We start from the raw sequence: 57,671 nt of genomic DNA, 5'->3' as shown, positions 1-57,671 counted from the left end.
ACTGTACTTGGGCGTGCACCCATCCCACGCGTAGCCACTCTGATTCGCTTTGACTCTAACCATCCCATCACAACTTATCTCTAACCAACGAGAGACAAATGGCTGTCTTAGCTTCCAATGAGTTTGATAAAAGTAATCTTGCGTGATTTTGTGCAAATACGGGTAATTACCTCGTCGAATGATGTGACGCGGCGGCGGGAAGTTATCCATCATGCCCTCCTACAATATCTTAGATTTAGGGATAACTTAAATCTGCTATTTGATAAATTACATCAACCTTAGTATGAATTGGCTAGGTTTGACCGCTTGATACGCCCGCTTTCAATTCATTACTTTCAATGTGACAAACATCACTTACCTTTAACAATTCGCGTAGCAAATAAACGTTCCTATTATGCGAATTTTGGAAATAGTGAATTTGATTTATGGAATATCAACAACAATAGATACCATCATAAACCTATGATTTAAAACAAATCTATAATCCAGCCATCACATCAATACGTGCTTGCAATCGGATTTGCATGAAGACCAATCTAGTATACCGCCTCAAATGTTATTAGACTGTAAATCAAATATTGCACCACAAAAATACAACGACAAATGAAGGGAAGCCCATGAATAATCAGGCGTTAATTACTAAGTTTATAAACATTGTTGGCTCTGACAATGTGTTAACTCAGGAGAGTAAAACTGAATACTATCGCTCTGGTTTTCGTTCTGGCCAAGGCAAAGCGCTCGCGGTACTTTTCCCTTCGACACTTGTTGAACAATGGCAACTATTGCAAGCCGCAGTGGATGCCAACTGCATTATCATCATGCAGGCTGCCAAAACAGGCCTAACCGAAGGCTCTGCTCCTAGCGGTGACGATTATGACCGTGAAGTGGTGATCATCAATATCACCCGCATGAAGACCTTGCACCTTCTTGATGGAGGCAAGCAAGTTGTCAGCCTTCCCGGTGTTAGCCTGCATCAATTAGACAAAACTTTGAAGACTGTTAACCGTGCTCCGCACTCGGTGATCGGCTCATCTTCCATTGGTGCAACAGTGGTTGGTGGTATTGCTAACAACTCTGGTGGTGCACTAGTGAAAAGAGGCCCTGCCTATACTGAGCTTGCCCTCTTTGGTCAAGTTACCAAAGATGGCAAATTGGAGTTGGTCAATCACCTAGGTATTGAAGGTTTGGGTGATACCCCTGAGGAGATCCTAAATAACGTTGAACAAGGCAACTTTGATGTTAGCCAAATTCAACACACCAATGCGATGGCATCAGACAGAGAGTACGATGCACGCGTGCGTGACGTTGATGCAGACACTCCATCACGATTCAATGCAGACTCTCGCCGACTGTTTGAAGCAAGTGGCTGTGCCGGTAAACTCACCGTGTTTGCAGTTCGTGTTGACAGTTACCCTATTCCTGAAAAAGAACAGCTGTTTTATATCGGTTGTAATGACCCAGACCAACTGGCTATGTTACGTCGTGATATGCTGCAAAAATTTGAAAACCTGCCCGAAATGGGCGAATACATGCATCGCGACATTTTCAACTTGGCAGAAACGTATGGTAAAGACGTGTTTTTATCCATACAGCACCTTGGCACAGACAATCTACCTAAGTTCTTTGCCTTCAAAGCCAAAGTCGAATCGTTTTTAAAACGAATCCCTTTGGTATCGAAAGATCTGCCTGACATTATGATGTATTACTTCAGCAAACTGTTCCCGCAGCACTTGCCAGAAAGAATGCTTCGCTATCGCGACAAATATGAACATCACTTGATTCTAAAAATGAGTGATGAAGGCATAAAAGAAGCGCAAGACTACTTAGAAACAGTTTGGAAGAGCAAACCTGATACTGGTTACTTTGAATGTAGTGCCGATGAAGGAAAGAAAGCACTCCTTCACCGTTTTGCAGCAGCAGGAGCAGCGATTCGTTATGAAACCATCCATAAAAATGAACTCGAAGATATTCTCGCACTGGATATTGCATTGCGACGTAACGATATTGATTGGGTAGAGAAACTACCTAAAGAGATCACTGACCAAATGGTGATGGGACTCTACTACGGGCATTACATGTGCCACGTGTTCCACCAAGACTACATCTTTAAAAAAGGCACTAACACCAAAGAAGTGAAAAAGCAGATGCTAAAACTTCTGACTGAAAAAGGCGCTAAATACCCAGCGGAACACAACGTTGGCCACCTTTACGAAGCTGAGAAACAACTGCAAGCGTTTTACCATTCACTCGATCCGACCAACACCTTTAACCCAGGTATTGGCAAAATGAGCAAATACAAACGCAATTGTAGCTGTTGCGGTTAACAGCATAACCACTAGCAAATCAAATCAACGCCACTGGGCAATATCTCAGTGGCTTTCCAACTTCCTTCGCAAAATCACTCAATGAAACTAAAATGTCGCTCAGTTTCTGCATCAAATCTAATGCTTCGCGTTTTCCTAACAAACCATGCCATTCGGCGATTAACTGAGTAACCCATTAATTTCCCGGCCAAAAACTGCACAATCGTTAACGGAACCCCATTCCATTTTCTATTAGTGTTCGCGCATTTTATACCAAAAATAACACGTCTATTTTGAATTTAGATTCGTACACGAATCGACAAAAGGGAACTCAATAATGCGCAAACTTTTATATCTCACCCTTGTTTTAGCCCTTTTCGGCTGTGAGGATGACAGTGAAACCGGAACTACCCCTGTGGTTGGCGTCCCTCAATCCGATGGCGGCACATGCCAAGTCGATAGTGGGGTCTTGTCCTGCTCTGGTTCACTGACTGACCTAGAAAACATGGATCAAATTGAGGTGCTAACGGAAGTCCGCTTCACCGACGTGGCAATGACACAAGCGGAATTTGAAGCGATGCCAGTGCTCAATGATGTCACCGTATTTGAATTACAAAGCGATGGCGGTTCAATCACCAGTCTAGATTTACAAAAATTGCCTCAATTGCAGCAACTTATTGTTATCGATAATCCCGTTTTGTCTACAATTCAAAACCTTGAGTTAGCAGCCCCTTTAACGGTGTTGGAAGTCTTCAACAATCCTAGTTTAGGCCAACTGGATTTGACTGGATTAGGCCAACTTGAGGCGTTCAGTTATTCTAAAGTTCCAGTTGAACCCATACTTTTAACCCAGTCTGCCAGTAATCCACTATTTTCACTCAATGACCTGCCCTCTTCGGCCAATACGACCTTAACCAAGCTTTATTTAGAAGGCCAAGAAAACCAAATTACGTCAGCAGCTCAAATCACTCGTTTTACCAACCTTTCTGATTTAGGACTAAACTGGTATGCAGTCTCTTCTGATGTTTCAGTGACCAATGGAATAATTGACGGCTTGGCATCAAAGCTCAAATCCTTAAAGCTAATTGGCAATGGTCTAAACGGCAATGTTAATGCTGAGTTATTGACTAACATTCAAACACTTAGCTTTCGTAATAATAGTAAGTTGACCCTAACTGGTATTGACCACCTATCACACACGCTTACCTACCTTAACTTAAGCTACACAAGTGTTGATTTACTGACGACGGGGACAATCTCTCAACTTACTCAACTCGAAACATTGGAGCTTGATAATATTGATGAGAGCGTTAATACAAATATCGATATTGTTAAGGGACTCTTAGAGGGGGGAAACAACCATATAATTCGACTCAGCGTAGCTGAGAATACTCTAGCTAACGTAAATCTCGGAAATTGGCCTAAACTCGAAAGCTTAAACTTAAATTCAAATAATTTATTAGACCTAGATTTAACTCAATTACCAAACTCCATAAACTCACTTGATCTTGGTAACACAAATACTACTAATCTAACCCCTATAGCCTCTTTAGCAGCTATTAAAGAACTAAATTTATCTCGCCTAGACGTCGATTCAGCGATTAACTCTATCTTACAAACTCACAAAGATACATTAGAAACACTCGATGTATCCTCTGCGCAAGTTACCCGTTTAGATCTTGCTGCGATGCCATCTTTAACTGCACTCAACGCATCTAGCACACTCAGCTTGATAGAGTTCCACGCCAATGAACTACCAAACCTTTCAACGCTTGATATTTCAAGCAATCCATACTTGCTTGATTTGAGTCTAACTAGTCTTCCTAAGTTAGAAAGCCTTCAAGCTAGATACATTACAAAAGTACCGTCGCTAACATTGACTGATATGCCTTTACTAGAAAGCATCGATTTACACGGTAATGATTCACTCAGTTCATTATCTATTATCAATATGCCATTGCTCAATACACTTGATGCATCAGACAATGGGGCACTGACCAAATTGACCGCAAAAAACCTACCCAAGCTTGCTACGTTGAAATTGCAATTCAATATGAATATGACTGAACTCGACAATAGTGGCTTACCAAGTCTCGAAACTCTGGATGCAAGCACGACAAGCTTAGCTGCGATTGCCTCAGTCGATTTCCCTGAATTGGTCACACTAAACCTTGTGGGCGCTGACCTACCATCGCTAACACTAACAGACGTCCCCCAATTAAAGACTGTATTCTTTTCTAGTAGCAGCCACCTCATTGATCTGAGTATCACCAACGCACCACGACTTGAAAATGTAGCCCTATCGGGAAACAGTGTCCAAGAACAACTCACTCTTGATGCAAATTGCAGCGCGACTATAGATATCTCTTATTCAAATCTCAGTAGTAAACAAGCTGAACTTGAAGCAAGTTATCCAAATGTTACTTTCAGATAGAAAAACAAAAGCGCCGCCCAATTGGGCGGCGCTTACTTATTGATTATGGCAAATCCATGCTCACTTCATGATGCGCGCTTTGAACGCTTTGCCTTTCATCTTACCGTTTTGTAGCTGTTTTAAAGCCACTTTCGCTACGTCATTTTCTACTGCTACGTAAGAAACCATCGGCATGATGTTGATTTTACCAATGCGCTTACCTTCAATGCCAGCTTGCTTAGTCAAAGCCCCTAGAATATCGCCTGCACGAACTTTGGCTTTTTTACCACCCAAAATTTGAATTGTGGTCATTGGTGACGTAAACGGCTGTTGATTACCTTTTTCAGGTAGTTCTGCCGCGCTCACTTCAATGTCCATGTACTCTTCGATTAACGCAATGCGATAGCCATCTTTTTCGCCATAGAAGCTAAATGCGTGACCTTTCGCGCCAGCACGGCCAGTACGACCGATGCGGTGAACGTGAACTTCTGGGTCACGTGAAAGCTCAAAGTTAAACACCGCATCCAAGTTTTCTACATCCAAACCACGCGCCGCTACGTCAGTTGCTACTAAGATAGAAATACTCTTGTTAGCAAACATGGTTAACGCTTGATCGCGCTCGCGCTGCTCCATATCGCCTTGCAGTTCAACCACGCTAAAACCACGATGTGCCAGCTCATCGGCTACGTTCATCACTTCTTTCTTAGTGTTACAGAACACAACGCTCGATTGTGGCTGATATTTCAGTAGCAATGCTTCTAGTGCATCATCACGTTGCTCAGTGCTGTCTAACTTAAAGAAAGATTGAGTAATCGTGCTGGTTTGGTGCGTTGATTCTACTTTCACCATCTCAGGTGACTGCATAATACGCCCTGCGATGCTTTCAATCTGCTTAGGGAATGTGGCACTAAACAATAGCGTTTGACGCTGTTTTGGCGCTTCAGCAATGATCGCATCTAAAGCATCTTGGAAGCCCATTTCTAGCATACGGTCAGCTTCATCAAGCACTAGCGTATTAAGCTCTTCTAGATTGATTCGGCCTTTGTCCAAATGATCAAGAATACGACCTGGTGTGCCAACTAGAATGTGCGCGCCATGCTCAAGAGAACCAATTTGCGGGCCCATTGGCGTACCACCACAAAGCGTCAACACTTTAATGTTGTGAATGCCGCGAGCAAGAGTACGAATTTCTTTAGCTACTTGGTCGGCCAGTTCACGAGTTGGACACAGCACCAAAGACTGCACGCGAAAACGTTTTACGTTTAGATTACTCAGCAATGCCAAAGAAAAAGCCGCCGTTTTACCCGAGCCCGTTTTCCCCTGACCGATTACGTCTTTACCTTGCAATACCAAAGGCAAGCTCTGCGCTTGAATTGGCGTCATTTCACTGTAACCCAGTGAATCTAGCGTACCGATCAGTTCGTTACGCAGTGGAAGAGTGTTAAATGCATTCGTCACAAGTTGTTCTCACTTTATGGCTTTATCCAATTACTGGCTGAAAGATAGTCTATTCACTCTTATCGCGCTCAGTTTTGATAAAGCAAAAAACCGCCTCGTTTGAAGCGGTTTCATTTAATTTGTTTTTACCCAATCTATTGTCATCTAGCCATTATCGACTAAGTGACTAGCGCAAGCCGTGCAGAAACTCCGCTCGCGTAGCTGGGTTAGATTTAAAGATGCCGCCCAGAGCCGTCGTGGTTGTCTCACTGGTTGCATCCATCACTCCGCGTGATTTCACGCAGTAGTGCGTTGCGTCGATGGTCACCGCCACATCATCAGATTCAAGCAAGGTTTGTAGTGCAACTAAAATTTGTTGAGTCAAACGTTCTTGAACTTGTGGGCGCTGAGAGAAGAAACGCACAATTCGGTTAATCTTCGATAAACCGATAATCTTACCGCGTGGAATGTATGCCACGGCAGCTTTACCATCAATCGTTACTAGGTGGTGTTCACACGTGCTAGTCAAAGTGATGTCTTTTACGCGAACCATCTCGCTGACATTCATTTTGTTTTCAATCACGGTGATTTTCGGGAAGTTCGAATAATCCAAACCTGAGAAAATCTCATCCACATACATCTTAGCGATACGATGTGGCGTTTCCTCTAGACTATCGTCTGTCAGATCCAAATCCAGCAACGAGAGGATCTCTCTCATGTGGTATTGAATTTTTTCCTTTTTCTCTTCGCGTGAAAATTCACTAGGCACCATTGGTGTTTCTAGTCCGCGAGATTCGAGCGCATCTTTTACTAACAGAGCTGATTCGCTAAGAGCTGACATTCCAATTCCTCTCAAATACCCCTTTCGGATGGCTGACAAGGATACTCGGATTTTTGAATAATTACACCCATATTTTAAGAATGGCTTTATTTTACGGGCGCTGCAGGTGTAAACCTGAAATGTAGTCTCGTCTAAAATTATGCTAAAGTTGCCAAAAATTATAATTAGGAAAATATCATGGGTTGCTGTGACGCTCCTGGCTTAATGCCAATCGAACAAGCGATGGACAAAATGCTATCGCGCATCCAACCAATTGAAGCCACTTTGCAATTACCGCTTGCTGAGGCGCTAGGCTTTGTTTTAGCTGAAGACGTTCTATCTCCAATTTTCGTTCCGCCATTTGATAACTCAGCAATGGATGGCTACGCCATTCGCATTGCCGATCTTGAACAATCGAATGTTCTGCCTCTTTCGGGTAAGTCTTTTGCCGGTCAACCTTTTGAGGGAGAGTGGCCTCAAGCAACCTGCATTCGTATTATGACTGGCGCGCAAATCCCGCAGGGTTGTGATGCCGTTATCATGCAAGAAAACACCGAAGTGACCGATGCGGGCATAGTGTTTAACCAAACAGACGTTAAGCCACAAAATAACATTCGCCCAACGGGTGATGATATCAAGCAAGGTGACATCGTACTGCCTAAGGGGTCACGCTTAACCCCGCGTGATATTCCTATGATTGCTTCACTTGGCATTAGTCACATCACTGTGGTGCGCAAACCTAAAGTCGCGTTTTTCTCTACCGGTGATGAGCTAAAGCCGCTTGGTGAGCCGTTAGAAGCAGGCCAGATTTACGACAGCAACCGTTACGGCATTAAGCCTCTGATTGAAAACTTCGGTTGTGAGCCTATCGATTTAGGCATTATTCCTGATTGCCCAGACATACTAAAACAGACCTTTGAAAAAGCGCAGAAAATCGCTGACGTTGTGGTGACGTCCGGCGGTGTGAGTGTGGGTGAAGCCGACTACACCAAAGACATTCTAGAAGAGCTTGGGGAAATCGGTTTCTGGAAACTGGCGATCAAACCAGGTAAACCTTTTGCGTTTGGCGCGCTGGAAAACGCATGGTTCTGCGGCTTACCGGGTAACCCTGTTTCTGCAGTGTTGACCATGTACGTTTTGGTGCAACCGATGCTAGCTAAACTTTCTGGTCATACGGAATGGAAACAGCCTGAATCCATCCCTGCGACAACACGCACCGCTTTCAAAAAGTCACCAGGCAGAACCGATTACCAACGCGGCGTCTACTCTATCGCGAACGGTCAGTTTGTAGTTGAGACCACAGGTAACCAAAGCTCAGGTGCATTCCGCTCAATGAGCCTTGCCAACTGTTTTGTTGTGTTAGAACGAGAGCGTGGCCGCGTAGAAGTGGGTGAAACGGTTCAAATCCAACTGTTTAACTCTACGCTTTACTAGGAGAGCATGTTGGAGATTTTATCTGACCAAGAGATGCTGCGTTACAATCGTCAAATCATTCTCAAGCAGTTTGATTTTGATGGTCAAGAAGCACTCAAGCAAAGTTCGATATTGATTCTTGGCGCGGGCGGTTTAGGCTGCGCGTCAAGCCAATACCTCGCTACAGCTGGGATTGGCAAGCTTACGCTGATCGATGATGACGTAGTTGAACTGTCAAACCTACAGCGCCAAGTGCTGCACCACGATAAAGATATCGGCGTAAAGAAAGTAGACTCAGCGGCTGAATCACTGCGTGCGCTTAACCCGCATCTAATCGTCGAGACAATTGACCGTCGATTAAATGACGAGGAACTGTCGGCATTGATAAAGCAACACTCTTTAGTGCTTGATGCCAGCGATAATGTAGATACTCGCAATCAACTAAACCGTCTATGCTTTGCAGCTAAAGTGCCGCTTGTGTCCGGTGCTGCGATTCGTATGGAAGGCCAAGTGAGCGTCTTTTGCTACCAAGACCCAACCGAGCCATGTTATGAGTGTTTAAGCTCACTGTTTGGCAATGGTGCGCTTAGCTGTGTCGAGGCCGGAGTGATGGCCCCTGTTGTCGGTATTATTGGCGCGGTTCAAGCTATGGAAGCCATTAAAGTGATAGCCAATTATGGCCAGCCAAAGCAAGGCAAGATTCTAATCTTAGATGCTTTAACAATGTCTTGGCGTGAAATGAACCTTATGAAGATGGCCAATTGCCCGACCTGTAAATAAGCTCTCTCCCTATGAACAAACAATAGAGGACCTCTAGGTTATGGATAACCCCAAAATATTCGTTAGTGCCTTTGTTGTTTCAATTATCGTGCTGCTTGGCTTGTTAAGCCTGCAGCACAGTTCAACGGAGCAACGAACCTTCGATATTGTCAGTTCCACTCTTACTCAATCGCTTGATGGTCATCGCCGTTTTCTCACTGTACAACTAGATGATAGTCAAACTGCGGTGATCTCCGCTCCGGTAGATAATCGCTGCGAAAATGCCCAGCAGACCACTGTAGAGGTCGAAACCGATATGCTTGGCAATGCCAGTTACCGCTTTATTTCTTGCCAATAAGCATCCAAATCAATTAGCAATAAGGATATAACGTGAACCCACTTGTAACCGCTCAATGGCTCTTCGACCATTTAAACGATAAAGACCTAATTGTGCTCGATGCCAGTATCGATTTTCAAATCCCTTCAGAATCACCCAAAGACAAAACCAACTTGATCCCGAATTCTATTCGGTTCGATTACGACAGCGTATTTTGTGACCCTGACTCTCACCTACCCCATATGATGCCAAGTGAAGCTCGCTTCAATCAGCTGGCTCAAACGATTGGCCTCAACAACCAATCCACCATTGTGGTGTACGACAATAGCGGTACATTTGCCTCACCACGCGCTTGGGCCATGCTCCAAGCAATGGGCCACAAGCAGAGTTACATTCTCGATGGTGGCTTAACTGAGTGGAAATTACGTGGGTTTGCGACAACAACTGAATACAAGAAAGTAAGTAAAGGTGACTTTAACGGCCAATTAAACAGTGATTGGTTTGTCGATGCCAATTACGTGCAGCAAGCCATTAATAACCAAAACAGCTTAACCGTCGATGCCCGCGGAATTGCTCGTTTTCTTGGCCAAACCCCTGAGCCACGCGAAGGTGTACGCAGCGGTCACATTCCCAATTCAGTGTGCATCCCTTTTGCGAGCCTAATGGACCAACATCGATTGAAATCTAAAATAGAGCTTTCAACTTTACTACAAGGCCTACTCGACGACACCAAGCAAGAATATATCTTTAGCTGCGGCTCTGGCGTCACAGCTTGCATCGTGTTGGTAGCCGCGCTGATATGTGGATATCACAACCTAAAAGTGTACGACGGTTCGTGGACTGAATGGGGCGCAAACAAAGCTCTACCGATTGAATCCTGATAACATAATTACACTTCTCTTATTTAAGCCATTTAATACCGGAAATTAGATGGCTTTATGTTTTCGAATCGCCTCCACCTACCCACTATAAAAACGGCAAAGTTATTTCAAACTGTTAAATACCAACGCCAAATCTGCATTTTATAAAATATCGCTCTCATTTTTCCTCGTTCATTACTGAGTTTAATATTAAATTCCTTTAAATATCTCTCGAAACCTCAGTCTTTTTATAAAATCCAACCTATTAAGGAACATGCCGTGAGATTATTCTTCGTTCTTATCACCACATTGCTCGTGGGTTGTGCCAACCGAATACCCGAGTTCGAAAGTGCGTCAACTAACGCCCAGGAGATTAACCTCTACCTATTCAAACAAGGGCAAGATGCTAACAAAGGGATCAACAGTTATTACGCAGATCCAGCACTTATGAATGAGCTAGCGAAAAATAGTACTCCGGTAGCGCTACAAAACACATTTGGCGGCGATGCGACAGCATCAGTTGGTGGAGCAATTGGCGGAGCAATTGTTGCTGCGTTAATTGAAGCAGAAATGGAAGCGATTGAGGAATATCGCAAAGAAATCGGCATAAATGCCAGCAATGAGAAGTTAGAAACAGACTTTCATGACAGCTTTTCAAAACAGTCCTTCAAGCAATGGGATAAGGTCAATCTATACTTTGCTGATGGCCCGCTACAGCTCTACCCTAACAACAATACTAACGAGCTCAATGTATCAATCAGTTGGAATCATTATGTCAATCCAGTCAGTTCTCTAGTCGGTAGCTGGTTACAGTTAGTGTACGAGTTCGACATCATCATTGTTGATCCTAAAGACAACTCTCTCGATACGCTTAAATACTACGTTCAATTTGATAACTCCGAAGCGGATTCTAAATTGGACAGCGAGCACATCATTCTTGATAACGACAGGGCAAGATACTATCAAGTGTCTGAAACCGCGTTTAAAGTGGCGGCTGAATTTATCTATTACCAGCTAGATAACATTAAGCGAGAAGAAAAAACTGAATTGCCAACACCAGTGATGGTCGATGGTCTTGAGGTTAACCACGGATACCTTAACTCTTTCACCTCTGTTTCGTATTCACGTTTTTAGTTTTTAGGGTTCTATTGTCAATTGGTGATTTCTACAAAAAAGCGGCCATTGGCCGCTTTCATCTTATCATTGTAGGTTAAGCGCTACTTCATCTGCTCATCAAGGTTGAGTACCGTCAGTGCATTACTTACGCTTGTGGCGATGACATCGATCGCGCCAGTACGCAGAGCACCTAATAACGCTAATGGCTTGCTGTTTTCAGCGGCGATAGCAATTACTTGTGAAATAGGTTTGAATTCATCAATACCTAAACCGATTACTCGGTCACTCATTACGGTATTAGCGGCATTACCGTGAATATCAAAGAAGTCATAGCCAGCGAAATCACCCACTACACCTTGCTGCAGGCGAGATTGCACCACTTCGTCAGCGGTAAACCAACCTAAGTCCACCATGTAGCTGTTCTCGCTCATATCACCGATACCAACCAAAGCGACATCGGCTTTACGCGCTGAGTCCAATGTTTGCTTAATAGTGGTATTTTGCATGAACGCCAGCTTTTGCTCGCGGTTTTCAGCATACGCGGGCGCATAAAGCGTTTCCGATGTGCCGCCATAATTCTTGGCGAACTGACGACAAATATGGTCTGCGTTAAACATACCGCCTCTTGGGTGAATACCGCCGATACTGCACACAAACTTACAGTCACGAGGCGTAATTACCCCTATGTGGTGTGCAACAGCAGAGACGTTTCGCCCCTGCCCCACTGTGACAACGTCACCAGATTTAATCGTGGCTGCGAGGTAATGAGAGACCAACCCAGCAACTTGTTGACGTTGCGCCTCTTCATTAGGCTGATCTAGCGCAACCAAGGCACGTTTCACACCAAATCGCTCAATTAGGCGCTGCTCAATCTTGGCACTGAATACTGGGTGGTACTTTACCGTTATCTCTACAATACCTTCATCACGCGCCTGTTTTAATAGACGGCCTACTTTTGCTCTAGAGATAGAGAACTTCTTCGAGATCTCTTCTTGAGTTGCCCCATCTTGATAGTAAGCAACCGAGATTTCGGTCAACAGATCGGCACTATCAAGGGTTGGTTCTTGCTTTGGATTCGCCATAGTCACCTAGGTTTACGCTGTATTAATTTGGAAAACGCACAAATAGTAGCAGATAAGTGAACATCCGCTCATTGACCTAGCATATGTCACAAGCTCATTTTAATGCAACTTTTGCTCACCTTGGTGACATTTTCTCAGCCTAAAAATCCGTCAGTTAAATTTAGCCTGAGCGCATAGCTTGCAAGGGCAAACGGTTAACCAACAGTTCGCGGTCAAAAACACAAAAATATTGTTGATGAGCATCACTTAAATGGCGTTTCAGTAATTGACTTTGTGGGCCAATCAGATAAATATGAACCCATCATTTACTCAACGATAGAGCAAATGTTCATTACATTGCGACTATCGGTAAAAAGTTTTTCGTTAGTGAATGATGAGCGTCTAAATTTACAGATGAGCTTTTCACTAACTCGCTTGCAAATGTGTTCGTTACCCCTACTAAAAACGAACACGCCGTGACAATAGGATGATCGATTATGAGCAATAAATTAGAGCAACTTCGTAAACTGACTACTGTAGTAGCTGACACTGGTGAAATTGATGCAATCAAAAAATACCAGCCAGAAGATGCAACAACGAACCCATCTCTTATTCTTAAAGCGGCTCAAATTGAAGAGTACGCACCACTAATCGACCAAGCGATCGAATACGCAAAAGCGCAAAGCGGCGACAAAGCGCAACAAGTTCAAGACGCTTGTGACATGCTTGCTGTAAACATCGGTAAAGAAATCCTAACCACTATCCCTGGTCGTATTTCTACTGAAGTCGATGCTCGCCTTTCTTACGATACAGAAGGCAGCGTAGCGAAAGCGCGTCAGCTTATGAAAATGTACAACGATGCTGGCATCGCAAACGAACGCATCCTGATCAAACTAGCGTCAACTTGGGAAGGTATCCGCGCAGCTGAAATCCTAGAAAAAGAAGGCATCAACTGTAACCTTACTCTTCTATTCTCTTTCGCACAGGCTCGTGCATGTGCTGAAGCAGGCGTATTCCTAATTTCACCATTCGTTGGCCGTATCATGGACTGGTACAAAGCGAAAGAAGGTCGTGATTTTGAAGCTGCAGAAGACCCAGGTGTTCTGTCTGTATCTAAGATCTACGACTACTACAAAGCATACGGCTACAACACAGTCGTTATGGGCGCAAGCTTCCGTAACATCTGTGAGATTCTTGAGCTAGCAGGTTGTGACCGTCTAACTATCGCTCCAGCGCTACTAGCTGAACTAGAAGCCGCTGAAGGTGAAGTCGTTGAGAAGCTAGTTGACTCTAAAGGCGCGCAAGAGCGTCCAGCAGCAATGACTCATGCTGAGTTCCTATGGGATCATAACCAAGACGCAATGGCGGTTGAGAAGCTAGCAGAAGGCATCCGCAACTTCGCGATTGACCAAGGCAAACTTGAAGAAATGATCGCAGCTAAGCTGTAACACAGAATTCTAATTTAAGGGGAACGATTGTGTTCCCCTCTTAATATCCTTTGAAGTAATTTTATACTGGTAAAACATTATGGATCGTAAACATCTAGCGAATGCAATCCGTGCTCTAAGCATGGACGGCGTACAACAAGCTAACTCTGGTCACCCTGGCGCACCTATGGGCATGGCAGACATCGCTGAAGTTCTTTGGCGTTCACACCTAAACCACAACCCATCTAACCCAGAATGGGCAGACCGCGACCGTTTCGTACTTTCTAACGGCCACGGCTCTATGCTGATTTACTCTCTACTGCACCTTAGCGGTTACGAGCTATCAATCGACGATCTTAAAAACTTCCGTCAGCTACACTCTAAAACACCTGGTCACCCAGAATATGGCTACGCACCTGGTATCGAAACGACTACTGGCCCACTAGGCCAAGGCATCACTAATGCTGTTGGTATGGCGCTGGCTGAAAAAGCAATGGCGGCACAATTCAACCGTGAAGGCCACGACATCGTTGACCATTTCACTTATGTTTTCATGGGTGATGGCTGTTTGATGGAAGGTATCTCTCATGAAGCGTGTTCTCTAGCGGGTACGCTTGGCCTAGGTAAACTTATCGCATTCTGGGATGACAACGGCATCTCTATCGATGGTCACGTTGAAGGTTGGTTCTCTGACGATACACCTAAACGTTTTGAAGCTTACGGCTGGCACGTAATTCCAGCGGTTGATGGCCACGATGCAGCAGCAATCAACGCCGCTATCGAAGCAGCAAAAGCAGACCCTCGCCCTACGCTTATCTGTACTAAAACCATCATCGGTTTTGGTTCGCCAAACAAATCTGGTTCACACGATTGTCATGGTGCACCACTAGGCGCTGAAGAAATTGCAGCTACACGTAAACAACTAGGTTGGGAGCACGGTCCTTTTGAAATTCCGCAGGAAGTCTATGCAGAGTGGTCTGCGCAAGAAGCAGGCGCAGCTAAGGAAGCAGCGTGGAACGAGAAACTTGCAGCTTATGAAGCAGCACATCCAGAACTTGCAGCCGAGTTCAAACGCCGAGTAAACGGTGAACTACCAGCGGAATGGGAAGCAAAAGCAACGCAAATCATTGCTGACCTTCAAGCAAACCCAGCAAACATTGCATCACGTAAAGCATCGCAAAACGCACTAGAAGCGTTTGGTGCTATCTTACCTGAGTTCATGGGTGGTTCTGCTGACCTAGCGCCTTCTAACCTAACTATGTGGTCTGGTTCTAAGTCTCTAGAAGCAAGCGACTTTGCGGGTAACTACATTCACTATGGTGTACGTGAATTCGGTATGACAGCGATCATGAACGGTATCGCACTGCACGGCGGTTTCGTTCCTTACGGCGCGACATTCCTAATGTTCATGGAATACGCTCGTAACGCAATGCGTATGGCTGCTCTGATGAAAATTCAGAACATTCAAGTTTACACGCACGATTCAATCGGCCTTGGCGAAGATGGCCCTACTCACCAACCAGTTGAGCAGATCGCATCTCTACGTATGACACCAAACATGAGCACATGGCGTCCATGTGACCAAGTTGAATCAGCAGTAGCTTGGAAACTGGCTATCGAACGTAAAGATGCGCCAACAGCACTTATCTTCTCTCGTCAAAACCTTGCGCAGCAAGAGCGTGATGCAGAGCAGCTAGCAAACGTTGCTAAGGGTGGCTACGTGCTTAAAGATTGTGCTGGCAAGCCTGAGCTAATCCTAATCGCAACTGGCTCTGAAGTTGAGCTAGCGGTAGAAGCTGCAGCAGAGCTAACCGCACAAGGTAAAGCAGTACGTGTTGTTTCAATGCCATCAACAGATGCATTTGACAAGCAAGACGCTGCTTACCGTGAAGCAGTTCTACCGTCAGATGTGACTGCACGTATCGCTATCGAAGCAGGTATTGCTGATTTCTGGTACAAGTATGTTGGTTTTGATGGCCGCATCATCGGTATGACAACATTCGGTGAATCTGCACCAGCAGGTGAACTATTCAAAATGTTTGGTTTCACTAAAGAAAACGTTGTAGAAACGGCGCAAGAAATCCTTGGCTAAACCAACAATCTTTAGTTGAATAAAATGCCCGCTTTTTGCGGGTATTTTTTTAGCTAAAATTCACTAAAACCTCGTTTTTCAACCTGATTAAACCCTACCTTTAATCTTGTTATGCTTTCTCATAAGCCATTAAGATTTATGTAATTTTGCGCATCTATCATAAGTCTTATGCTAGATTTACACACGTTTTGAGGCGTTTTTACTCTAAACGCTATTTTTTCGATATTTTGTTTGCCTTTAGCAATAATTCTCATTAGCATTTTTATCGCACTAACAATAAATTGCCAAATAAGAACCATTGATTATTAAGGGATATTCACATGACTTTCATGGACAACAGCAAGGTCATTTTTAAGCCAACGCGACTCGCTACTTTGATCGGTTTTGCCGTTATTAGTAGCTCTACTTTTGCCTTGGCTAATGAGCCAAAATCACAAGTTGCTGACGAGACTATTATCGTAACCGGTGAAAAACTCGGCGGCACGCTACAAGATACCACTAGCGCAGTGACCATTTTTACTGATGAAGTAGATAACGGTGAAAACCGCAATTACTTCGATCTTTTAGACCGTTCAGCCAACGTGCTGACCGCACCATCTGGTATGCCCCATATCCGAGGTGTGGATGGCCGTGGCCCTGCAGATGGTTTCCTCTCTTACATGATTGGTGGAACGCCACGTGTTAACACAACCGTTGATGGTGTTTCAGAATCATGGACAGGTGAATCATTCGGCAAAGCCGGCCTATGGGATACAGAACAAGTCGAAATTTTTAAAGGTCCACAATCAACTAACCAAGGCCGTAACAGTATCGCTGGTGCGGTGGTAATTAAAACCAAAGATCCAACCTTCTACACTGAAAGTCGCCTACGTGCCGGCTATGAAACCGAAGATGGCAAAACCCATCTAGCAGGCATGATTTCTGCGCCTATTGTTGATGATGTGTTGGCTTTTCGTCTTGCAGCCGAAGGTTCACAAGGCAATACACCAATCGAGTACAGCATCACCAACGACGAATACCCGTGGGATCCTTCAGAGTTAGAATCATTCAATGTGCGTGGTAAATTGCTATTTAAACCAGCAAGCTTGGATGCACTAACCGCTAAATTGACAGTCGCATCACGCAGCGAAGAAGGCCAATACACAAACCTAGTTACTCAGCCAATTGACGATCGTGCAAACCGTGATGGCCGAACTCGTCGCCAAAACACAGATAGCTGGAACGTAAACTTAGACGTCAACTATGTGTTTAGTGATCAACTACAAGCTGATGTATTGATCGCTCGCCGCGACTACGACACCTCATTTATCTCCTACCCTAACCCAGACGATTGGTTTGGTGATATTGAGGAGCGTACGTACACCGCAGAAGCAAAGCTGTCCTACAACTCAGTTGACGATCGTTACAGCGTGGTGGGAGGTTTAGTTAGCATTGATAAGAAGCAAGAATCACTGCTTAATGACCAAAGCCGACTCGATAACGTCCAAACAGACGCAATCTACATCGACTCTCGTATTGGCTTGAGCGATACCTTCAGCCTTCTTGTTGGCGGTCGTTATGAACGTGAAAACTTAGAGCGTGATTTTGACCACTTCCGTTGGCCGCTAGATTTTGTTTCTGACGAAACGAACTCGATCTTCTTACCTAAAGTTGGCGCGATGCTACAACCTTCTGATGTTACCACCTTCTCGTTAACTGCAAGAAAGGGTTATAACGCGGGTGGTGTCGGCTATAACGAGTACAAGCAAGAGCTATTTGTCTTTGATCAAGAAGAAGTGTGGACTTATGAATTAGGCGCTCGAACAGCAGTGCTCGATCGCAAGTTAAACCTAGCCGCAACGCTATTCTTTAACGACTACGAAAACTATCAAACACTGGTTTACGGTGAAAGTGACAGTAGCTTAGATAACTACGTGGCTAACATTCCAGACAGCCAAACCTACGGTGCCGAGTTCGAGACCAACTACTACTTTGATTCTGGCCTTGATGTGTTCGCCTTTGTTGGTTTGCTCCATACTGAAATCAAGCAAGCGCCATCCAACGTTAGTGAAAGACGTACTGGTGACTTAACAGGCAATGACTTCAGCTACGCGCCTGAATTCTCCGCTGGCCTCGGGTTCACCAAGTACTTTGATTCAGGTCTGTACTTTGGTGCGCGCATGAATCACGTGTCAGAGTACTACACTGATTTGGCCAATAGCGAAGAGTACCTTGCAGGTGACTACACGGTTTACAACCTTAGCATTGGTTTCGAAGCAGAAAATCTTTCTGTCCATGGTTACGTGAAAAACGTCAGCGATGAAACCTATATTCTTCGCCACAAGCGTGACTTGGTTGAAATTGGTGACCCTCAAATGGTTGGCCTAGTTGTAGATTACAAATTCTAGCCGACTGAATAAGTTGCTACTTAGCTCTAAGATAAGGCGCTAACCATCGGTTAGCGCCTTTATTTGTCATTCAAACCGTTGATTTATAAATCCAACTATTGATAATGATTATCAATCTTTGCACTATGCAATTTGGAGCACCATTAATGGACTTATTAGCGAATACCATTGATCAGCACCCACACCTTCAAGGCCAATGCGATCAGCTTGACCTTAATGGGCAATGCCGTGTCCAAATCATTAACTGCAAAGCTACGGATCAGGTTGTACTAAACGACCCTGTTACTGAAGGTTGTTACATCAGCGTCATGGGTCGAAACGATGCTCATAGCCTGAGCTACCCAGAGTACCCTTCCGCTTCGCTGCAACAGCTATTCATCGCCACTTTAATTCCCGATCAAAGAATAGAAGATCGATTCGTTGTGCCTAAAGGCGGTTTTTTACAGGCCATCCGTATCTTCTTCCCTTTTAATGACCGATTGGGCCGCTCTTTGATTGCCCAGCCTAACACCGAGCAATTAAAACCCATCGGCAGCTTTGCCCAAGGTTGGCAAATGCCATTAAGTGGACAGCTACTTTCTGTTGTTTCCTCAATATGGCAGTGCACCATTCAAGGGGAAGCTAGAACACTGTGGCTACACGGTAAGATGTTCGAAATCCTCGCCCTTGCGATGACACAGCAACCCCGCCTAACATTAAGCCAACGGGCCTGTGAACTGGTTGAACGTTCACCAGAAAAAAACTGGACTATCAATTCGCTTTCACGCCAATTGGCCACCAATGATTGCTATTTAAAACGTGCATTTAAGCAAGAGCTTGGGGTTGGCGTAGCGAAGTGGATTCAAAACTATCGCATGGAAATAGCCCAGAAAAATCTCAAAACCACACAAATGAGCATTACTGAAATAGCACTGAGCCTCGGTTACCAATCCAATAGCTACTTTACTAAAGTATTCAGACAGCATTTAGGGGTTACGCCTGCGCAATTTCGTGGCAAAAATTCCCGAATGTGACGGGTTAATTCCTGAATTTGGCAGCCTGAAATCGAGTAGAAGCCGACAATAGCCGATAGTTTTTCTATAAGGATATTGTATGTACCTTTCTCAATCGATGACCAAGGCTCAAGCCTTCTCTGCGATGTTACGCAGTGAGCCTCGTCGGGTCGTGCTTTCCATTTTCGCCGCAGTAGTGACGTCTATCATCGAGCTAGCATTGTGGATCGCTATTTTCCTTACCGCTAACACACTCGCAAGCGGGCAAATTAACTATGGCTATGTTGCGCTTGTCGCCTTATTCACCGTTCTACGTTACGGCTGTTATATGCTCGCCGTTTGGCAGGCACACCTAGTGGCTTATCATATTATTCAGAAAGTTAGGCAACATATCATTTGGGCACTCGCCAAAATGCCCTCTCAAAAGTTACACCTATTCCATCGCTCTGATCTAGAAAAACGCATCAATGATGATTGCCAAAAACTAGAGCCCATCATCGCCCATCATGGCACAGACATAATCAATGGCTTACTGATGCCAATACTGCTGACTGGGTTACTGTTTTATATTGATTGGCGCATTGGCATTATTGCATTCACTCCACTGCCGATTGCTTTAGTGATTCAAGCATTGTTGATGCGTGGTTTCGCTGGTCGTCATGAAAAATACAACACTATTGTTGCAGCAATGCACGCCGCTCAAATGGAGTTCCTCCGTAGCATTGGGGTTATGAAGCTGTTCGCGGTCGATGCAGAATCGTATCGTAAACTGCACCTCTCAATGCGTCGTCACAATAAACTCGTTAATGCTTACACAAAACAGATGATTACTGGCTGGGTTAGCTTTGTTACCGTGGCGCAAACTTCATTTATTTTTGTTGTCCCTGCGGGTATCTATTTTACCGTTAATGGCTCAATGTCATTGGTTGAGCTAACCATGGTGAGCGCCATTACCGCTGGCTTGCTAAAACCATGGCTCGACCTCACTCAAATCGTTGGCCAAATTCAACAGTCGTCACAGGCGATAGACCGTATCTTGCCCCTATTTGGGGAAATCGAAACACCGGTACAAGAGTTTCAAGAACCCATCATAACGCTTAGTTGCCGTGAGGTTGAGATCGTCCGAGGTAAGCGCACAATACTCAATAACATCAATACCACCATTAAGCCTGGAGAACGTGTTTATATTCAGGGCGAGTCTGGTAGTGGGAAAAGTTCGTTGATAGAAGTACTGTCTGGTTTACTCACCACTAACCAAGGTGACTGGTACATCAATGAGCAGCCTGTTCAGTCACTCAGTGATAAACAGCGTGCCAGCTACGTGTCATTGGTTAGCCAGCAAACCGTGTTTTTCAAAGCTACACTCAAGCAAAATTTGCTATTGGCGAAACCGAATACCGGCGATGACAAAATTTGGCACGTACTCTCACTGCTCAAATTAGAAAACTTAGTTAAACAGCTACCTCATCAACTTGAGACTGACATTGGCGAAACCAAACGAAGTTTCAGTGGCGGAGAGCTGCAACGACTTGCTATTGCCCGCGCCATGCTGGCCTATACCCCTATCATTATTCTCGATGAGGCAACAGCGCACCTAGATACCACAACGGAAAAACTGGTGCTTGACGCGCTTCGTCAATATAACCCACAGCAAATTCAATTGATCATCAACCATCGCGATCAGGCTGTATCTAACTTCAATCAAAAATGGTCCGTTGGACACGGCGAATTGCTGGAGGAATATCATGGATAAGATCTTGTACTTACTTAAACACAGTGGTGCGAGCACGCGTCTTTTCTGGCTTGGTATCTCGGGTAAATTGGCAACTGAAGCGTTAGCCCTGATCATATGGTTAGCTCTATTTGTGTTCATTTTGCAGCAAAGCGCATTTGATATCGTACTAATGCTGCCTATCGCTATAGGTGTAGTCGCACTGCAATGGTGGGTCGGTCAGAGCGCTAAACAAAGCTTTATTGGCGCATACCACGTCACCCATCATTTGCGCGGTAAGCTACTATCCGACATACGTAAGCAGCCTCTTTCTCAGCTGATTGGCAAAGGATTAGGTGAGCGAATGAAGCTTGTCACTTATGACCTTAAGCTATTTGAAGACATCTTTAGCCATTTAGTCGCTGAGTTTTTCTCTGCATGGGTGATTCCAGTCGCGATGGTGATTTTCATTTCAACCATTTCGCCAGCGATTGCAGCCACATTGCTTGGCCTTATCGTCTTGGCTATCACGATTCTAGTCATTGCAGAAAAACGTTTTCGCCATGCAGCCCAAAGCTACGACCATCATAACGTACAAAGTGCCAACCAAATTCTTGAATATGTTGCCTGTCTACCAATGCTGAAAAGCTTCGGTAAAGCCGAACAACTTGCCCAGCCTTTGGCAAATAGAATTGAAGATCTCAAAGAGTCCGGCCTAGGACTAGAATGGGCTGGCGGCACGGGTGTTTTACTCTCAACCTTCATTCTAGAAATGAGTTTACCTACTATCATGGCGGTAAGCGGCTTAATGGTCAGTTATGACCTTCTGACCACTCAACAATGGTTGGCAATTAGCCTAGCGACCATTGCTTGTATTCGACCATTTGCTCGCCTAGCTATGTTCTCTGCGTTGCTACGCTATTTTGTCAATGCGTCAGTACGTTTGCATAAACTGGCAATCGCGCCGCAGCAAACTCAGCAAGGTCAAATTCCAAGCCGATTTGATGTAGCGCTAAGTAACGTCGGGCTTTCTATTGGTCAGCAGCAAATTCTTAAATCGATAGATATCTCAGTCAAACAAGGCCAACACATCGCCCTTGTTGGGCCAAGCGGAGCAGGTAAATCAAGTATCTTGCATCTGATTGCTGCCTTCCACCAGCCTAACCAAGGCGAAATTGCTATCGGCGGTATCAAACTAGAGCAGATGGGAACGCGTAATCTTTATCGCAGTATCTCTTACGTCACACAAGATATTCAGTTACTGGCAGGAACGCTACGGGACAACTTATTGATTGCCAATCAAGAGGCGACCATTCAACAACTTGATGAAGCGATTTATTCCGCAGGATTGGAAGATCTGGTGAAGCGACTACCGCTTGGCATCGATAGCGAGATTGGTGAAAACGGCAGTCAACTTTCAGGAGGTGAGCGCCAAAGGATAAGCATTGCGCGGGCAATTCTTCACCAAGCGCCAATCGTGCTGTTAGACGAAGTGACCTCTGCACTCGATAGCCACTTACAACAACATGTGATCACCACATTGAAAAAACTGTGTGCGGATAAAACGGTAATTACCGTCGCTCATCGACTCAACACCATCATAGATGTAGATAGGATTTATCTGATTGAAGATGGTTCGGTCACCGCGCAAGGAACGCACACAGAGCTACTTAACAGCAGCCCTATGTATTATCAGCTATGGCATACAGGGCACCACGATACGCGCATTGCCAGTTAAGTGAATGTACCGCGACTAAGCCCAAACTCTTAACTTGGGCTTAGTCACTCATCACAGTTTGGTTTTTGCCTGAACGTTTTGCCTCGTAGAGGTTTTGATCGGCTTTGCGGAAAAACTCATCACTACTTGCAAGCACTTCGGGCAATGCACTTGGGCTAATACCTATTGACGCTGTCATCACCAAATCACCGGCTTGAGTGTTGATTGCTGATGCACTCATTGCCTTACGCACCGCTTAAACATGTTCAAAGATGTTGTGCTGATGCTTAAGCAGCATGAGGAATTCTTCTCCTCCCCAGCGAATCAGTAACTCTTCTACGCCGACAAACTGCTTGAAACGCTTGGCTGCTTCAATGAGCACTTCATCCCCAACATCATGACCATAAATATCGTTCACCGCCTTAAAGTTATCTAAATCGAACAGCACTAGATGGTATTCACAGCAATCATCAATCGAAGTCGGCTTATTTAACTGCTGCTTATAATAGCGGCGATTGTTAAGGCCGGTCAGTGAATCAACATTCGACAGGCTTTCTAGCTCTAAGTTTTTAGAATGTACCTTATTGGTACGCTTGAGCAATGCAAATAAAACCACAATCGCCAATGCGCCCCATAGACAGGCCATCTGAAAGCGCAGTTTTTCTTTACTTAACTTCGCAATCGCTAATTGGTTCTGCACATCCAATAGATCACGCTCTTGCTGAATACCTTGTGTCGCGAATGCGTGCTCTAAATCATACACCTTAGTCAATAACTGTTGCTTATCTTGGTTATAGTACTTTTTGTACATCTCTAGTGCGCGGTGTGACTCACCCAATTTTTCAAACACTAAAGCATAGTGCTTATAAGCTCTCACCAACCAGCGGCTTTGCTCTGCTGAATTAAAGATATGAATGCTACTCTCCACACTTTTGAGCGCCGCAAGTGGTTTACCTAAGCTCAACTGAGCTCTAGACAACAGCAACATACATTGGCCATATTCCAACGGCAGAGTTTCAGAGTCAGGGTAGTTGATACACTCCATTGCGTATTTTTCTGCATTAACGAAATCCTCGTTAAGCAGCGCTAAATCTGAGCGGGATTTAAGATGCAACAGGCTATGGCGTGGCGACATCTTAACCTCATCATAATATGGCAAGGAGCTTTCAAACGCGTCAGTCGACTTTTCAAGATTCCCTTGTTTATTATGAATATGTGCCTGATTAAGATAGATAATGTGCATAGCGCGATTATTATCCAACTCAGATTCGAGGCTCAACCTTTCCGCTTCTTTAATGTATTCGAGTGCTTTATCCCAGTTTTCAATATGCAGGTACAAAAGCCCTAAATTATTATGAATTGAGGCACCAAACGAGGTTTTACGTGTATGTTTCACCGCCTCAATACCCAGCAAAAAATAGCGCTGAGCTTCGAGCAACTGATTGTTAGAGTTACTAAGAACACCCGCAGTATTGTATGCCTTAGGTAGTATGTAGGTTGCGTTAAGCGCTTTGGCTAGCTCAATCGCTTTGGTTATGGTTTCAAGACCTTGATGGGTTCGTCCATAGCGAACATCACTGATGGCATCATCTACCATCAATTCCATCTCTAACCATTTCATATTGTGCTTTTTCGCCATCATGGTCAGTTGCTGATGGTAAGCGTTTTGATCTGAACCTTGGTTTTGTAGAAATGCGTAATACTTAAGCAGCGTCAAGCGGAAGGCTTGTTCAGTGAGCGATTTTTCAAGAGGATATTGAGCGTCTATTTGCTCAAGTGATTGCAGAAATTGGCCGGGAGATGATCGCAACTGTTTCATTAAATCAACCAGCGCCAGCCCATACTCTGTCGTTTCGATCTCATCTAGAGGGTCGAAGCCTTTCGCAGCTTCTTGATTCGTTAAGTCAGCGATATTTTTGGGCTGAGAAACCTCAATATAGACCGCAGCGGATATCGCTGCTCCTAACAGTATACCCGCCAACCAACCACTTTTGACCATTATGCCATTTACCCTAAACCCTCGAAAATCACGCAGATTCTACTATTTGTTGATAAAATCAACAACACCAACGAGAACTTACATGATACTGGAGCAAAACTAACCCCGACTAATTAACACATTAGTGGGGTTACATATTGCAATTACGCCACATTACTTCACGGCTATAACGCGTTTATACAATGAATCTTTAAGCTCAGCGCGATTATGCTTTAGCTGATTCATGGCCTCATCAGTGATTGGGCCACCTCTAAGTTCTAGAACTCGGATTTCCTTATCGAGATCATTATATTGCTTCATGTCCGCCGCGAATGTGCTGTCAGACGAGGCCAGATTATGGATAGTCGTTTCCATTTCAGGAAATTCATGAATCAATGAATGATTTTCACCTAACATAAGCGCTCCTTTTTACAAATTTCACTTATAAATCTAGACCATCATTGGCAAATTTATAATCGCCTTTATTAATTACAATATGCTGATCTCGCTCGATTACTATCATTTGCATTGATTAGGTAGTGAACATCAACCATAATCAAACGAATTATCAACATCTTATTGAAAATCAATGAATATCGAGCATTTAAAACTGTTTGTTCGCCTGTCTAGCACACACAACATCAGTATGGCTGGACAAGAGCTAGGTATCTCCCCCGCCGTTGCTAGTGCACACATTAATAAATTGGAAGAAGGCTTAGGGGTTCGTTTGGTTCATCGAACCACACGCAAAGTCTCGCTCACTGAAGAGGGGGAAGCATTTTTACCTCACGCAGAAGAAGTACTTGCCAGTGTTGATGCTGCTCGTGATGCCATTGGTGTTGGTGACTCTCAACCAACCGGAACATTAAGAGTCGCCGCTCCTGCTGCATTTGGTCGTTTACACCTAATGCCTGCGCTAAAAGGCTTTATGGATTTATACCCCAAGTTAACTGTCGACTTCCGATTCTCTGATTCAGTTGTGGACATGATTGAAGGCGGCTTTGACATTGCCATTCGTAATGCAGAACTGAAGGATTCAACGTTAATTGCCCGTAAGCTAACTTCTGATCACCGCTTTGTGTGTGCATCGCCTGAGTATCTAAAACAACATGGTGAACCTCAACACCCCAAAGATCTCGCCAATCATCACTGTCTCAGCCTAATGGGTATGGATGTATGGGACTTTTACGACAAAGGGGAAAAGCTCAGTGTGAAAACATCTGGCCCCTTTAGAACCGATAACGCAGACGCGATGCGTGAAGCTGCCATCAATGGCCTTGGTTTAACAGTCATACCGGCATGGTTTGCCTATAAGAAGGTCAAACAGGGTCAACTTGCGTTAGTTCTGCGTGATTACCCTCTCGCATCGGATACTGCAATTTGGGCGGTTTACCCTAGTTCAAGAATGGTCGCACCTAAAGTGAGAGCTTTCATCGATTACTTTGTCGATTATTACGGTAACCCTGCGTATTGGTGTAAAGAACTTGCAGCCCATAAAGCTCAATTGGAACAGGAAGAAGGTAACTAGATTCTCGGCCTGAAACTGCGAATACTCTGCCCATACAAAAAAGCCTCCTATTAAAGGAGGCTTCGTTATTATCAAGCTGGAATCAATTACATTGCAGCTTCAAAGATCGCGCAGATTTCTTCGTGCGTTGCTTGTTTAGGGTTAGTGAAACCACAAGCATCTTTTAGAGCGTTATCAGCAAGCGTTGCGATATCTTCCGATTTCGCGCCTAACTCTTTAATACCCGCTGGAATACCAACATCTTTCGCCAGTGCAACGATCGCTTCGATTGCTGCATCTGCACCTTGCTCTGCCGTCATCTCTTCTACATTAACACCCATTGCTTTCGCTACGTCACGTAGACGCTCTGGGCAAACTTGTGCGTTGTAGCGCTGTACGTGCGGTAGAAGAATTGCGTTACAAACACCGTGTGGTAGATCGTAGAAACCACCTAGTTGGTGTGCCATTGCGTGAACGTAGCCTAGAGACGCATTGTTAAATGCCATACCCGCCATGAACTGAGCGTAAGCCATCTGTTCACGAGCTTCAATGTCATCACCATTTTCTACCGCTTTGCGTAAGAACGCTTGAATCAGTTCGATTGCTTTAATCGCCACCGCATCAGTGATAGGTGTTGCTGCGATAGATACGTATGCTTCAATGGCATGCGTTAGCGCGTCCATACCTGTAGCCGCTGTTAACGATGCAGGTTTTGCTAACATAAGTTCTGGATCGTTTACTGAAATAAGCGGTGTTGTGTGCTTATCAACGATAGCCATCTTAATGTGACGCTCTTCATCTGTGATGATACAAAAACGTGTCATTTCAGATGCGGTACCCGCTGTTGTATTAATCGCGATTAAAGGCAGCATTGGTTTAGCTGATTGGTCTACACCTTCGTAATCAGCAATTTCACCACCGTTTGACGCTACAAGCGCGATACCTTTCGCACAATCGTGTGGAGAACCACCACCTAGTGAAATGACGAAATCACATTGGTTATCTTTTAACAGCGCTAGGCCATCGTTAACGTTAGAAATAGTTGGGTTAGGTTGTGTGCCATCAAAAACGACTGTCTCAACATCGCGTTGTGCAAGTAGCTCTTGTACCTGCTTAACCATACCAATTTGGCTTAGGATTTGATCAGTAACGATGAGACCTTTTTTGAAACCTTGAGACTGGATACTATCAGCAGCGTCTTTTAGGCAGCCTGCGCCCATAAAGTTAACAGTTGGGATGAAAAATGCACTTGTCATTGGATTGCTCCGCATATTATTGGTTTATTTATTTGCGGTTAACTTTGCATAAATACCCATACAAAAAGTTTGATGCATCGCAATTTTATACCACCAAAGTATTACATTTGCAGAAAATCGTGATCTAACGCTTGTTATTTAAGTCTTTTCCCAAAGTGAAACGCGACACACAAAAACAAGTAGCATAAATTTACATTAACCTTGGATAAGTAATTTAAATTCATTGCTTTGAAGTAGAATAATCATTCTAAAAACAATGTTACGTATCGTTCTAAAGATCGTAACCATTGCTTGATAGTTATACGCTTTGTCACCCTCTCTTGATATGGATTCGAGAGGGTGACTCGCAATATTCAATCAAACTATAGGATGCTAAATCACCAAGAAAATGTCTCAATGATGTTTTCTTTTGCCATCGGGTTTTCTTTGATGGCTTGGTTAATGTTTGCCAAAAAGAACTCCCGTGAATCAAGCAAAAAACCTTTCTGCTGAACTAAGTTATTACCGTGGTCACCCCAATAAAAAGTATCAATATTGAGGTTTTCCAGTAGGTATTTCTCTTCTTCCAGAACCTGCATTTGAGTCGGCATTTTAAACTCGCCGCGATGCAGTTCTTTCTCTAGCTCTGTACCGGGCTGAATTGCCAACGCCATTGGCGCAATTTCTTCTGGTTGAGTGAGTTTTAATATCTCTGTGGTCGCTTTGATATGTTGCTTGGTGCGCTCTTGGCCCCCTAAGCCAAAGATAAACGACAGCAGAACTTCAATGCCCGCCTCTTTCGCCATTTCCATACCTTCGACAACTTGCTTTGGCGTCATGCGTTTTTTGATACGCTCAAGCACCACTGGATCACCAGACTCTAAGCCTGAGTACGCCATGTTAAGACCCGCATCCACCAGCTCTTTTAACTCAGACACGCTCTTACGGCGAAAATCGTTAAGACCGCTGTACAAAGAGATTTTTTTACACTCCGGAAACGTGGTGCGCAACTTATCTAAAATCTTCAACAGATAGTCGGTTCTGGCCGCCATTACGTTACCATCAATCAAGAAAATCGATTCTACATACGGGTACATAACACGGGCTTGCTCGATGTCTTTTATCACATCTTCAACCGGGCGCACTTTAAAGCGCTTATCATCAAACATGCTACAGAAGGTGCAGGTGTTGATGCTGCAACCTAGCGTGGTTTGAATTAGGATGCTGCGGTACTCCGGCCATGGTCGGTATACTTTGCCTTGGTAGTTCATAATGCTTATCTCCGGTGTATAGAATGAGCCTCGCCCGCATTCAAAATCTGTACGCTATGCTGGCTCTTTTTGTTGCACAAAGCATATTCCCAAACTCAAGCGTTGATAATAGAGCTTAAACTGCGATCAGTTTTTAGTTTTTGTTGATAATAAACTGCAGACACAAAAAAGCCTCTAGCTGAACTAGAGGCTTCTATATCAATCCGGTTTTGGTTTGCTAATCTGGCAGTGTTTACGCCAATAGAGATTCCATTGCCGCGATCACTTGCAGTGCTTTCGCATCATTTAGTGCATCACCATGTGGTTGAGCAAATGCTTCGATGTCGTTGTCGTAGTACGCGCCATGTGCATTAGCAAACTCATCTGACAAAGCGGCTCTCACTAGGATATCGGCGCCAAGTCGAATATCGCTGCCCGCCACTCCGTAGGCTTCCTTGACCATTTTACTACCAAGGAAAGATTTTGGATTAACCGAGACAATCATTGGCCCATTAGCACGATTTTCTAGCCCTAGCATGCGAGACCACATGGTTAACGCAAGTTTGCTCTGCGCGTATGCAGGGTTATCACCCAAGGTCTTTTTGCCAAGTAGTGCATCAATGTCGACACTCGCTTGCGCAGCAGAAGACAAATTCACCACGCGCGCATTGGTACACAATAAAGGCAGTAACTCTTTGGTCAACAAATAAGGAGCGACAGTATTCACCACAAAACGTACGTCTAACCCTTCTGGGGTGACAGTTTGATTAGTCGTAAATACACCTGCATTATTAATTAGAACGTCTATGCGACCAAAGCGCTGAGCGATCTCTGCCACCATGTCGTGAACCGCCGCTAAATTTGAAAGGTCAGCAACAACGGTTTCAACTTTGGCTTCCGAATTCAATGCAGTCAGCTCTTGTTCTACCTGAGCCAATTTTGCCGAGTTACGACCATGCAATACAACGTGATGTCCAAGCTCTACCAATTGTTTTGCTGTTTCAAAACCGATGCCGTCTGTCGCACCTGTCAGTAAAATTGTTTTCATGTTTAAGTCCTATTGTGCCAAGTCGTCTTTTGCTTCGATAAGCGCGTGGTGGCTAATTGAGCCCGCGGTGCGAGCGTTCAAGTGAGGAACGTATTCTGGATCTTCCATAAACTCATAGGCTGATTGTTTCGTTGGCCACCCAATGACAATACGTAGTGCAGGGCTTTCTCGGTCACCTTCTAAGCGGTCATGGTTAGTTGTGCGCGCCAAGTACTTCCCACCGTGCCTTTCAACTAAACGATTAGAGTTAGCCACGTAATCGGCCACCCACTCATCATTGGTCACGGTCACTTCTAAAACTGAAAAATATGCAAACATCATCGCTCCCCGTATTGTCGGTCTCATTTTGTACAACACAAAGATTAGCAGCTTGACCAAAAATGATAATAGATTGAATGAATTAATCAGTTTTTAGATTTGGTTGATAATCCTTCAAAGCCCGCCCAGTAATTAGGTCTAGAGTGTTTAACCCATATTCATCTAACTATACGAATTTTATAAAGCACAACTTTTACTAACGTATTGCTCTGTTTCGTTTTTCCTAGACTACACTTTGCATATAAGTTGGCTAAATAAATGGATTAATCAATGACTAAACGGATGTCGTGGAGCGACGTATCGGTCAAATACAAGTTGTTTGGCTTAGTGTTGCTACCAATTCTGCTACTGCTTTTTTTCACCTTTCGTCAAATCGCAACTCTCAATCAACAAACCGCGCAGTTAGAGCGGGCACACAATTTAAGCCGCTATCTCAATCAAATCTCCAGTTTGTATCAATCGAGCTATCAAACCGGCGGAGAAGTCTCCTCCTCCGTTCAACTAGAGCTTGAATCTAAACTTAGGTCAATTTTTAGTACCAACCTTTCACTCGCCCAACAAGGTTTACAAGAGTTACTCGACGCTAATCAGGAAATTGCCACAATTTCTGACCCAGAGGAGCTGTATGACAGTCATGAATGGTATGCCGAGCTTTATCAAGAGCATTTGATGCAACTTGAACGAGTTGACCTTCAAGGCGTCCCGCAAAGTGTGACTCAAAATATCCAAGCAATAATGCAAATAGAGTGGTTAATGTTTTGGGCAAGTGAAGAAAACCGTTTGAGCCAGAAATTAGGCTTTAGCCAACTGGCGAACAGTGAGTATGACCAAGAACTGCAATCAATTATTCGCCAGCTATCGCAACAGCAGCAATTATTCGTTGAGCGCTTTGTTACTCTCAATGCTAACCCTGCCCAAGTAGAGCGAATGGTCAAAACCTTTAGCAGTCAGGCATTCAGCGACAGTCAGGAATTTCGCCAGCAGTTGCTATCCCCTAACGATCTCGCCACTTTGAATAACCAGCAAGTCAGCATGGGCGTGTTCGCGCTCACCTCGCGGCTTGAATTACTGCGCAAACTCGGGGTATCCATTGAGGCCGAACTAACCAACAGCATCAGCATGGCGATTGAAGAGGCACGAACTCAGCGCATGATTTCTGTTAGCTCGATTTCAGTGATAACCCTACTTGTTGCCGGCCTTGCCATTAGCTTGGCATCACGGGTAACGAACAACCTGCGTAAGGTACTCGCCTATCTCAGTGCGCCGGAACATCAGCAGCAAGCTCCGTTGACCGACAGCATCAAAGGCAATGATGAGCTCAGCCAATTCGCGCGCGAAGTGGAAAGGCTCACTATTGAACGACAACAAGCCAGTGAGCGGTTACTGAAAGCGAAAAACGATGCCGAACAGGCCAAAGAGGATGCCATTCAAGCCAGTAAAGCGAAAAGCAGCTTCTTGGCTAATATGTCTCATGAAATACGCACGCCACTTAATGGGGTTATCGGAATTTCTGAGGTGTTGGGCGATACCGACCTTAACGCGACCCAGCGTGATTACGTCGATACAATCGAGACGTCATCGCAGCTACTGCTTAGTCTTATCAACGATATTCTCGATTTTTCAAAAATTGAATCTGGCATGTTGATGATTAGCCATCACCCTACTGGGGTTCGTGAAACCATTTATGACATCGCTTCGGTGATTGCTCCAAAAGCCAAAGAGAAGAAGCTCGATTTACAAGTACACATCAGTCGCAATACCCCTTACCGCGTAGCGATTGACGATCACAGGTTGCGCCAAATTTTGATGAACTTTATGTCCAACGCCGTGAAGTTCACCGAGAAAGGCACCGTCGAGCTTAGAATCGATACCATAGACACTAATGCCTCAGAAAGTAACAAGGCCACCATTGAATTCTCGGTTAAAGACAGTGGTATAGGCATCGACGAACAACAGCAAAAGAAAATCTTCGAACCGTTTTCACAAGAAGACGAGTCCACCACCCGTCAGTACGGTGGTACCGGCTTAGGCCTTGCGATCAGTACTCAGTTGGTTGAGCTAATGGGCGGCAAAATTCAACTCGACTCGGTAAAATACTTAGGCAGTCGTTTTTACTTCCGGCTTGAGTTAGATATAGAAGAGCAGCACTACAAAACCAACCAAGCCAATAACAGTACCTTGCATCTCGTCAGCAATGATGACTCATTAAGCAAGCTTATCGGCGACGATTTAGCATTTTATGGTATTCAACATTGCCCGCAATACACCAGCATTGAGCAGTTCAACCAAGCGATTGAACATACTCAAGGCCAAACCCTGCTCTATCTTGAAGCTGAGCCCAATAGTGCCAGCAAGCTTGCTCCGTGTTTTAGCCGCCTAACCGAGCAACAAGTGAATGTCTGTATTGTTCGCCATTTCAACAGTGAAGGCTTTGATTTCGCCAACTCCATAAAAGCACTCGTTACTCGACCTCTACTGGGTAAACGCCTGCTCAAAGCGATTGAAATTGCACAAAACGCGAACCCACTTCCAGCGCACATCTCGGCACCTGTTGGTAATCATCATTCAAGGATTTTGATTGTCGATGACAACGGGGTAAACCAAAAAATCGCCAGCTTACATGTGAGTAAGACGGGTTATGAGTTTGACCTCGCCGATGATGGCCAACAAGCCCTTGATATGTACGTTGCCAACCCAGATCGCTATGCACTGATCCTAATGGATTGCATGATGCCCGTAATGGATGGTTTTGCCTCTACCAAGGCTATTCGAGCGCACGAGCAGCAAAACCAAATTAAGCAGCCGATCCCAATCATCGCGCTGACCGCCAGTATCGTTGATGACGATATCCAACACTGTTTTGATGCCGGGATGGACGACTACGTTTCTAAACCCTTTAAAGCAGAAATACTGCGGGAAAAAATCCAAACCAGCGCCTTGTTGCCAAGTGGCGGCGTAAGCACGTCCCCACAAACTCAAGTTACCGCGCTGGTTGATGACAAGGTGCACACTGAAAGTAACCAGACAAACGCACCAAGCATCCAAACTACCAACACAATGAATACTGACGTTAAAAGTGAGCGCGTTTTGTTGGTTGAGGATAACCGCGTCAATCAAAAAGTCGCCTCGGTGATGCTGCAAAAAGCGGGCTATCAATTCGATATTGCAGACAACGGCCAGATAGCGATTGATATGTACTGCGCAGATAGCAGCTTTGACGTGATCTTAATGGATTGCATGATGCCGATTAAAGATGGCTTCCAAGCCACTGAAGAAATTCGCCGTTATGAGAGCGAATCCGGCATCGGAAAAACGCCAATCATCGCATTAACTGCCAGTGTCGTTGACGACGATATTCAACGTTGTTTTGACTCAGGCATGGATGCGTATGTGGCAAAACCAGTACGAAAAGAGAAGTTAATTCAACAAATTGAAGACATCATCTAACTCGGCAGTGATTACTATGAAAGTGCATATTTTTTCAACGTCAGCACGTCACGCCATTGCAAGGAGTTTGCTTTACTCTGCTCTGGCGTTTCTCGTTGCAGTTCCCATAACCAGCAAAGCCATGGCCGCGCAGGACTACGCCATTTTTGCGCTAGATTCAGAGTTTGAATCGCTATCGGTCAACAAGGCTCGCAAGCTCTACCGTGGCAAAACCAAACGCCTCGATGGAAAGAAAGTAGAGCTGTCTGATTGGCCAGAACAAAGCCAAGAACGCACTGATTTTTACCAATTTTTACTGGGTAAAAACAGCGCTCAAATGAACGCTCATTGGGCATCATTAACCTTTTCAGGTAAAGCCCGCCCACCGAGAGAATTAGCCGACGCCGAAGTCGACGCCCTACTTCGTTGGATGAAAGAAAAACCCAATCGCATAGGCTACGCGCCTGTAGAGAGTTTACCAAACGATGCCAACATCCTGTTTGTAGTAGAGGGAGAGAAGTAGTATGAAACCGATTATCGCGACACTGGCACTGTGTTTTAGTGCACCATCACTGGCAGCCATAGAAATTGGTGAATATTTCTCGTTTAGTGGGTTTGGTTCTACCTCATGGGCGAAATCAGACAACCAAACGCCTTTGTTTGTTCATCGCAATATTCAAGATGAAAGCTGCTTTGATTGTGACACCACCATCGGCTTCCAGCTTGATGGGTATTTCAACAACTTTCAGGCATCTGCTCAAGTTGTCAAACGACCTCAAGATGACTGGGACGACCCCGAGCTTGAATGGGCGTTTATTGGTTATGAGTGGCAAGATTTTACTTTCCGCATTGGGCAGCAGCGGTTACCGCTGTTTTTAACCTCGGAGTATTACTACGTTGGTCATGCCTACACCACAGCGCGCCCACCCACTGAGGTATACGACAGCCTACTTGGTATAACTTCATACAAAGGGGTAAGCGTTGCTTGGAACATGGATTTAGATGATTACGGAAACATGGTATTCACGCCATTTTATGGCATTAAAGACTCTCGCTCCGTGACCATCAGTGACTCTACCCAAGTCGACCTCGAAACCGACCATATGTGGGGCGTAAATCTCACCTATTACGCCGACAATTACCGAGTTAACTTTAGTTACTTGCGTTCATACTACGATCAAAAAGTGACTATCTCGAACATCATGATTGGGCCGATTGTTCTGCCGCCCCAAGTCGCCGAAACTTACGATTTGAATGTTGAGCTATTTTCATTCGGATTCGAATATGAATGGGACGCGGCAACGTTAACGTTTGAAGCGGAGAGAAATGATAGAACCACCGCTTGGTACACCGCAGTAGATTACAGCTACAACAAGCTAACGCCTTATCTCGTTTATGGTCAGTTGTATGACCAAGACGAAGAGAAAGCGAGTGACAGCGTCACCTTAGGTGTGCGATACGATATTATCCCTACCGTATCGGTTAATGCAGAATGGCAATCGCTACACGGTGAGGATGGCCGCCGAGGGCCATTTGTTGAAACCCCACAAGACCTAGATGCGAACCTGTTCACCATTATGGTCAACTTCGTCTTCTAAACTCTCTCTAAATAGGCGCAATATTAGGAATATCAGGTAAATCATCATGATATGCCCCTTGAGCGCCCATCATTACAAAGGTGTGCGGCTTGGTCACTAACCCCTTTCGAGCTTTCTTGTTTTGACTATCGCGTAGCTTTGCAAACAACCATTCTTCTTGTGTTTGCTTTATCTCTTGAAATTCTTCAAACGTGAGTTCAGCTTTGAGACTAACTAAAAAGCCATGCTCATCATCGGGGGAGATATCAATCACCCGATCTTTAAGCCGATTGACCACATCATGGGTGAAAAAGGCAGCATATTTAGAGCCAACATCAAACGCAGTGTGTGCAGGCGCAAGTAGCTTAACGTGATTGTTTAGCCCAAGCTCTATTAGCTCCAACTTATCAAGCTGAGACAAATAAAGATGAACCGACGCTGGCGACAATTGGTATAACTCAGCAACCTCCGCCACGGAAAGCTCTTCAGCTAGCTTACTCCAAAAAGTAAATAGCGCTGGCTGCTCGAAGAAAGCGTCATCTTGAGTGGCAGTAAAAAGCGGCACACTATTTAGGTTACGCTCCGCCTCATCCATCAGTTTTGAAAGTGTTAGCGATAGAATCTCGCAGATCTTAATTAAGCGCTGTAAAGAGAGCGGCTGTTGGTTATTCAACAAACGCTTCACACTCACCTCTGAGAGCCCCATCATTTCACCGAGATCTTTATAACCTATCCCTTGTTTTCGCAGCTCTCTCTTTACCAAGTTGCACACTTCAATCAGTAACTTATCGTCCATATTCAGTCATCTAAAGCACCCATAAGTATCATAATAATACCCTTATTGTTTTTATTTTGAAATTAAGGTCTAAATAAGAAACCCTTCAATTTGGAGGCGACGATGACAAAAACAAAATTAACCATTCAATACGCAATTCAACAAACAATTCACTGGTTCATCACGGGGTTGATCATCCCTGTTTTGATACTGATTTTTCAAACTCGATCTCTCAGCCTGACGGATATCGGCCTGATTATGACCATTTGGGTTGGCTCTACCGCCTTGCTGGAAGTACCGCTTGGCGTGCTGGCAGACAAAATCGGTCGCCTAACCACTTACCTAGTATCTTTAGCGGTGATGATACTTGGCAGCGTGGCACTGCTAATAGCGGACTCTTTTATATCCGTCGCCTTTGCAGCCTTATTGCTTGGTAGCGCAAGGGCTATCTATTCAGGCACGTTGGATGCGTGGTTTTACGATGCATTTAGCTTAGCGAAAGGAAAGATGACTTTTCATCGAGCTTTGGCAAAGGTTAACTTCATGGTCACGATTGGCCTTGCACTTGGGGCGTTGGCGGGCGGTTACTTAGGAAGATGGGCTCCCTTCATCCCATTCGAACTGCAAGCTAGCATGGACGCGAATCTAGTTGTGATTATCGGGCTATGCCTATTGCTTATGATGTTTACGCCCTGCTTGATAAAAGAGAGGCACTCTCGCCATCACACAACCAGCACACCCATAAAAACTAATCACCAAGACACTCTTCCCCAACATATCAAAACCAGTGCCATAAAAGTGTTGCGTGAGAGTTTATCCCACCCTGTCATTGGCCGTCTGTTTAAAGCGGGAATTATTTACGGCTGGGTGCTATCTGGGTTAGAAAACTTGTGGCAACCTTATTTAAAACAACTGATCAATGATGGCTCATCGTTAAATGTATTTGGTATCATCGCAGCTCTCTATTTTGTTATGGCTGGCGCGGCATCTTTGGCCTCTTCGCCGCTATTGGCTTTGCTTGACCAATCTCACCGCGCATTGCTGGTGGTATCTCGTTTGATGGCTTCGCTGCTGTTAGTGCTGTTGGCTTTTAGCCAATCTATCATCAGTTTTAGTTGCCTGTACCTTAGCTTTTTCTTCTTTTTTACTATTGGCTGTAACTCAGAAAAGCTCTTAGTCAATCAGCACACGCCCTCTCGCCACCGTTCAACGATTCTCTCGCTTCATTCATTGGTGATCACCAGCGGTGCACTGGTTGCTTCAACTTTATTGGGATTGATAGCTGAATACTATTCCATCTCGTTGGCCTGGCAAATCACAGCATTACTTTTAGCATTAAGCTGTGGCTGGTTTTATTGGCTGCCTAAATCATCCATAAAACCACTAGGCGAATTACCTAAACAAGAATCTGAGCATAAAGTGGCCTAATACTGATATTCGACCTACATTTGAGAGTGGTTTTCTATCTTCCAACCACTGATGCAACCAGATAGTTGAAAAAAACGTGCTATAAATTAACCGATTGCGTCCTTGGCAGTTGATGTAAATCAAATTGTCAGAGACAATACCGCGCCGTATTGAGATTGTTCTCAACAACATTCGGTTTTGCCTATCATTGAAATAGGCACGAGCGATTATCTATTTTGAGGTGTCGTTGATAGGTTTGTTTCCTAACATAATGATTAGAAAGCCAAACCTAGGCACGTAGTTACTACCTCGTTTTAAGGGAAAGATGATGGTAATTCCAGAAAACAGCAGCATCGTAATTTTTGGTGCTTCGGGCGACTTAACCTACCGTAAGTTGATCCCCGCTTTATACCACCTCTACGCGAACAAGCAGCTTCCTGAAAACTTCGCCATTTTGGGTGTAAGTCGAACTGAATACAGCGATGACTCTTATCGCGAAAAGCTAAAACGCTCTCTCCAAGAGATGGAGAAAACTGAACCGACTACGCTGGATGCATTTATTAACCATCTGCACTACCAAGCGATTAATACCTCTGATACTACCGACTACAGCAAACTTGCGAGTCGCCTTGACCAACTGTCTGACCAGTATCAGTTTGAACAGCGTAACACTCTGTTCTACCTTGCGACCCCGCCTAGCCTTTACAGCGTCATTCCTGCAAGCCTTGCTGCGCATGGTCTTAACGATGAACGAGATGGTTGGAAACGCCTTATCATCGAAAAACCATTCGGTTACGATCTTGAATCAGCACGTAAGCTTGATAAAGAGATTCACGAGCACTTCCAAGAACATCAAATCTACCGCATTGACCATTATCTAGGTAAAGAGACCGTACAGAACCTGTTGGTGTTCCGCTTCTCTAATGCGATGTTTGAGCCGCTATGGAACCGTAACTTTATTGATTACGTGGAAATCACTGGCGCTGAGTTCTTAGGTGTTGAAGAGCGTGGCGGCTACTATGATGGCTCTGGCGCTGTGCGCGATATGTTCCAAAACCACCTGCTGCAAGTCTTGGCAATGGTGGGTATGGAGCCACCAGCACAAATCAATGCCGACTCAATGCGTGATGAAGTGGTTAAGGTACTTCAGTGTTTGAAACCGTTAGAGCAAGATGACCTACGTAGCGATCTTGTGCTCGGCCAATACACGGCATCTGATGTACGAGGCCAATCACTAAAAGGCTATCGCGAAGAAAACGGCGTTGCCGATGATTCACGTACTGAAACGTACATTGGCCTAAAAGCGCACATCAACAACTGGCGTTGGAATGGCGTGCCATTTTATGTGCGCACTGGTAAACGCTTGCCAACTCGCGTAACGGAAGTGGTTATCCACTTTAAACAGACTCCGCACCCTGTGTTTGGTCAAAACGCACCAGAAAATAAGCTCATCATCCGAATTCAACCGGATGAAGGCATTCAAATGAGCTTTGGCCTAAAAGAGCCGGGCGCAGGTTTTAATGCCAAAGAAGTAAAGATGAACTTCCACTACGCGTCACTGCAAGAAACACAAATGCTGACGGCTTATGAGCGTCTGCTACTTGATGCTTTAAATGGTGATGCTACCCTATTTGCTCGTAGCGATGCGGTTGAAGCGTGCTGGAAGTACGTACAACCGATTCTAGACTTCAAACAAGACCCACAAGCCTTATTTGGCTATGCTTGCGGTACTTGGGGACCAAAAGAGTCTGATGATTTGCTACAACGAGATGGCCGCGCGTGGCGCTTCCCTTGTAAGAACCTAACAGACACGGATTACTGCGAACTATGATCAACCATAAGATCTTCCAAACTGCTGACCAAGTAGTGGAACACCTTGCCGACGATTTAAAAGCGTTCAGCGAACAAAATCGCCCTGTGCATATTTCACTTTCTGGTGGTAGCACGCCTAAGATGCTTTTCAAGCTACTTGCTGGCGCGCCATATGCAGAGTCTATCCAATGGCAGAACCTACACTTCTGGTGGGGTGATGAGCGTTGTGTTGCCCCTGACGATGCAGAGAGCAACTACGGTGAAGCAAACACGCTGCTATTTAGCCAAGTGAATATCCCAGCAGACAACATCCACCGCATTCGCGGCGAAGATGAGCCAAAAGTTGAAGCAGAACGCTTTGCCAAAGAGATGGCGGATGTCATCCCTTGTGAAAACGGCACGCCTGTTTTTGACTGGATTCTGTTAGGTGTAGGTGCTGACGGTCATACCGCTTCCCTATTCCCAGGCCAGACAGACTACAACGATGAGAACCTATCGGTATTAGCGTCTCATCCTGAGTCTGGCCAAATCCGCGTATCTAAAACTGCGAAAGTATTAGAAGCGGCAAAACGAATCAGCTACCTAGTGCTTGGCGCAGGCAAAGTTGAGATCGTACACGAAATTCATACTACTCCGGCAAGTGAACTGCCTTACCCTGCAGCGAAAATCCAGTCTAAAACTGGTGAAACCGAGTGGTACTTAGATTCAGACGCAGCAGAAAAAATCGCGTAACGCGAGCGTCTTTTAGAATAATTGGAGAGATACAATGAAAGGTGATATCGGTGTAATTGGCCTAGCAGTAATGGGTCAGAACCTTATCCTAAACATGAACGACAATGGCTTCACTGTTGTTGCTCACAACCGTACTGCTGCGAAAGTAGACGAGTTCCTTGAAGGCCCAGCAAAAGGCACAAACATCATTGGCGCATACTCACTAGAAGAGCTAGTAGAGAAGCTAGAATCACCACGTAAAGTGATGCTAATGGTTCGCGCGGGTGAAGTGGTTGATAAGTTCATTGAAGCGCTAACACCACTACTAGACAAAGGCGACATCATCATTGATGGTGGTAACACTAACTACCCAGACACTAACCGCCGCGTTGCTGCGCTACGTGAGAAGGGCATCCACTTCATCGGTACTGGCGTATCTGGTGGTGAAGAAGGCGCGCGTTTTGGCCCATCAATCATGCCAGGTGGCGCAGCTGAAGCTTGGGAAGCGGTTAAGCCTATCTTCCAAGGTATCTCAGCAAAAACTGATGCTGGCGAACCATGTTGTGACTGGGTGGGTAACGACGGTGCTGGTCACTTTGTTAAGATGGTACACAACGGCATCGAATACGGTGACATGCAGCTTATCACTGAAGCTTACCAGTTCATGAAAGATGGCCTTGGTATGTCTGCTGATGAGATGCAAGCAGTATTCGCAGATTGGAACAAGACTGAGCTAGACAGCTACCTTGTTGAAATCACTGCAGACATCCTTGGCTACAAAGATGAAGACGGTGAAGCGCTAGTTGAGAAGATCCTAGACACTGCGGGCCAAAAAGGTACTGGTAAGTGGACAGGTATCAACGCACTAGACCTAGGTATTCCTCTAACACTTATCTCTGAGTCTGTATTCTCTCGTTGCCTATCTGCTCTTAAAGACCAACGTGTTGAAGCGGAATCTCTATTTGGTAAGACAATCACACCAGTTGAAGGCGACAAGCAAGAGTGGGTTGATGCACTGCGTCAAGCGCTACTAGCGTCTAAGATCATCTCTTACGCTCAAGGCTTCATGCTAATGCGCGAAGCGTCTAACGAAAACGGCTGGGATCTAAACTACGGTAACGTAGCCCTAATGTGGCGTGGTGGTTGTATCATCCGTTCTGCGTTCCTAGGCAACATCCGTGATGCGTACGAAGCGAACCCAGACATCGCGTTCCTAGGTTCTGATGAGTACTTTAAAAACATCCTACAAGGTAGCCTAGCAGCATGGCGTAAAGTGGCAGCGAAATCGCTAGAGTCTGGTATCCCAATGCCATGTACGATTTCAGCACTTTCGTTCCTAGACGGTTACACAACAGCACGTCTACCTGCGAACCTGCTTCAAGCTCAGCGTGACTACTTCGGTGCTCACACTTACGAGCGTACTGATCGTCCACGTGGTGAATTCTTCCACACTAACTGGACAGGTACAGGCGGTAACACAGCGTCAACAACATACGACGTTTAATCTGTACCCCACACAAACACCAAAGGCGCTCACAAGAGCGCCTTTTTGTTTTAAGTTGCTTTTCACCGAGCTGAAATTTTCTTCTGTTTTCCTGTATCTATACTAAAAGTAGATAAGGAGATTACACATGAAAATACTCACAAAAATAGCGTTTATCTTTACCCTTTGGCTAGGGAGTGTTGCATCCGCTTTCGCACTTGAACCTGTGTACAGCGACTTTTTTGGTAATGCCATCAAGGGCTATGATCCTGTGGCCTACTTTACTGAAAAGGCTGCCGTGAAAGGTGAGCGCGATTATACCTACCGTTGGAATGGCGCAGATTGGCGCTTTTCATCCAAACAAAACTTAGATTTGTTCGTCGCTAATCCAACTCAGTATGCTCCACAATATGGCGGCTATTGTGCTTGGGCGGTGAGTAAAGGCTATACCGCAAAAATCGATCCTGAAGCGTGGAACATTGTCGATGGTAAGTTGTATCTCAATTACAGCCAATCAGTTAAACAAACTTGGCAACAAGACATTCATGGCAATATCGCAAAAGGCGATGAGAATTGGCCGACGCTATTACGCAAATAAAATAAGCAACTAAAATAAGCAATAAAACCACGCTCAGTATCGGCGCTCAATCCGTCAAAAGACGTAATCTCCTACACACCTCTCAAGGGCTTGTTTATAGCCCTTTTTCTTTAGGCTCCATACCTCACTCAAAAAGCAATAAATCCTCATTTTTGCTAATTTTATCAGTTATATAGTTTTGGAACGCAATCTAGTATACAAAATATTCACGCCCTCTATATTAGTCTAAAGGCAACGAAATTGTATCCGGAGAAGATAATATGAAACGACTAACAACGTTGTCTGCGGTGGTGGCCTTAACTTTACACAGCGGCTATGCCTCAGCCGTCGATCTCATCGGTCATGCGACTGCGAAACAATCACAAGATATCGTTGCTCAAGTGAGTGGTGTTGTGGACAGTCAACCATTACAGATTGGTGAACCCGTTAAGACAGGACAACAGCTTGTTGCTTTAGAACAGAGTGATTTTGAACTTGAAGTGCGCCGTCAAGTGGCCAACTTACAGCTTGCACAGGCTGATCTGAAAGTGAAAAAAAGTGTCTACACACGCTACAAAGAACTCCGCGCTAAGAAAAGTCTTTCACAACATGACTTAGACATTTCTTTCGCCGATTACCAATCCGCGAAAGCTAACCTTCAACTGGCGCAAATCGATTTAGAGCAAGCCAAAGATGATTTAGCTCACACCAAAATCGACTCCCAAATTAATGGCTTCATCGTCAGTAAAAATGTTGAGCATGGCTCATGGGTTGAAAAAGGTAACCTACTTTACAACGTAGCCAGTGTTGACAACATCATCGTTCGCTTTTTAGCTAGTGAACACGATTTAGCTGAGCTTTCTGTTGGCCAAGATTTAACAATTTGGAGCGATACCGCCCCAGAAAACAAGTTCAACAGTAAGATCAAACGTATCGGTATCAACCTAGACAAAAACCTACTTGCCTACCCTGTCGATGTTGAAATCTCTAACTCGGAACACACCATTAAACCGGGTATGTCTCTTCACGCAACGACCGTGAACTAGAGAGGTAACGGATGAGAAACATAATTAGCTACTTTGCTGCTCGTGGCTTTTTGGCCAGAGTTATCACCATCATGGTCTTTGCCGTTGGTCTCGCCTCGTTGACCATCATTAAGATGCAAGAAGACCCAGAGGTGGCCTTCCCTGAAGTTGAGATTGTCACTCACTACCCGGGCGCATCCCCACAAGATATTGAACTCAATATCACCAACAAGATCGAGAAAGAACTGCGCGGCGTTCAGAACATTCGCGAGATGACCTCTGAATCAACCGAGGGGACGTCGCTTATCTTGCTTGAAGTGGATGAAAACGCCGACATTGCCGATGTTGTACGTAAAATTCAACAAGCGGTTGACCGTGTAAGCGGCTTACCAAAAGATATTTCCGATCCACCTCTTGTATTGCAAGAGAGCACATCGTCATTCGAAGTATTGCGATTTGGCGTAACCACAACTGGTGACTATGCGGATCTTCAACGTTACGCTCGCCAACTGGAAAAACGCATCAAAGCGATTCCGGGTATCGGTACCGCAACAATGTCAGGTTTTCGCGAGCGCGAATTTTGGATTGAAGTGGATCCGAAGAAGGTTAGCCGTTACAACCTAACCTTTGATGATGTGATGACGACGATTAACAGCCGTAATCTCTCTATGTCAGGTGGTGTGGTTGAGTCTTGGAAGTCAGAGCATCGCCTAGTGACGCTTACGCAAATCAATAACGCGAAAGAGCTTGAAGAGACCATCATTCGCGTATTGCCTGATGGTGGTTTAGTTCGTATTAAAGACATCGCCAAAGTGTCAGACGGTTTTGAAAAAGCCACTGAGTACGGCATGATCAACAACGAACAAGCGATTCTATTCAACATTACTAAAACCGCAAATGCTGATGTGCGCACAGCCATCGGTGCAGTATTGGAAACACTTGATGCTGAACGTGAAAAGCACGCTGGCAAATTCGAGTTCCATACCTCAATTAACCTAGCCAAAGACATGGCTGAGAAATTTACTATCGTGGCAAGTAACGGTGGTATTGGTCTTATCTTAGTCTTGATTGTGCTTGGTTTAGTACTGCAACGCCAGGTTGCTTTCTGGGTAGCGGTATCCATTCCATTCTGTATTTTTGGCGTGCTGGCGCTTATCCCCGGGTTAGGTATGACGTTAGATGCGATTACCCTATCTGCGCTACTGCTTGTCATTGGTATCATTGTCGATGACTCGGTCATCATCGCTGAAAGTATTTACCGCGAACGTGAAAATGGCGCTTCACCGCTAGATGCAGCCATTAACGGTACAATGAATGTGTACAAGCCAGTGCTGGCAAGTTTGACCACCACTGTACTGGTATTCATTCCGATGTTTTTTATTCCTGGTGAACTAGGTATGGAGATCGCCGTCATTCCAGTTACGGTAATCATGGCGCTGACCTTCTCATGGTTTGAGTGTACCGTTACCCTACCCGCTCACTTAGCTGATTCACTGAAAAAACCTAAGCCAAAGACGAAAACCGCAAAAGTATTTGACCGCTTAACTGCAAGTTATGAACGTATTCTTACCAAAGCGGTTAGCCATAAGTTTAAGGTTGTCGCACTCGCATTAGGCGCATTGGTTGCTGGTGGAGCGTTAGTTGCAACGTTACGCCTTGATTTCTTCCCTGCTCAAGCCGCTAAGTACATCGAAGTTTATACCGAAGTACAACCGGGCACTCCGATGGATAAAGTGCGCGAAGCACATAGCCAAGTAGAGCAAGTGATCAGCGCATTGCCGGAATCTGAGCTACTAAGCTATGAAATGACCTATTCAACACCGGTCAGCATTGGTCTGATTAACTTGACCAACGCAGAAGATCGCGACAGAACCGCTGATGTTATAGCTGATGATCTGCGCGCCCAACTTGCTAACGTTACCGCAGTACCGTTTATCAAATTTACGGTAGATGCTGGTGGTGCACCTCCGGGTGAGCCTGTTGAGGTACGTGTGATTGGCCAAAACCAAGAATCTCGTGACCAAGCAGTTCAAGTTGTCGAAGAGTGGCTAGAGCAATACCCTGGTCTAAGTAACGTTACTAACAACGAAGAATTGAAAGACCAGCAACTTGAAATCATCCCTCAATATGTATGGCTGGCTCGGTATGGCCTAACTGTTGACGACCTAGCGACGACTCTGCGTGTTGCCTTTGATGGTGAGAAGGTCACTAGCACTTGGATTGGTGATGAAGAAGTCGGCTTGCGCGTTATCTTGACTGAGCAATATCGTAACCTCGATGAACTGCGCAATACTAAGATCTACACCGCTGATGGCACTCAAGTACCACTAAGCCGCTTAGCACACGTGCGCTACACCCAAGCTGAACGTATTGTGCTGCACTTCAATGGTGACCGCACAGTATTAGTAACCGCACAAGTAGACGGAGGCGCTCTAGATGCTGACGCAATCACTGAAGAGTTATGGGAAGCAGTGAAAGATAGTATCAGCCCTGACGTTATGCTCGATATTGGTGGTGAAGTTGAAGCCACTGAAGAGACCATGGGTGGTATCGTGGTGGCCTTCCCTGCTGCGATTTTAGGTATCTACTTTGTTCTGGCTATTATGTTCAGCTCATTGGTACAGCCACTGTTGGTGATTTCAGTGATCCCGTTTGCGCTCGTTGCATCGTTATCAGCCTTGTTCTTACACATGCAACCTATCTCACTGTTCGCACTGGTGGGGGCACTTGGTATGTCAGGAGTTGTGGTCAATAACTCGCTGGTGCTTATCGCCCGAATCAACGAACTAAGGGATAAAGGACGCGACGTCACCCAAGCGGTTATTGAAGCGGCAACACTGCGCTTACGACCAATTGTTTTAACATCGGTTACCACAGTCGTTGGTCTACTGCCTTTGGCCTACGGCATTGGCGGCGCTGACGTAAACATGGGGCCAATGGCACTGACACTGGGCTACGGCTTGCTGTTCTCAATTCCAGTGGTTCTGTTCATCGTACCTTGTCTATACGCAATCACAGCCAAGCTACGTAAAACGCCACAACAGATTGACGAATAACACCTGTAAAGCCTAGAAACTTTATCCTAAAACTGACAAAGCCGATTTGAATATTCAAATCGGCTTTTTGTTTGCGTCGGCAGTGCCAGAGTGACTAAGTCTCGCACTGCCGAATTGAAAGGAATTCGCACCTATAGGGGAAAGTAAAAACTCGCTTCCAATCTTAACAAAGCACTTATGAGCTTACTCTTTTTATAAATAAGTAATGATATTCGCCCGTCTAATAACGATACTTTTACGTCACCAACTGGCATAATCTAACCATTCTAGTACTATTTCTTCATTGGATGATGGCTATTGGCAAAGGATTGACGCTATATGGAAAACGCGAATTTAGAGAAAGTTCCGCAAAGGCACGGTAGTTCGTGGCGATATAAGGCGATCATCGGCGATATGTCATTTTGTGACTGGCACTATCATCACGAATATGAACTGGTACTATACCGCCACTGTGATGGTATCGGTTCAATTGGACATCTTGAACAAAACTTCTCACACAATACCTTGTGGCTAATTGGCCCTAACACCCCACATTCGTTTTCTTTCAATGATTCCCAGCAGCCACATCGTGCTCAGCGCCATGTGGTATGGATAAAGAAAGAGTGGCTATCTAGCATGATGTTCAGCTGTAGCGAACTGCGTAAACTTGAAGATCTGTTCAAGCGAGCTGAGTATGGCCTCGAATTTTCTCAGCAAGCCGCCGACAAGCTGATTAAAGTATTAGAACAGCCACTATCTTTTGACGATACCATCAATCAATTAGCAAAATTAATCCAAGTGTTAGCGGTACTGGCGGCGGATAAAAACCCGCGTGGCCTACTCACTTTTACGAGCCCCGCCCATAGCGAGCCGCAGCCTGACAGCGCTGAGAAAATCGATAAGCTTATCAATTATCTTGATGCGCATTATCAACAAGCGATTACGCTGGCAGACGTTTCTAATGAACTGTGTTGTAGTGAAAGCAGCGTGCACAGGTTGTTTGATCTTCATTTCAACGAAAGTTTTAGCCAATACCTAAAAAAACTACGCCTAAGCCGAGCGGCTCAGATGCTCACTAATAGCTCTCGCCCCATCGCCCTGATTGCGGAAAGCGTCGGTTACCGAAACCAAGCTAACTTCAACCGATTGTTCAAACAATACAAGGGGATGACACCACGTCAGTATCGTCAAGCACACAGTGGAAAGCTCATCTAGCACCCTATTTACCGTATCCATACCCTAATAATACTGTGATCTACGCCTACAATTTATCAATAGTGGATGATGTGGCATAGCAACTCATCGACTAACATTCAAAACCTAGCAATACAGGCCAACTATCTATAGTATTGGCCGCCCCTAAAAAGGTGAGTTATAAATTGAGGTTCTACCATGACAATTAATAAGTACTTTGTTTTTGTTCCTATGAATGAGGAACTAGGCAACGAAAAGGAAAGCAAATTAATTTCAGATAAGGAAGCTCAACGTCAGGCATTAGTTAAGCAAGCACAGCAAAACGGTGAGTTACTTAACTAAACACTAGGTTCTAAAAAGCCCAAACCATCCCCTATTGGTTTGGGCTTTTTTTATGAAACTCTAGTGAATCCCCTACGACTAGGTAGCAATCCATTCCGGCGGCATGCGCAGCTTGTAACCCTAGTAAGGTATCTTCAAACACCACACACTGAACCGGTTCGAGATTCAAACGTTCAGCGGCAAGTAAAAACGTATCTGGCTCAGGTTTATGCCCTACAACATCATTGGCCGCCACGATCACATCAATTTTATCGATAACGCCGGTTTGAGTAAGTAACCTTTGCGCGCTTTCTCGTTGACTTCCTGTGCCAATCGCTATTGCTTTGCAGTTGTAATACTTCTGTAATATTTGCTCGGTAACGTTAATGACGGATATGTCATTAGAATTTTCCGCGAACGTCTTCATCTTGAACTGAGAAACAGTTTCAGGTGTTAAATCTAGGCCATGAACGCGGTTTATCTCAGCCACTATTTTTTTGCTCGGCATCCCTCCTAAACCATGTAACCAATTAAGATCAAAAGGGAATCCAAACTCTTTCGCCGTTATTTGCCACGCTTTTAGATGTGCCGGCATGGTATCAAGCAAGGTGCCATCCATATCGAAGATAAATCCGCGGTATTGCTCGAAATTCTGATGCATATACTTTTCCACTTCTGAGAATTAGTTAAAGATAACGTGCTACTTGTCGATACTTATTTTGATAGTTTTATAAATTAGAATAACAATAAACGCACAATGTAAATTTGCCGGATATTTTTATGAAGATAAAGACCAAACTCTACTTACTTGGCACCGCTGCGGTGCTAGGCATTGTTTCCATCCTGTTTGCCAGTAACCAATTTGCGCAGACCACTAACGAGCTCAACACGGCCAACCAACTCACGACAGAGCTTGAGGTCCGTTTGCTCAACTTACGCCGTAACGAAAAAGACTTTCTGCTCCGTTCGGATATGAAATACCTCTCCAAATTTAGCGCTAACATCGATACGTTTAAATCACTTGAAGGTGAGTTATCACCAATCCTACAACAGCGCAATTTGCCTACTAGCGCTCAACTTCGCTCTGATATTACCACCTACCAACAATCATTTGTTGCTTTGGTTAATGCATTTCAAAAACTTGGTTTGGATGAAAAAAGCGGCCTAATCGGCGAATACAATCAAGCTTTGTATCAAGTCAAACAAACCCTTTCAGCGGATGAACTGGTTAAACTGATCGCTTTTGATGACCAAGTTCAACACGGAAAACTCGACACTGCCTTACTGCCTGCTGACGCCAACATCTTACTTGCCCCCTCTCGTGCCGTTATCGCGCAGAAGCAAATCATCGGTCTAAAGTACAACCAAGGTCTACTGGGTGAAACACGCAAAGCGTCCCACACCATTGAAGAACAATTTAAGGCGTTCTCCTCAACACTGGCATCTGAGACAGAAACAGCAATCTCTGGCTTAACGACCATTAAGCACACGGTTGTAGCGATTACCTTAATCGTCATTTTGGCTTTCGTGGCTCAAATCGTTCGCTCAATTACGTCTAAAATTGATGCGCTGCTTAGCGTGATCCGTCAGATTGTCGATACTAACGATGTGTCATTGCGCGCTCAGGTCAGCGGCAAAGATGAACTGGCCAATCTAGGTCAGTACTTTAATCAACTTCTGGATAAACTAGCCGAGCTTCTTTCTAGCACTCAAAGTAAATCAAATCAGCTTTCTCACAGCACAACGCGCATGCATGATGAACTGGAAACCGTCATCAGCCAATTCCAAGTACAAGCTGACCATACCAATAGTATGGCGACATCGGTGCAGGAAATGGTATCGACTATTAGTGAGATCTCTGAAAGCACCTCTGTAGCCGCAGAAGGCGTTCATCAAGCATCGAAGAATGCAGAGAAAAGCCGCCAAGTAGTGGTTGAAACAGTTGATAACATCAGTCAACTGTCAGAAAGATTGGCGAACAGCCAGCAATCTATCACGTCATTAAACCATCATGTCGACAAGATTGGCGATGCTGTAAACATCATTCAAGACATTGCAGAGCAAACTAACCTACTCGCGCTGAATGCCGCAATTGAAGCTGCACGTGCTGGTGAACAAGGCCGAGGCTTTGCCGTGGTTGCTGATGAAGTTCGCGCATTAGCGAGTCGCACGCACCAATCCACGACTGAAATTACTAATGTAGTGACGTCAATCCAATCACAAATGAGTACGGTGATTAGTGATATCGACCAATGCTCTGAGCAAGGCCGCCACACTCTTACTGGGTCAGATGAGCTTGATCAAAGCTTGCAGCAGATTTTAAATGATATGCATGCCATTCAAGCTAACTCTGAGCGCATCGCGTCAGCGATTGAAGAACAAGGCGCGGTAATGACGCAAGTGAGTGATTCAATCACAGAGCTAAACACCATTTCTGATGGCAATACACAATCGGCTCATCATTGCTTACAAGAAGTGGATAAAGTATCCTGCGAAGCAACCGAAATGGACAAAACAGTCAGCCAATTCAAGACGGCATAAACGTCATCATCCAATAAAAAACGCCAGCTTCAATGCTGGCGTTTTATTAATTATTACTTTGATTCTTTATAAGGGAGCACTAAAAACAGATTCAGCAGCAATACTCCTATCACTGCTAACCAACCACCAATACTGAGCATATCCACGTAACTCCATACAACTTGAACCGAATCAACAAATTGCACACTATCGGGATTAGTAAAATCTTCAAAAGGGTTTGCATGCTGCATCACTAGATACAGTTGATAATATAAGTAACCTAACAAAGCTAATGTATACCCTTTGGCTAGCAGTTTAGGCGCGCCATAACCGGCTAATGCAAGGCCTAGCACCAGAGCGCCCAAATACGCTAAATGTAAATCAAACAGTTCGCTTCCCGTCATAGAATGAGAGTAACCATGAATGTCAAACGAAATGAAATTCAAAAATAACGAGATAGCTGTCATAGTATACGCAGCTAACGCCACGTAGTTTTTTATCTCGACCGGTTGGGACTGTGCGTATTTTTCAGCGTCTATATTTGCCATAAATAAATGTTACCTACTGATGTACCAACAGCCACCTTTAACAAGGCGGCAATCAAACCTATTGCTCCACGTTTATGTTCAATTACGTAGTTGACGAAAAGTGCAATTGATAGAGTAAAAATTAGCATCGCATCATAAAGTCACATGTAGATGACATCAATAAATTATTACGTTATTTCATTAACTTGGTGCGCAAATTCTGCTTTTTAATAGAATAAAAGCATCGGAATTAGTTCAAGTTTTGCGCCAAAGTCGGTCAAAGACGATCAAGGTTGGGTATTGGTGACTGGGCAGTTTTTCGAATAGGACAAATTTTAGCTAGCTCTGTTTTGTTCCCGCTGTTGCTGTACTTAACGCGTCGCGTTTGAACAAACAGATTAAAGGGAACACCAAGCAGTGTCGCTTCTTTTATTTTACTCCATTGGTACTCACTTACGGCTCGAGTATTAAGCCTACTTAGGCACTCAGTGATAGAGTTAGGCTCTAGAGTCAGTGTAATATGCGATGCGATCTGATGAGACTTTACGATATAAAAACCTTCCCAGAATGAAGATAAGAAAGTCCATTTACAGCTTCTCACGTTTGACCAACAAGTGAGCGGAGTATCAAGGTGTTAGGAAGGCGATAACAATTTCATTATTATCGCCTTAATCAGAAAGTGAAATGACCTTTAGATGATGATTAAAGGCCGTAATTTAATGCACCCGATACCTATTAAGATTAAGAATCAAAGATACTACTAATGCCCCAGTCTTTCACTTTCACATAACGAACTCCTGTCACACCAGCAGCCTTAAGCGCCGCTACTACAGATTCATGAAAAAGGTATTTCGGTTTTTCGTATAGTCTGAATACTAACCTTTCTTCAAGCGCTACTTTGTCTAGAACTCTTTCATCCAATGACATACTTTCTAAAGTGAATCTATCATCAACAAAAGTGCCATCGATTTTGCATCTCCCTTGATGAAGTGCTCGATGGTTCTGCCAGATATGAACAAGGTAACGATCGTCCCAAACTTTACCGTTATTCTCTAGGTCGGTTGCATAGAAGTCGACTCCTGGAAGGTTAAAAGCATCTAACACGGCTTTGAACTTATCGGAGACAAGCCCCGAGGGAAGTAGTCCATGGTAATCACAAGGGCTGAATTTTCCATCATCTCCCCATGTGACTCGCACATGCCCGCGACCAAACACTTCACGCTTAATTGAACGCATGAAAAGAAGATCAAGCCCTTCGTCTGACTTTCTACTTTGTTTCAGCATATATGGCCCTGAACAAGCATCTTCCATCAGTAAGTAGTATTCGTCGTCGTATTTCATTTATTTACGCCCATAACCAATCCATTTAATTGGTATTTATTGAATAGTAAAAGAGATTACATGTTGCGATCTCTCTAAATAACTAATGGACTTCACTGAACGAATAGTAAAAGTAGCGCTTCGAGTGGAAATGGGAGAGACAATCTCAATTCGAAGTTGTTAGCACTACCCATATACGCTAAGTAACTTCTGAAACTGCATATCTATAGCAATGTAGGTAACTGCATACATTGCAGCAAAAATCACCGCACTTACTCCTAAGATTAACTTTGGAGACATTACTTTTTTCAATGGATTTTTCAGTGGTTGAGCTTTCAAGTTGACCAAAGATAGTTTTTCTTGCTCTACTAATCTCTCATCACGTACGAGACGATAGATTGTGTTACCTATCTCTGATAGCTTGTCATTACCTCTTTCTTCCCTACCATATTTGCCTTGGAAACCTAACTGTAAAAGTAGGTAGAGAAATTCAATTACGTAGCGGTATTTTCTAGGGTCTGCTTTTAAACGCTCCAAAATTACGAAGAACTTATCGCCACCAGAAGTCTCATTGTGAAACTCAGACAGCAAACTATTTTGGCTCCACTGACTGTTCGCTCCCCATTCTTGGCGGCAGATAGCCTCATCAATTGCAGCACATAAGCAATAACGTATTACAAGGATTGAGGCACGATCGAGTTCCATTTCATCTAGCTTACGTTCACCCTTGCGTACTTCCCTAGCTACCTGTTCACGGAAGGGCATTGGGTCATCAAGCCATGGAATTGATGTGATACATGTCAGACTCGCAATTAACCAAGAAAACTGATCAACTAATGGATTGACACCAATTTTGTCCAGTTTGAGGTCTTGAACAGCTATATTGCGTGATAGATCTGGCGCTGGCATCACCTCCATAGGCTTGCCAGGCTCTGGTTGAAATAAAACTACGGTAACGTCAGTTTCTGCGTAACTCATAAACGAACTGCCCATAACTGTAGTGACAGATTGGTGAAGTCGCCTGCGACATGAACAGCAATTGCGGCGCTTTTCTTCAATGCAGCCCACTCTTCACTGCTTTTATCAAGTTCAAAGTAAGTGTAACCCGCATGATAAGGTAGAGCTCGCGGCACAACAGGCATAGGCTTAATTTCAATACCTGGCAACTGAAGGTTAATGAGGTCTCGAATGTTATCGATTGAACCAATCTTAGTTTGACTAACAAACTGAGTATGCAAGATATCAAGTGTCACATCTGCTTTTACAGCAAGAATTAACGTCGTATTATCAATTATCTTACTATCAGGGATCGCGGCAGTTCTAATTCCGTAGTTCTGGTCTTTCAACGGTAGTGGGATCGCGCGTTGCTCAGACATCACACTTAACGTCATTTTCGTACTATCAAGAACATGAGATAAACAAGACGTAAGATCACCATGATTGTATTTAATAAATTCAACCGGCCGGCGTGACGATGAGCATAGCGTAGACAATTCACCTTCAGCTTGCAGTAAAATGCGATACAACGACTCTGGGTGTACTCCCTCGGTGCTAGCAAAATGCCAAAACAGAGGTTCGTAACGGTTAAGCGCTTGAAGTAACATAAAATCAGAAACAGATGAAACCCCTTGCTGATCAACCGCCCCTAAACGCTGTACTATTGATTCAGCTCTGTGCTTCAACATAGACGCAAACTCTGTGGTGAACTTGCCTAATACGTCAGAAGCGTGGATATCAATACATGTTGGAATGAAGCTTTCATCAAGAATAATGCTACCATCAGGTTTTACTTCTGAGATCTTCAAGATCGGGATTGAAGTATAAGCACTTTTGTCTTCATGATCATACATTAAGCGAAAGTTCAGCTTACCCACCATGATGTTTGCCATATCTTCTGAGTCATAACAAGCATCAACGGCATCTTGTGACTCCATACTATATCGAGCACCGTCTTTACCTGTACCAAACAACTCTGAACGTTCAGACGGTAGCGGGCAACATAGATAAACCACCTTATCAGCGATAGAAGGATCAACATCTTTTACTTCAGGTAACTCTGCTAAGAGCGGAAGCTCAAAAGGGGTACGGTCTTGCAAAATGCCTTCAGCTCTTGTTATTCCTATTTTACCCAAGGCCAATAATTCAACGTTGATCTCTAAGCGTTTAATACCCCAATATAAAGGAGAGGTATTCGCACTAAGCATACTTGATAACTTACTCTGCGCACGGTCAAGTTGCTGAAAGTGCTGTGGCTTCATGAACATGCCATCTAGCCATACTACTGGATTGTATAAAGACATATGTGTTCCTTAAAAGTAAACTTGCTCAATACCGCGCGTATTGTCAGACATCAGTTCACTGCTTTCTAACTTAAGCCGAATGAAGTATTCGCTTTTTTCTTCAATCACTTCTACTTTTCGCCATGAAGAGCCGCTAATTTCGCGAAATGCGACAGAGAAGCCTACAGCACGTGTAGCGGGATCAAGTGTCAGCAACTCATGAAGACTCTCACCCGGTTGGATCTGATACTCATAGCGCTTTATGTACTCATCACCTAACGACTCTTTGTCATTCTCAAAAAGTGAGAAAAAATCTAAATTACGGAACAATACCGGAGAAGTTAACTCATGAATCCGCAGTATAACGGGTGAAGGCTCTCCACCTTTGCGCACATTTAAGACCTGATCTGCTTCGATAATAAGCTCTATTGATGAGGTTTCTGGTGTGATACCTGAGGATTCTTTAAATTGGTCCCACATTGAACAACCAGAAAGCATGGCTAAACCAAGTAAAATTAGAGTTCTACGCATGGATATCCTTGATCACTTTTTGATAACTATTTTTAATTAATTCTTTTAACGCACTTTCACTTAGCCCATTTTGTCGCTCAGAATAGTACTTTAAGTACTTGCTCCATAGGACTGTATTAGGTACGTAGAATGATTGGGCTTTGATATCTTTTGCAAACTTATCCGGAGCATTAGATTCAAACTGCTCAGAGATTAATTCACTGATTGCTTTGTTAAAATTAACGTTGTGCTGACTTAAATCATCTAGCATTTGTTCTACAAGTTCATTTGGTGTCAACAGTTGTTGCCTGTTAAGTTCAAGCATTAAGTCGACTATGTTCGTTTCTCGCTGAGAAGCATCATGATCCTCCTTAAAGCATTCGGCGTGATATAGTTCATCTTGCATACGAGCGATACATAAACGCAAGCACATTCCCATCTGCTTGAATAACAGAGCTTGGTTACTGTCTAAATTAGGAGGGGTAACGCCTAAACCTTCGTAAAACGCCTTACTAAGACCAACTCCATCAAGAGCATCTGAGTCATCATTTTCAACTAACTGAGGCTGTTCTTCAGGAGGAGGTGTTGTAGGAGAATGATCCATCACAGATTGAGTTACTTCTTCCCACCGAGAAGTACTCCTTTGTCCATGTACTGAGTGCGACAGATCGTGTTCACTATTTCTGCTGTTACGTTGATGAACTGCCGACACTTGTTCCGGAACACTTACTGAAGGTTCGACAGGCTCTGAGCTTGCTGTGGCGGTTTGATTCCAATCTTCTGGAATTAAATTTGGCAGATCAAACTCAGAATGAACACTGTAACTGTCATCAGAAAGTTGACGAGAATTCTGAACTGGAACTTCATAGGAACTCGTTGGCTCATGCTCACCTTCATCTCTAATGAGATGACCTTCTTCGCGTCTAGAATCAAATTTCAAGTGATCTACAGGATCATTGCTTTGGATGTCACATGGTTTTGTTTCAGCGAAGAGTTCGTCGATAGCACCAACCTGTTCTTCTTTAACTTCCAGTTTAGGTAAATTAATTAGAGGATCGTTAGATGTTCGCTCCGGTGCAATATCAGCTGCTATATCTTGCCCAACAGTCACTTTTTCTATTGCAACTATAACTTCATATTGCCCCAATGAAATCACATCTCCATCGACAATAGAAACAGGCTGATTTTTAAGAATTTTATTGCTATTGACTAAGGTACCATTGGTCGATACATCACTAATGTAATAGGTATCCCCGTAAACTGTAATTAAACAGTGAACACCCGAAATGAACCGATTATGGTCCACTAGAGGCATTGTACAGCTTGAAGCTCGACCAATAGAGCCACCACTTTCTTGTAGCTCTAAGTTTTTAACACCCGTGTATTCTTCAGGGCATTTAGCGATGGATAACGTAAGTCGGATAGATGGCATTTCTACACCTAGAATAGCAATGAAACAGAAAGCTCGATGCCCTTAATCCCATCATTAACTAAGGGTAAGGTGTAAGAAATCTGAGGAACTATCTGGAGATGCGCATCAGGATTGCTGCCAAGTTTGATTACACTCCCGATTGCAACTACTGCACCAACCTCAAAATCTTGTTTATCTTCTAATTGTTCAAATCGATAACCACCGGCATCAACCTTCCAACGATTTGAATATTGCGAATAACCTAAAGAAACACCGCCACCAATATAAGGAGTAAAAATGCTCCAAGAACCTAACGCGTATTGGGGTACAGCACGTAGTTCCAAGTTACTCACTTCTTCATATACACCTCGATTAGGCGCAGGAACTGATTCAGATAAATAACTCAGCCCTAACCACCAGCGCCATCGGTTATTGTCTTCGTCTATTGGGCGAGTATGAACCAAACTATAGCGTAAAGCGTTTTGCTCACCGCTAGAACCATAATCGTAATCATGACTCTCTAAAGTTAATTGACTCACTCCTGCTCCGTATCGTTCACCTTTGGCGAAAACAACTGGAGAAGACAGACAACTAGTGATAACCAACCCAACCAAGCTAAACCTTAGCATTCCATACCTCAAAAAAGCGCTCGTTATTTTAATTGGCGAACAATAGCAACTTAAATTGATTTTTCAATATGGTTTAAAATATGCCATAAAAATAATTCATATCACCTAACCATTTAAGCAAAATAACTATTAAAACTCACATTCTAACCAAATAGAGCAATTAACAACTTTATTAACAACAGTAATAGTAAATACGATTGTAGATCACTATAAGCTCCTCTCCTCGCACGTAAAAAATATGACACCATTCTACGTTTTATCTCCCAACTGCCCTGCTTAGTTCGCCATTATCAATCAAATTAAATGCAATAAAATACATATAATTCATAAAAAAATTATTAACAAATCCGAGACCCGTCAAACTAACAAGTTTGTCAATTACATTTAGGTCTCAGTGTTGGAACAGAAATCACACAAAAGCAAAATACCATAAAATTTTTATTTTATAACGTTCCAATTAATTAAATTAACTATAGAATCCGCCTAAAAAACAAAAAAACAAATCACAATGCCTGTTAAAGCATTGTTAATCACTATTATTACAACGTTAGGATTTATAAAATGTTCTTTAGTGACTTAGCTAAACGACCCATTGATAAAAATGCCCCTAGTGGCACAAACCCAAATGGTTTAAATGATTTCGACGAAATTAAGCGTCAAGTAAATAAATTAAATACAGTAACCGGCCATGTATCTTGGAAAACGGTTCAATCTCTTTCAAAAGAAATATTAACCAAACAAAGTAAAGATTTTCGATGCAGCTGTTACTTTACCGTTGCAGCAACCCATAACGAAGGTCTTAAGGGGTTAGTTGAAGGTCTAACTTCTCTGTAAGGGCGCGAACGTACTTTGTTAAGCTGATGTAAAGAGAACTTTTGCTCTATAATCTTTGTCCCACGTAGCCTTATTCATCTTCCTTGGTACAGACACGCTCCCTTCTGACTTCCTGAA

45 protein-coding genes and 2 pseudogenes (1 of these 47 running past the window's edge) are annotated in these 57,671 nt (G+C 44.2%); 28 read left to right on the top strand and 19 right to left on the bottom strand.

Annotated features, from left to right (window positions below; all coding sequences use genetic code 11):
• Positions 1 to 210, bottom strand: partial view of a hypothetical protein gene (locus MU515_RS16265; RefSeq protein ID WP_260261444.1) — the beginning only. The gene continues 270 nt to the left of window position 1, outside the view; the window shows 210 of its 480 coding nt (coding positions 1-210); its start codon is at positions 208 to 210; its stop codon lies beyond the left edge, outside the window.
• Positions 211 to 617: 407 nt separating this feature from the next.
• Here MU515_RS16265 and dld point away from each other — a divergent pair, with 407 nt between their 5' ends.
• Both dld and MU515_RS16255 read left to right on the top strand, forming a co-directional pair.
• Positions 618 to 2,324, top strand: a complete 1,707-nt coding sequence (gene dld, locus MU515_RS16260; protein WP_260261443.1) for a D-lactate dehydrogenase — start codon at positions 618 to 620, stop codon at positions 2,322 to 2,324.
• A 484-nt stretch (positions 2,325 to 2,808) separates the two neighbouring features.
• Positions 2,809 to 4,737, top strand: a complete 1,929-nt coding sequence (locus MU515_RS16255) for a leucine-rich repeat domain-containing protein (protein WP_260261442.1) — start codon at positions 2,809 to 2,811, stop codon at positions 4,735 to 4,737.
• A 60-nt stretch (positions 4,738 to 4,797) separates the two neighbouring features.
• Here MU515_RS16255 and dbpA read toward each other — a convergent pair whose 3' ends face one another.
• Together dbpA and folE are read right to left on the bottom strand one after the other, a co-directional pair.
• The gene (gene dbpA, locus MU515_RS16250; protein WP_260261441.1) at positions 4,798 to 6,174 is read right to left on the bottom strand and encodes an ATP-dependent RNA helicase DbpA; all 1,377 of its coding nucleotides are present in this window, start codon (positions 6,172 to 6,174) and stop codon (positions 4,798 to 4,800) included.
• A 166-nt stretch (positions 6,175 to 6,340) separates the two neighbouring features.
• The gene (gene folE / locus MU515_RS16245; protein ID WP_260261440.1) at positions 6,341 to 6,994 is read right to left on the bottom strand and encodes a GTP cyclohydrolase I FolE; all 654 of its coding nucleotides are present in this window, start codon (positions 6,992 to 6,994) and stop codon (positions 6,341 to 6,343) included.
• 177 nt (positions 6,995 to 7,171) lie between these two features.
• Here folE and moeA point away from each other — a divergent pair, with 177 nt between their 5' ends.
• The 5 genes from moeA (at position 7,172) to MU515_RS16220 (ending at position 11,476) form a co-directional block, all read left to right on the top strand.
• Positions 7,172 to 8,407, top strand: coding sequence for a molybdopterin molybdotransferase MoeA (moeA, locus tag MU515_RS16240; protein ID WP_260261439.1), 1,236 nt, complete (start codon positions 7,172 to 7,174; stop codon positions 8,405 to 8,407).
• A 9-nt stretch (positions 8,408 to 8,416) separates the two neighbouring features.
• Positions 8,417 to 9,166 carry a molybdopterin-synthase adenylyltransferase MoeB gene (gene moeB, locus MU515_RS16235; protein ID WP_260261478.1) on the top strand — a complete coding sequence of 250 codons (750 nt, stop codon included), beginning with the start codon at positions 8,417 to 8,419 and terminating at the stop codon, positions 9,164 to 9,166.
• Between the two features lie 40 nt (positions 9,167 to 9,206).
• Positions 9,207 to 9,503 (top strand): hypothetical protein, encoded by a 297-nt coding sequence (locus tag MU515_RS16230; RefSeq protein WP_260261438.1) that lies wholly within the window; start codon positions 9,207 to 9,209, stop codon positions 9,501 to 9,503.
• A 32-nt stretch (positions 9,504 to 9,535) separates the two neighbouring features.
• A complete protein-coding gene (locus MU515_RS16225) occupies positions 9,536 to 10,363 on the top strand; it encodes a sulfurtransferase (RefSeq protein ID WP_260261437.1) in 828 nt (275 codons plus the stop codon).
• Positions 10,364 to 10,621: 258 nt separating this feature from the next.
• Positions 10,622 to 11,476, top strand: coding sequence for a hypothetical protein (locus MU515_RS16220; protein ID WP_260261436.1), 855 nt, complete (start codon positions 10,622 to 10,624; stop codon positions 11,474 to 11,476).
• 83 nt (positions 11,477 to 11,559) lie between these two features.
• Here MU515_RS16220 and MU515_RS16215 read toward each other — a convergent pair whose 3' ends face one another.
• Positions 11,560 to 12,540 carry a sugar-binding transcriptional regulator gene (locus tag MU515_RS16215; protein ID WP_260261435.1) on the bottom strand — a complete coding sequence of 327 codons (981 nt, stop codon included), beginning with the start codon at positions 12,538 to 12,540 and terminating at the stop codon, positions 11,560 to 11,562.
• A 476-nt stretch (positions 12,541 to 13,016) separates the two neighbouring features.
• Here MU515_RS16215 and tal point away from each other — a divergent pair, with 476 nt between their 5' ends.
• From tal to MU515_RS16185, 6 genes are all read left to right on the top strand, one after another.
• Positions 13,017 to 13,967 carry a transaldolase gene (gene tal / locus MU515_RS16210; RefSeq protein WP_260261434.1) on the top strand — a complete coding sequence of 317 codons (951 nt, stop codon included), beginning with the start codon at positions 13,017 to 13,019 and terminating at the stop codon, positions 13,965 to 13,967.
• 79 nt (positions 13,968 to 14,046) lie between these two features.
• Positions 14,047 to 16,038 (top strand): transketolase, encoded by a 1,992-nt coding sequence (gene tkt, locus MU515_RS16205; RefSeq protein WP_260261433.1) that lies wholly within the window; start codon positions 14,047 to 14,049, stop codon positions 16,036 to 16,038.
• Positions 16,039 to 16,358: 320 nt separating this feature from the next.
• Positions 16,359 to 18,425, top strand: coding sequence for a TonB-dependent receptor (locus MU515_RS16200; protein WP_260261432.1), 2,067 nt, complete (start codon positions 16,359 to 16,361; stop codon positions 18,423 to 18,425).
• A 146-nt stretch (positions 18,426 to 18,571) separates the two neighbouring features.
• The gene (locus MU515_RS16195) at positions 18,572 to 19,438 is read left to right on the top strand and encodes a helix-turn-helix transcriptional regulator (protein ID WP_260261431.1); all 867 of its coding nucleotides are present in this window, start codon (positions 18,572 to 18,574) and stop codon (positions 19,436 to 19,438) included.
• Positions 19,439 to 19,517: 79 nt separating this feature from the next.
• Positions 19,518 to 21,170, top strand: a complete 1,653-nt coding sequence (locus MU515_RS16190; RefSeq protein ID WP_260261430.1) for an ABC transporter ATP-binding protein — start codon at positions 19,518 to 19,520, stop codon at positions 21,168 to 21,170.
• A complete protein-coding gene (locus MU515_RS16185; protein WP_260261429.1) occupies positions 21,163 to 22,866 on the top strand; it encodes an ABC transporter ATP-binding protein in 1,704 nt (567 codons plus the stop codon). Before MU515_RS16190 ends, MU515_RS16185 begins: the two co-directional genes overlap by 8 nt.
• Before the next feature lie 40 nt (positions 22,867 to 22,906).
• Here the strand turns inward: MU515_RS16185 and MU515_RS20055 are convergent.
• Positions 22,907 to 24,442 (bottom strand): annotated as a pseudogene (locus tag MU515_RS20055) (tetratricopeptide repeat-containing diguanylate cyclase).
• A 555-nt stretch (positions 24,443 to 24,997) separates the two neighbouring features.
• Positions 24,998 to 25,240, bottom strand: coding sequence for an HP1242/YdcH family protein (locus MU515_RS16175; RefSeq protein ID WP_260261428.1), 243 nt, complete (start codon positions 25,238 to 25,240; stop codon positions 24,998 to 25,000).
• Between the two features lie 172 nt (positions 25,241 to 25,412).
• Here MU515_RS16175 and MU515_RS16170 point away from each other — a divergent pair, with 172 nt between their 5' ends.
• Complete coding sequence (locus tag MU515_RS16170; RefSeq protein WP_260261427.1) at positions 25,413 to 26,351, top strand: LysR family transcriptional regulator; 939 nt, start codon at positions 25,413 to 25,415, stop codon at positions 26,349 to 26,351.
• 86 nt (positions 26,352 to 26,437) lie between these two features.
• Here MU515_RS16170 and yiaY read toward each other — a convergent pair whose 3' ends face one another.
• The 4 genes from yiaY to MU515_RS16150 form a co-directional block, all read right to left on the bottom strand.
• Positions 26,438 to 27,586 (bottom strand): L-threonine dehydrogenase, encoded by a 1,149-nt coding sequence (yiaY, locus tag MU515_RS16165; protein ID WP_260261426.1) that lies wholly within the window; start codon positions 27,584 to 27,586, stop codon positions 26,438 to 26,440.
• 377 nt (positions 27,587 to 27,963) lie between these two features.
• A complete protein-coding gene (locus tag MU515_RS16160; protein ID WP_260261425.1) occupies positions 27,964 to 28,836 on the bottom strand; it encodes a B12-binding domain-containing radical SAM protein in 873 nt (290 codons plus the stop codon).
• Positions 28,837 to 29,068: 232 nt separating this feature from the next.
• Positions 29,069 to 29,863: an SDR family NAD(P)-dependent oxidoreductase gene (locus tag MU515_RS16155; RefSeq protein ID WP_260261424.1), complete on the bottom strand. Its 795-nt coding sequence runs from the start codon at positions 29,861 to 29,863 to the stop codon at positions 29,069 to 29,071.
• Positions 29,864 to 29,872: 9 nt separating this feature from the next.
• Positions 29,873 to 30,181, bottom strand: coding sequence for a DUF1330 domain-containing protein (locus MU515_RS16150; protein ID WP_260261423.1), 309 nt, complete (start codon positions 30,179 to 30,181; stop codon positions 29,873 to 29,875).
• Between the two features lie 270 nt (positions 30,182 to 30,451).
• On the opposite strand from MU515_RS16150, the gene MU515_RS16145 reads away from it, so the two are divergent.
• From MU515_RS16145 to MU515_RS16135, 3 genes are read left to right on the top strand one after another with little or no spacing between them, the layout of a single operon-like run.
• A complete protein-coding gene (locus MU515_RS16145; RefSeq protein WP_432816159.1) occupies positions 30,452 to 33,628 on the top strand; it encodes a response regulator in 3,177 nt (1,058 codons plus the stop codon).
• 16 nt (positions 33,629 to 33,644) lie between these two features.
• A complete protein-coding gene (locus MU515_RS16140) occupies positions 33,645 to 34,130 on the top strand; it encodes a hypothetical protein (protein ID WP_260261422.1) in 486 nt (161 codons plus the stop codon).
• A gap of 1 nt (position 34,131) precedes the next feature.
• The gene (locus tag MU515_RS16135; protein WP_260261421.1) at positions 34,132 to 35,205 is read left to right on the top strand and encodes a porin; all 1,074 of its coding nucleotides are present in this window, start codon (positions 34,132 to 34,134) and stop codon (positions 35,203 to 35,205) included.
• A 7-nt stretch (positions 35,206 to 35,212) separates the two neighbouring features.
• Here MU515_RS16135 and MU515_RS16130 read toward each other — a convergent pair whose 3' ends face one another.
• Positions 35,213 to 35,980 carry a helix-turn-helix domain-containing protein gene (locus tag MU515_RS16130; RefSeq protein WP_260261420.1) on the bottom strand — a complete coding sequence of 256 codons (768 nt, stop codon included), beginning with the start codon at positions 35,978 to 35,980 and terminating at the stop codon, positions 35,213 to 35,215.
• Positions 35,981 to 36,082: 102 nt separating this feature from the next.
• Between MU515_RS16130 and MU515_RS16125 the strand changes: the two genes are divergently transcribed.
• The 9 genes from MU515_RS16125 (at position 36,083) to MU515_RS16085 (ending at position 47,545) form a co-directional block, all read left to right on the top strand.
• On the top strand, positions 36,083 to 37,387 hold the full coding sequence (locus tag MU515_RS16125) for an MFS transporter (RefSeq protein ID WP_260261419.1): 1,305 nt from the start codon (positions 36,083 to 36,085) through the stop codon (positions 37,385 to 37,387).
• Between the two features lie 307 nt (positions 37,388 to 37,694).
• Complete coding sequence (gene zwf, locus MU515_RS16120) at positions 37,695 to 39,197, top strand: glucose-6-phosphate dehydrogenase (RefSeq protein ID WP_260261476.1); 1,503 nt, start codon at positions 37,695 to 37,697, stop codon at positions 39,195 to 39,197.
• On the top strand, positions 39,194 to 39,910 hold the full coding sequence (gene pgl / locus MU515_RS16115) for a 6-phosphogluconolactonase (protein WP_260261418.1): 717 nt from the start codon (positions 39,194 to 39,196) through the stop codon (positions 39,908 to 39,910). The genes zwf and pgl overlap by 4 nt, the downstream gene beginning before the upstream one ends.
• A gap of 34 nt (positions 39,911 to 39,944) precedes the next feature.
• Positions 39,945 to 41,393 carry a decarboxylating NADP(+)-dependent phosphogluconate dehydrogenase gene (gnd, locus tag MU515_RS16110; protein ID WP_260261417.1) on the top strand — a complete coding sequence of 483 codons (1,449 nt, stop codon included), beginning with the start codon at positions 39,945 to 39,947 and terminating at the stop codon, positions 41,391 to 41,393.
• Positions 41,394 to 41,520: 127 nt separating this feature from the next.
• On the top strand, positions 41,521 to 41,970 hold the full coding sequence (locus MU515_RS16105; protein WP_260261416.1) for a YHS domain-containing (seleno)protein: 450 nt from the start codon (positions 41,521 to 41,523) through the stop codon (positions 41,968 to 41,970).
• A gap of 260 nt (positions 41,971 to 42,230) precedes the next feature.
• Positions 42,231 to 42,995: an efflux RND transporter periplasmic adaptor subunit gene (locus MU515_RS16100; RefSeq protein WP_260261415.1), complete on the top strand. Its 765-nt coding sequence runs from the start codon at positions 42,231 to 42,233 to the stop codon at positions 42,993 to 42,995.
• 11 nt (positions 42,996 to 43,006) lie between these two features.
• The gene (locus MU515_RS16095; RefSeq protein ID WP_260261414.1) at positions 43,007 to 46,030 is read left to right on the top strand and encodes an efflux RND transporter permease subunit; all 3,024 of its coding nucleotides are present in this window, start codon (positions 43,007 to 43,009) and stop codon (positions 46,028 to 46,030) included.
• Between the two features lie 318 nt (positions 46,031 to 46,348).
• A complete protein-coding gene (locus MU515_RS16090) occupies positions 46,349 to 47,224 on the top strand; it encodes an AraC family transcriptional regulator (protein ID WP_260261413.1) in 876 nt (291 codons plus the stop codon).
• 177 nt (positions 47,225 to 47,401) lie between these two features.
• Positions 47,402 to 47,545, top strand: a complete 144-nt coding sequence (locus MU515_RS16085) for a hypothetical protein (RefSeq protein ID WP_260261412.1) — start codon at positions 47,402 to 47,404, stop codon at positions 47,543 to 47,545.
• 31 nt (positions 47,546 to 47,576) lie between these two features.
• On the opposite strand, the gene MU515_RS16080 is transcribed toward MU515_RS16085, so the two are convergent.
• On the bottom strand, positions 47,577 to 48,185 hold the full coding sequence (locus MU515_RS16080; RefSeq protein WP_260261411.1) for a beta-phosphoglucomutase family hydrolase: 609 nt from the start codon (positions 48,183 to 48,185) through the stop codon (positions 47,577 to 47,579).
• Between the two features lie 119 nt (positions 48,186 to 48,304).
• Between MU515_RS16080 and MU515_RS16075 the strand changes: the two genes are divergently transcribed.
• A complete protein-coding gene (locus MU515_RS16075; protein WP_260261410.1) occupies positions 48,305 to 50,065 on the top strand; it encodes a methyl-accepting chemotaxis protein in 1,761 nt (586 codons plus the stop codon).
• 53 nt (positions 50,066 to 50,118) lie between these two features.
• Here the strand turns inward: MU515_RS16075 and MU515_RS16070 are convergent, their stop codons facing one another.
• The 7 genes from MU515_RS16070 to MU515_RS16040 all read right to left on the bottom strand — a co-directional run bounded on the left by MU515_RS16070 (position 50,119) and on the right by MU515_RS16040 (position 56,720).
• The gene (locus MU515_RS16070; RefSeq protein WP_260261409.1) at positions 50,119 to 50,592 is read right to left on the bottom strand and encodes a hypothetical protein; all 474 of its coding nucleotides are present in this window, start codon (positions 50,590 to 50,592) and stop codon (positions 50,119 to 50,121) included.
• A gap of 720 nt (positions 50,593 to 51,312) precedes the next feature.
• On the bottom strand, positions 51,313 to 51,912 hold the full coding sequence (locus MU515_RS16065; protein WP_260261408.1) for an imm11 family protein: 600 nt from the start codon (positions 51,910 to 51,912) through the stop codon (positions 51,313 to 51,315).
• Between the two features lie 165 nt (positions 51,913 to 52,077).
• Positions 52,078 to 52,869 (bottom strand): type IVB secretion system protein IcmH/DotU, encoded by a 792-nt coding sequence (icmH, locus tag MU515_RS16060; RefSeq protein ID WP_260261407.1) that lies wholly within the window; start codon positions 52,867 to 52,869, stop codon positions 52,078 to 52,080.
• Positions 52,866 to 54,191: a type VI secretion system baseplate subunit TssK gene (gene tssK, locus MU515_RS16055; RefSeq protein WP_260261406.1), complete on the bottom strand. Its 1,326-nt coding sequence runs from the start codon at positions 54,189 to 54,191 to the stop codon at positions 52,866 to 52,868. The genes icmH and tssK overlap by 4 nt, the downstream gene beginning before the upstream one ends.
• Before the next feature lie 9 nt (positions 54,192 to 54,200).
• On the bottom strand, positions 54,201 to 54,701 hold the full coding sequence (gene tssJ, locus MU515_RS16050) for a type VI secretion system lipoprotein TssJ (protein WP_260261405.1): 501 nt from the start codon (positions 54,699 to 54,701) through the stop codon (positions 54,201 to 54,203).
• Positions 54,694 to 56,112: a type VI secretion system-associated FHA domain protein TagH gene (gene tagH, locus MU515_RS16045; RefSeq protein ID WP_260261404.1), complete on the bottom strand. Its 1,419-nt coding sequence runs from the start codon at positions 56,110 to 56,112 to the stop codon at positions 54,694 to 54,696. Before tagH ends, tssJ begins: the two co-directional genes overlap by 8 nt.
• Before the next feature lie 8 nt (positions 56,113 to 56,120).
• Positions 56,121 to 56,720 carry a hypothetical protein gene (locus MU515_RS16040; RefSeq protein WP_260261403.1) on the bottom strand — a complete coding sequence of 200 codons (600 nt, stop codon included), beginning with the start codon at positions 56,718 to 56,720 and terminating at the stop codon, positions 56,121 to 56,123.
• Between the two features lie 561 nt (positions 56,721 to 57,281).
• Here MU515_RS16040 and MU515_RS16035 point away from each other — a divergent pair.
• A pseudogene (locus MU515_RS16035) lies at positions 57,282 to 57,551 on the top strand (type VI secretion system ImpA family N-terminal domain-containing protein); the annotation flags it as partial.
• Between the last annotated feature and the right edge of the window lie 120 nt (positions 57,552 to 57,671).

Source organism: Vibrio intestinalis, from assembly GCF_025195085.2.
Taxonomy (GTDB): Bacteria; Pseudomonadota; Gammaproteobacteria; order Enterobacterales; family Vibrionaceae; genus Vibrio; species Vibrio intestinalis.
Note: the sequence above shows the minus strand (reverse complement) of the source record. Positions and strands in the feature narration are given on the sequence as shown.

What these genes read in the sequence shown, in the direction of transcription:
- MU515_RS16145 (WP_432816159.1), top strand. Translation starts at nt 30,452, where the DNA reads ATGACTAAACGGATGTCGTGGAGCGACGTATCGGTCAAATACAAGTTG.
- MU515_RS16195 (WP_260261431.1), top strand. Translation starts at nt 18,572, where the DNA reads ATGGACTTATTAGCGAATACCATTGATCAGCACCCACACCTTCAAGGC.
- MU515_RS16080 (WP_260261411.1), bottom strand. Translation starts at nt 48,185, where the DNA reads ATGCATCAGAATTTCGAGCAATACCGCGGATTTATCTTCGATATGGAT.
- MU515_RS16155 (WP_260261424.1), bottom strand. Translation starts at nt 29,863, where the DNA reads ATGAAAACAATTTTACTGACAGGTGCGACAGACGGCATCGGTTTTGAA.
- MU515_RS16070 (WP_260261409.1), bottom strand. Translation starts at nt 50,592, where the DNA reads ATGGCAAATATAGACGCTGAAAAATACGCACAGTCCCAACCGGTCGAG.
- pgl (WP_260261418.1), top strand. Translation starts at nt 39,194, where the DNA reads ATGATCAACCATAAGATCTTCCAAACTGCTGACCAAGTAGTGGAACAC.
- MU515_RS16040 (WP_260261403.1), bottom strand. Translation starts at nt 56,720, where the DNA reads ATGCTAAGGTTTAGCTTGGTTGGGTTGGTTATCACTAGTTGTCTGTCT.
- tal (WP_260261434.1), top strand. Translation starts at nt 13,017, where the DNA reads ATGAGCAATAAATTAGAGCAACTTCGTAAACTGACTACTGTAGTAGCT.
- tagH (WP_260261404.1), bottom strand. Translation starts at nt 56,112, where the DNA reads ATGCCATCTATCCGACTTACGTTATCCATCGCTAAATGCCCTGAAGAA.
- tkt (WP_260261433.1), top strand. Translation starts at nt 14,047, where the DNA reads ATGGATCGTAAACATCTAGCGAATGCAATCCGTGCTCTAAGCATGGAC.
- moeA (WP_260261439.1), top strand. Translation starts at nt 7,172, where the DNA reads ATGGGTTGCTGTGACGCTCCTGGCTTAATGCCAATCGAACAAGCGATG.
- MU515_RS16135 (WP_260261421.1), top strand. Translation starts at nt 34,132, where the DNA reads ATGAAACCGATTATCGCGACACTGGCACTGTGTTTTAGTGCACCATCA.
- MU515_RS16100 (WP_260261415.1), top strand. Translation starts at nt 42,231, where the DNA reads ATGAAACGACTAACAACGTTGTCTGCGGTGGTGGCCTTAACTTTACAC.
- MU515_RS16185 (WP_260261429.1), top strand. Translation starts at nt 21,163, where the DNA reads ATGGATAAGATCTTGTACTTACTTAAACACAGTGGTGCGAGCACGCGT.
- yiaY (WP_260261426.1), bottom strand. Translation starts at nt 27,586, where the DNA reads ATGACAAGTGCATTTTTCATCCCAACTGTTAACTTTATGGGCGCAGGC.
- MU515_RS16090 (WP_260261413.1), top strand. Translation starts at nt 46,349, where the DNA reads ATGGAAAACGCGAATTTAGAGAAAGTTCCGCAAAGGCACGGTAGTTCG.
- MU515_RS16160 (WP_260261425.1), bottom strand. Translation starts at nt 28,836, where the DNA reads ATGAACTACCAAGGCAAAGTATACCGACCATGGCCGGAGTACCGCAGC.
- MU515_RS16175 (WP_260261428.1), bottom strand. Translation starts at nt 25,240, where the DNA reads ATGTTAGGTGAAAATCATTCATTGATTCATGAATTTCCTGAAATGGAA.
- MU515_RS16170 (WP_260261427.1), top strand. Translation starts at nt 25,413, where the DNA reads ATGAATATCGAGCATTTAAAACTGTTTGTTCGCCTGTCTAGCACACAC.
- MU515_RS16095 (WP_260261414.1), top strand. Translation starts at nt 43,007, where the DNA reads ATGAGAAACATAATTAGCTACTTTGCTGCTCGTGGCTTTTTGGCCAGA.
- dld (WP_260261443.1), top strand. Translation starts at nt 618, where the DNA reads ATGAATAATCAGGCGTTAATTACTAAGTTTATAAACATTGTTGGCTCT.
- MU515_RS16105 (WP_260261416.1), top strand. Translation starts at nt 41,521, where the DNA reads ATGAAAATACTCACAAAAATAGCGTTTATCTTTACCCTTTGGCTAGGG.
- MU515_RS16150 (WP_260261423.1), bottom strand. Translation starts at nt 30,181, where the DNA reads ATGTTTGCATATTTTTCAGTTTTAGAAGTGACCGTGACCAATGATGAG.
- MU515_RS16255 (WP_260261442.1), top strand. Translation starts at nt 2,809, where the DNA reads ATGGATCAAATTGAGGTGCTAACGGAAGTCCGCTTCACCGACGTGGCA.
- MU515_RS16200 (WP_260261432.1), top strand. Translation starts at nt 16,359, where the DNA reads ATGACTTTCATGGACAACAGCAAGGTCATTTTTAAGCCAACGCGACTC.
- MU515_RS16140 (WP_260261422.1), top strand. Translation starts at nt 33,645, where the DNA reads ATGAAAGTGCATATTTTTTCAACGTCAGCACGTCACGCCATTGCAAGG.
- MU515_RS16230 (WP_260261438.1), top strand. Translation starts at nt 9,207, where the DNA reads ATGGATAACCCCAAAATATTCGTTAGTGCCTTTGTTGTTTCAATTATC.
- tssJ (WP_260261405.1), bottom strand. Translation starts at nt 54,701, where the DNA reads ATGCGTAGAACTCTAATTTTACTTGGTTTAGCCATGCTTTCTGGTTGT.
- MU515_RS16075 (WP_260261410.1), top strand. Translation starts at nt 48,305, where the DNA reads ATGAAGATAAAGACCAAACTCTACTTACTTGGCACCGCTGCGGTGCTA.
- MU515_RS16085 (WP_260261412.1), top strand. Translation starts at nt 47,402, where the DNA reads ATGACAATTAATAAGTACTTTGTTTTTGTTCCTATGAATGAGGAACTA.
- zwf (WP_260261476.1), top strand. Translation starts at nt 37,695, where the DNA reads ATGGTAATTCCAGAAAACAGCAGCATCGTAATTTTTGGTGCTTCGGGC.
- MU515_RS16125 (WP_260261419.1), top strand. Translation starts at nt 36,083, where the DNA reads ATGACAAAAACAAAATTAACCATTCAATACGCAATTCAACAAACAATT.
- folE (WP_260261440.1), bottom strand. Translation starts at nt 6,994, where the DNA reads ATGTCAGCTCTTAGCGAATCAGCTCTGTTAGTAAAAGATGCGCTCGAA.
- MU515_RS16190 (WP_260261430.1), top strand. Translation starts at nt 19,518, where the DNA reads ATGTACCTTTCTCAATCGATGACCAAGGCTCAAGCCTTCTCTGCGATG.
- tssK (WP_260261406.1), bottom strand. Translation starts at nt 54,191, where the DNA reads ATGTCTTTATACAATCCAGTAGTATGGCTAGATGGCATGTTCATGAAG.
- icmH (WP_260261407.1), bottom strand. Translation starts at nt 52,869, where the DNA reads ATGAGTTACGCAGAAACTGACGTTACCGTAGTTTTATTTCAACCAGAG.
- gnd (WP_260261417.1), top strand. Translation starts at nt 39,945, where the DNA reads ATGAAAGGTGATATCGGTGTAATTGGCCTAGCAGTAATGGGTCAGAAC.
- MU515_RS16065 (WP_260261408.1), bottom strand. Translation starts at nt 51,912, where the DNA reads ATGAAATACGACGACGAATACTACTTACTGATGGAAGATGCTTGTTCA.
- MU515_RS16215 (WP_260261435.1), bottom strand. Translation starts at nt 12,540, where the DNA reads ATGGCGAATCCAAAGCAAGAACCAACCCTTGATAGTGCCGATCTGTTG.
- MU515_RS16130 (WP_260261420.1), bottom strand. Translation starts at nt 35,980, where the DNA reads ATGGACGATAAGTTACTGATTGAAGTGTGCAACTTGGTAAAGAGAGAG.